Source organism: Paraburkholderia sp. OAS925 (assembly GCF_040543975.1).
In the GTDB taxonomy this organism is placed as follows: domain Bacteria; phylum Pseudomonadota; class Gammaproteobacteria; order Burkholderiales; family Burkholderiaceae; genus Paraburkholderia; species Paraburkholderia graminis.
In genome coordinates this window covers 2875043-2932713 of the sequence record NZ_JBEUNO010000002.1, presented here as the reverse complement: position 1 = coordinate 2932713, position 57671 = coordinate 2875043, and the positions used below count along the sequence as shown (strand labels likewise).

Here is a 57671-nt window from a genome sequence, read left to right as displayed (position 1 = left end):
CTGGCCTTTTCGCAAGCGGCGCCGCGAACGCACAACTGAATCTGAAGCAGTTCGGCATTGGCGGCGGAGACAGCTCCGCGGATGCCGGCGCCGCCGCATCTCCCGGCGGGCTCTCGCAGTTGTTGCAGACCTACGTGGGCGCGAACCAGCAAGTGCTGAGCGGACAGTCCACGCTTGCGTCCGCGATGGGTCTGAGCGGCGCGGCCGGCCAGGCGCAGCAGGCAGCCGGCTTGCTAAGCAGTGGTGGCACGCCGTCGGTCAGTCAGTTGACGCAGGTCGGCAGCACGCAGCAGTCGCTGTCGCAAACGCTCACGCAGGCTTTCGCGAGCCGCGCAGGCGGTGCGAGCGGCGCATCGCAAACGCCGGTGAACAAGCAGGCGTTCACCGACGGGTTATCGTCGCTCGCCAAAGGCGTGACCCAGTATTCGAGCATGCAGTCGGGGCTCGGCAGCATCGGGCAGATGAACCCTTCGTCGCTGTTGCAGGCCGGGATGAATCCGCAGACGATGCAAAGCGCGTCGTATATCGCGCAGTCGGCGCCGGGGCAATTGCAATCGCTGATGTCCACGCTCAGTTCCGCGGTACAGTTTGCGTCGAGCCAGGGAATCAGCGTGCCGTCGATCGCGAGGTCGGCGCTCGGCGGGCAATGAGCGCGCAGTGAGGCGCGCAGTAACACCCCATAAGCCACGAACGGATCACCAATGTCACACACATTGAATCTCGACAACTACTTCGCGCGCATCGGCTATGCGGGCCCGCGCGCGCCGACGCTCGAGGTGCTGCAGGCCATTCACCGTCTGCATCCACGGGCCATTCCGTTTGAAAACCTGAATCCGCTCACGCGCCGCGCGGTGAAGCTCGACCTCGAATCCGTCGAAACAAAGCTCGTCGACGATCATCGCGGCGGCTATTGCTTCGAACAGAACACGCTGCTCGCGAATGTGCTGCAGGAGTTGGGCTTTCGTGTGACGCCGCTGATAGGGCGCGTGCTGTGGGGCCGCGAGCCCGGCGCGGTGACGCCGCGCACGCACATGGTGCTGCGTATCGATCTGGATAACGAAGCATGGATCGCGGACGTGGGTCTCGGCAGCGTCACGCTGACGTCGCCGCTGCGGCTGTCTCCAGGTCTCGCGCAGCGCACGGACCTCGGCATCTTCCGGCTCGCGGACGCGTCGCGCGACGCGCTCTACCTCGAAGTGCAGGCACGCGATGAAAGCTGGTCGCGCGCGTATCGCTTCGACTTGCATCCGGTAGAGTGGATCGATTATGAAACGTCGAACTGGTACACGTCGACGTCGCCGGAAGCGATCTTCGCGAGCAATCTGATCGTATGCCGCGTGTTGTCCGGGACGCGGCTCACGCTGCTCAACGACCAGGTGAACGAACGCGCGGCAGACGGCAGCCTGATCGGCGACCAGCGCCTTGCGAGCGCGGACGAACTCGCGGCCTGTTTGCGCGAGCGCTTCGGTCTGAATGTCGGCGACATCGACATCGCAGATATTTTCGAGCGCGTGCGCACTCGGGCCGATTCGGCGTGAGCGCGGCACAAGGCCATGCCATGATTGCGCGCCTCGTCGTCCAGACCGTGCTGTGGCTCGCGGGCATGGGCGTGCTGCTGTTCGGCGCGGCCGGCACGCTCGCGTGGCCGGCGGCGTGGTGGTATCTGATCGAACTCGGCGTATTGAGCTTGTGGATCGGCGTGTGGCTCGCACGCCATGATCCCGGCCTGCTCGCCGAGCGCCTCGCGCCGTTCGTGCAGCAACAGCAAAGCCGCTGGGACCGGCTCTTCATGATCGGCGTGGCGTGCGTGTGGTGCGGCTGGCTGATCGTGATAGGACTCGACGCGATGCGCTTTCACTGGTCCGCGCCGCTGCCCGTCGCGCTGGTGAGCCTCGGCTCGCTTTGCGTGGCGCTTTGCATTTTCATGTGCCGCTTCGTGTTCGAAGCCAACAGCTATGCGGCGCCCGTCGTGAAGATCCAGTCGAGCCGCGGTCACAAGGTGATCGACAGCGGTCCCTACGCGCGCGTGCGTCATCCGATGTATTCGGCGGCGCTGCTGTTGTTCGTCGGCACGCCGTTGCTGCTCGGCTCATGGTGGGGTCTCGCGTTCGTTCCGCTCATGACGATCGGGCTCGGCTGGCGCGCGGTGCGCGAAGAGCGTGTGCTCGCCGAACAACTCGACGGCTATACGGAGTACATGACGCGCGTGCGTTTTCGCTTCGTTCCTCTCATCTGGTAGACGCGCAAAGCCGCCGCACATTTGCGGCGCATGCATGAACCTGTCTAGACAAAACGCACCACACGCGCGCATGAATTAATCTCGTCGCGCGCTCGCCGTTCTTCGATCATGTCTGTAGAAGCCCCGTCCTGTCAGGGCGCCTAGGGGCTTACCCGATGATTCGCGCGATTTCGCATGAATCCCCTTGCGACTGGTTTTTGACTCGTGCAGACTTGTCTATACAAATTCAGCGGCAGTAGACATTCGGCTCGACGGTTCCCCCCATCAAGGAGTTTCGACGTGAAAGTGAAACGCACGACGGCAGCAAAAGCATTGATCGGCGCCGTGTTCGGCGCCGCGGCAATTTTCGCGGCACCGGCGCAGGCCAAAGACTGGAAGACGGTGACGATCGCGCTCGAAGGCGGCTACGCACCGTGGAACCTGACGTTGCCCGGCGGCAAGCTCGGCGGCTTCGAACCGGAACTCGTCGCCAATCTTTGCGAGCGCATCAAGCTGCAATGCAACCTGGTCGCGCAAGACTGGGACGGCATGATTCCGGGCCTGCAAGCAGGCAAGTTCGACGTGCTGATGGACGCCATCTCGATCACGCCGGAGCGCGAGAAGATCATCGCGTTCTCGAAGCCGTATGCGGCCACGCCCGCAACCTTCGCCGTCGCTGATACCAAAGTGCTGCCAAAGGCCCCGCCTGGCGCCGCCGTCGTCAAACTCTCGGGCGATGCTAAAGCCGATCAGCCGACTGTCGACGCGCTGCGCAAGCAGTTGAAGGGCAAGACGATCGGCATTCAGTCCGGCACCGTCTACACGAAGTTTATCAACGAAGGCTTCAAGGACATCGCCACGATCCGCGTGTACAAGACTTCGCCCGAGCGCGATCTCGATCTGGCGAACGGCCGCATCGACGCATCGTTCGACGACGTCACGTACTACGCGGCGAACGTCGACAAGAAAGAAACCGCGTCGATTTCGATGGCCGGTCCGAAGATCGGCGGCCCGATCTGGGGCCCGGGCGAAGGCCTCGCGTTCCGCAAGCAGGACGCCGACCTGAAGGCGAAATTCGACACCGCGATCAGCGCGGCGCTCGCCGACGGCACGGTCAAGAAGCTCTCCGCCAAGTGGTTCAAGACCGACGTGACGCCCTGATTCACGAGGCGTCGAACGAATGCGGCACGTGCGGGCGCGAGCTCGTGCGTGCGGCTGTTTCGTGCGGCTGTTGCATCGGCCGTCATGAATGAGAGGTAGGCAATGGCTCTGATACAGATGCTCGGCTTCGGGCCGGAAGGCTGGGGCGGCGTATTGCTGCTCGCGGCGTTGATGACCGTCGCGCTCACGCTGGCCGCGCTCGCGGTCGGCGCCGTGTTCGGTGCGTTGATCGCGGCGGCCAAGCTGTCGCGTCTGCGCGTGTTGCGCGTGATCGGCGAAACCTATACGACGGTGTTTCGCGGCGTGCCCGAACTGCTCGTCATCTATCTGTTCTATTTCGGCGGCTCGACGCTCGTGACCACGGTCGGCCAGTGGTTCGGCGCGGAAGGCTTCGTCGGCGTGCCGCCGTTTGTGATCGGCGCGCTTGCTGTCGGCATGATTTCCGGCGCGTATCAGGCCGAGGTGTATCGCTCGGCGGTGCTCGCGGTGTCGCGCGGCGAACTCGAAGCGGCGCGTTCCATCGGCATGCCGACGCTGACCATGGCGCGCCGCATCCTCATTCCGCAAGTGCTGCGTTTCGCGTTGCCGGGCATCGGCAATGTGTGGCAACTGAGCCTGAAGGACTCCGCGCTGATCTCGGTGACGGGTCTCGCCGAACTGCTGCGCACGAGTCAGGTGGCGGCCGGCTCCACGCATCAATACTTCACGTTCTTCGTGGTGGGCGGCGCGCTGTATCTGCTGATGACCAGCATCTCGAACCGGGTCTTCAACCGCGCCGAGGCGCGCGTGGGCCGGTCCTTCAAGCGCAACTTCGCGCGCAACTGACGGCGGCCGCATCATGAATTTCGACTTCGACTTTCTGCTCGACACGATCCGGCAATTGCTCGCGGCCGTGCCGACCACGCTCGGGCTTTTCTTCTGCTCGCTGGTTCTCGGCGGACTGCTCTCGCTCGTGATCGTCACGATGCGCGTGTCGCCGCACTGGCTGCCGAATCGTTTTGCACGCGCTTATATTCTCGTGTTCCGCGGCTCGCCGCTCCTGATCCAGATGTTCCTCGTGTACTACGGCATGGGTCAGTTCGGCGTGATTCGCGAGAGCTTTCTGTGGCCGGTGCTGCGCGAGCCATATATGTGCGCGGTGTTGTCGCTTGCGCTGTGCACGGCGGGCTATACCGCTGAGATCATTCGCGGCGGCCTGATGGCCGTTCCCGTTGGGCAGATCGAAGCGGGTTATTCGATTGGCCTGTCGGGTTTCGCACTGCTGCGCCGCGTGATCGGCCCGATTGCATTACGCCAGTGTTTGCCGGCGTATTCGACGGAAGCGGTGCTGCTCGTCAAATCGACCGCTCTCGCGAGCCTCGTCACCGTGTGGGAAGTGACCGGCGTCGCGCAGCAGATCATTCAGCAAACGTATCGCACGACGGAAGTGTTTATCTGCGCCGCGCTGATCTATCTGTTCCTGAACTTCGTCATCGTGCGCGCGCTCAGCATGCTTGAGACGCGTCTGTCGCGGCATCTGCGCGCGGCGCCGAAGTCTGCCGCGCCGAGCCGTCCCGTGTCCGCCACGACTGAAGCACGCCGCGCCGCGCCCTGAGCGCCGCCATTCCGGATGAACCTGGAGAATTCCATGAACGCTACGGCACCCGTTGCACTGTCGGTCAAGAACATTCATAAATCGTTCGGCGATCATCACGTGCTCAAAGGCATTTCGCTCGACGCCCATCAAGGCGACGTGATTTCGATTCTCGGCGCGAGCGGCTCAGGTAAAAGCACGTTTCTGCGCTGCCTGAATCTGCTCGAAACACCGGACGACGGCTCAGTCGCGCTCGCCGGCGAAGAACTGAAAATGAAACGCCGCGGCGACGGCAAGCTGCAACCGAGCGACCGCCGCCAGGTGGATCGCGTGCGCTCGCAACTCGGCATGGTGTTCCAGAACTTCAATCTCTGGTCGCATATGACGGTGCTCGAAAACCTGATCGAAGGACCAATGCGCGTACTCAAGCGCAGCCGCGCGGAATCCGTCGAAGAAGCGGAGGCGCTGCTTGCGAAAGTCGGTCTCGCGGAAAAGCGCGGCCACTATCCGGCGCATCTGTCGGGTGGCCAGCAGCAACGCGTGGCGATTGCGCGCGCGCTCGCCATGCATCCGAAGGTCATGCTGTTCGACGAACCGACTTCGGCGCTCGATCCCGAACTCGTCGGCGAAGTGTTGCGCGTGATGCGCTCGCTTGCCGAGGAAGGCCGCACGATGCTGGTCGTCACGCATGAAATGGGTTTTGCGCGTCACGTGTCGAACCGCGTGATGTTCCTGCATCAAGGGCAAGTGGAAGCGGACGGTACGCCCGACGAAGTATTCGTCGACTGCAAGTCCGAGCGCTTCCGGCAATTCGTGTCGAGTCACCACGACCGCACGACGAACTGAGCGGCGCATCGTCGGCACGTCGCTGCATCGGCATCCGCATCACACACGTAAGTTATCGCGCAAGGCAACATCATGGCCGTGATCCGTTCCGATCGTCCTCTCGACTGGACCCAGGTGGCGGCGGTCGCCGCCGGCGAACCGCTCGAACTTTCCGCCGACGCCCGCGCGCGCATCGCGGCGGCGCGCATGCTCGTCGAGCAGATCGTCGAGCGCGGCATTCGCGCGTATGGCGTGAATACCGGAGTCGGCGCGTTGTGCGACGTGATCGTGTCGCCAAGCGAGCAGCGCACGCTGTCGCGCAACATTCTGATGAGCCACGCGGTCGGCGTCGGCGCGCCGCTCGGCGTGGCTGAAACGCGCGCGATCATGGCCGCCGCGGTCAACAACTTCGCGCATGGACACTCGGGCATTCGCCTTGAAGTGGCCGATCAACTCGTGACCTTGCTCAACGCCGATTGCTTGCCCGAAGTGCCCGCGTTCGGCTCGGTCGGTTATCTGAGTCATATGGCGCATATCGCGCTCGTGTGCATCGGCGAGGGTCATGTGCGCTATCGCGGCGAGCGTTTGACGGGCCGCGACGCGCTGCGTCTGCTCGGCCGCGAGCCGCTCGTGCTCGAAGCGAAAGAGGGGCTTAGCCTCGTCAACGGTACGCCTTGCGTGACGGGACTGGCGGCGCTGGCGCTCGCACGCGCGGTGCGGCTGCTCGATTGGACCGATGTGGTCGCGGCCATGAGCTTCGAGAATCTGCGCGGCCAGCTCGTTGCATTCGACGAAGACTCGCTTGCGTTGCGCGTGTCGCCGGGGCTCAACCTGGTGGGCGAACGCATGCGCACGGCGCTCGCCGACAGCGGCATTCTGGCGGCGGTGGTCGGGCAGCGCACGCAAGACCCGCTTTCGATGCGCACCATTCCTCACGTGCACGGCGCGGCGCGCGACGTGCTGACCGCGACCGCCGACGTGGTCAATCGCGAACTCGCGTCGATCACCGACAACCCGATCGTCGCCGGCACGCCCGAAGCGCCGCGCGTGTATTCGCAGGCGCATGCGGTGGGCGCATCCATTGCGCTCGCGATGGACAGCCTCGCCACCGCCATCGCCCAGGTCGCCGCGATGGCGGAACGGCGGCTCGATCGCCTCGTCAATCCGCTCGTGAGCGGCTTGCCCGCGTTTCTCGCCGAGCCTGGCGGCACCTGCTCGGGCTTCATGATCGCGCAGTACACGGCGGCCTCGCTGGTCGCGCAGAACCGGCGCCTTGCGTTGCCCGCGAGTCTCGACGGCGGCATCACGTCGGGCTTGCAGGAAGACCACCTGTGCCACGCAACGCCTGCCGCGCTGAAGGCGCTGGAGATCGTCGACAACGCGGGGCGCATCGTCGCCATCGAATTGCTGGCCGCCGCGCAAGCCTACGATCTGCAAGCCACCGACGCGCCGCGTGCGCCGCATACCGAGGCGCTGTGGCAACGCGTGCGGCAGATCGTGCCGACGTATCGCGACGACCGTCCTCTCGCCGACGACATGAGCGTCGCATTCCGCATGATCGCCGGCGAGGCGCCGCCGCCGTTGCCGAGTCCGGGTAAGATGAGGCCGCGCCACATAACACCTGGTGGGGGCGCGGAGTTCGTTGCAGGCGCATCGATTGCGAGCCTCGCCGCGGCGGCCACATTTCCCGCGGCAGCGAACAGCGGGAGCAACATAAACAGCATGAACAGCCCACTGAACGCAGCACGCGTCGCCTGACACAAAAACCGCTGGCGCGCGGGCTTACCCGCCGGCGAGCCAGAGACGTCGTGCGGACGTACGAGCGGTACGACGGCTACGACCCCCACCCCACTCACGAGGTCGGAGTGAACACAGTCACGAATAATCAGAAAGAAGGCCGGCAGCCGGCGCAGCCAGGCGCGCACAGCGGCGGCACTTCTCAGCGCGCCGCTTGCAAGGAGACTCCGGCGAAGGCCATGCCCGCCTACGAACAGATCAAGCGTTATGTGATCCGGCGCATCAGCGAGGGCGACTGGAAGCCGGGCGGGTTGATCCCTTCCGAAACCGAAACTGGTGAAAGAGTTTGGCGTCGCGCGTATGACCGTGTCGCGCGCGCTGCGCGAGCTGACCGCCGAACGCGTGCTGACGCGGGTGCAAGGTTCAGGCACGTTCGTCGCGCCGCAGCGTTATGAATCGACCGTGCTGGAAATCCGCAATATCGCCGACGAAATCGCCGCGCGCGGTCATCGTCATGCGGCGCGCGTGCTGACGCTCGAACCGAGCGACGATCCGCACGCGCTCGAAGCGCTCGGCCTTACGAGCGGCCCGGCGTTTCACTCGTGCATCGTCCATAGCGAGGAGGGCGAGCCGATCCAGTACGAGGACCGCTACGTCAATCCGAAGGTGTTCCCCGAATATCTGCAACAGGACTTCAGCGTCGAGACGCCCAATCACTACATGGTGCGCCTCGCGCCGATTCAGCGCGCGGAATTCCGCATCTACGCGCAAAAGCCGGACGCGTATGTGCGGCGTCATCTGTCGATGGAAATCGGCGAGCCGTGTCTGTTGCTGTGGCGTCGTACGTGGGTCGGCGACGATGTCGCGACGTCGGTGCAGTTGTGGCACCCGGCGTCGCGCTTTCATCTCGCGGGGAATGTCTAGCCGGCAAGCGGCGTTATAAGCTGCATCGCGTCAGCCTTGCCGTTGCGACGTATTCGGCGAGAAGCGGCAGCCGAGCCGGTAACGTGATCCGGGGTGCACGAATCGCGCGAAGGTGACGGCCACGCCGCTCGTCCATGTGCGGCGCACGAGCGTGAGGCACGGTTCTTCCGCGCGAATGTCGAGCAGTTCCGCTTCCGCGGGAGTGGGCAGCCCGGCGTCGACAATATGTTCGACGTCGTGCGCGGGCACCGTTTCGTACAGATATTCCGACGGCCTGATCGCCGAGAAATCCTGTTGCAGAAAATCCGGCGCGATGATCGGGTTCACGTAGCGATCCTCCAACTGCACCGGCAGACCGTTCTCGCGATGCACGCAAATCACATGAAACACCGAAGCGCCAGGCGCGAGGCCTAACGCATTCGATACCACGGCGGATGCGGTCTCGCGTTGCAAAAGCACGGTACGGTAGCTGTATTCGTGTCCGCGCGAACGAATTTCGTCGCCGATATGCGCGATCATCAGCAGCGTGGATTGCGGCCTCGCTTGTGCGACGAAGGTGCCCACGCCCGATACGCGAGTGACGAGCCCTTCGTGCGCGAGTTCGCGCAGCGCGCGATTCACCGTCATGCGCGACACGCCGAGCGTCGCGACGAGATCGAGTTCGGAAGGAAGACGTTCGCCGGCCTGACGCGCGCCCGATTCGATGATGCCGCGAATGTGATGCTTGACCTGTTCGTAGCGCGCAGCCGGCGCATGTTCGGCGGCGCGCGCATTTTTAGCCGCGTCGGCTAGCGGCCGCTCATCGGCATGGTGACGCTTGCTGCGAAGCATGGCGGACATCGGCGGCCCCTTTTCACGGTTCGCGCAATGCGCTTGGCGCAGTGCGCGCGCTCATAGCGCTTCAGCGTCGGCGTCGTCGGGGCCGCGCGCCCAGAAAGCGTTGCGGTCGAAGTAGTTTTGCAGGAACTGCCGCAAGCGCGGTTGCCCGGCGTCGTGAAAGACCTCGCGCGGTTTGCCCTGCACGGCGATGCGTCCTTCGTCGATGAACACGACTTTGTCCGCGACCTGCGCGGCAAAACCCATTTCGTGTGTGACGACCGCCATCGTCATGCCGTCGCGCGCGAGTTGCTTCATCACTTGCAGTACCTCGCCGACCAGTTCGGGATCGAGCGCGGACGTGGGCTCGTCGAAGAGCATGATGTGCGGCTCCATCGCGAGCGCGCGTGCGATTGCCACGCGCTGCTGCTGACCGCCCGAAAGCTTCGCCGGATACGCGTCGCCTTTGTGCGAAAGGCCCACGGTTTCCAGCATCGTATTCGCGCGGCGGCGCGCTTCGTTGTGCGACAGGCGCTGCACTCGCAATAGTGCTTCCATCACGTTGCCGAGCGCCGTCATGTGCGGCCATAAATTGAACTGCTGAAACACCATACCGACGTTGCGCCGCACGCGGTTGATGTCCGCTTGCGACGCGCGCACACGCTTGCCGTTGCGCTCGCTGTAGCCGAGCAGTTCGCCTTCGATGCGCACGTCCCCGTGATCGTAGGTTTCGAGCGCGGCGAGGCAGCGCAGCAGCGTGCTTTTTCCCGAGCCCGAAGGACCGATGATGCACACCACTTCCGAGCGCGCAATCTCGAGATCGACACCGCGCAGCACTTCGACTTCGCCGAAGAGTTTGCGCAGATCGCGCACCTCGATCAACGGTGCGCCGCGTTGAGACTGCGCGACAGTAGACGCGGAAGAGGGCATGTCGGCGATGGCGTTCATGATGTGGTCCGTTTCCTTTATGCCATGAAACGGGCGATGCGGGCTTCGGCCCACATGCCCGCGCGCGAAGTCAGTTCGACGAGCGCGAGATAGCACACGCAGAGCATCAGCAGCGTTTCGACGAAAGCAAAGGTCGCCGAGCCGATGCCCGTCAGCACGAAGGTCAGCTCGGGCACCGTGACGATCGACAGCACCGCGGTCTCCTTGCTCAACACGATGATGAGATTCGTGAGCGCGGGCACGATCAGCACCAGCATTTGCGGCATCTGGATGCGCAGCACCGCTTGCATGCGCGTCAAGCCGAGACACGAGGCGGCTTCGAGATGACCCGGCGGCACCGATTCGAATCCCGAGCGGAACGCTTCCGCGAAATAGGCGCTGCCATAGAGGCCGAGTCCGAGCACGCCGGCTGTCATCGGTTCGAGCGTGAGGCCGAACGACGGGCCGCCGTAGTACAGCAGAAACAGTTGCACGAGAAACGGCGTACCGCGAAATAGCTCGATATACACACGCAACAGCGCGCGCACCCAGCGTCCGCAAAAGAGTTGCAGCACCGCGATCACGAAGCCGATCAGCATGCCGATAACGACGCCCGCGGCCCACGTGCCGAGCGTCGTCGCGAGACCCGCGGCAATCGGCTGAAGATTGTGCGTGATGACGGTGGGATCGAACTGTTGCATCGCATGGGCTCCGGTCGATCAGGCGTGCTTCAGCCGATACTCGGCGGCATGCGCAACGAGTGCGAGCGCGCCGCAAATCACGAAGTAAATGAGGCCGGCGGCGACGTACGCTTCGAGCGGTCTGTAGGTGCTCGCCGCGAGGTTCTGCGCGGTGCGCGTCAACTCCGCGACGCCGACCACCGAGATCAGCGACGAAGCCTTGATCAGCAGCACCATTTCGTTGACGAGCGAAGGTAACGTCAGGCGGAATGCCTGCGGCACGAGGATGCGCCGCAGCGTGTCGAACGGCGAGAGGCCGAGCATGCGCGCGGCTTCGATATGACCTGGCGGGATGCTGAGAAAACCGCCGCGCAGAATTTCAGCGATATACGACGCGGAGCACAGCGACACGGCGCTGATCGCGGCCACGAGCGGCGATACGTTGATGCCCGCGAACGGCAGCAGGTAGTACACGAGCAGCAGTTGCACGAGCATCGGCACGCCGCGAAAGAAGAACACGTACGCGCCGCCGAAGCGGCGCGCGGCGCGATTCGGCGAGAGCCGCGCCGCGCATACGCCGACCGCGACGAAGAAGCCGATGAAAAGCCCCGTCAACGAAACGCCGATGGTCGCGAGCGCCGCATGCAACAACAGCGGCATGCCCTGAACGAAGACGGTCGTGCTGAACATGAGCGTCGCCCTCGCTGATGTGCGGTCAATAGTGCGGTGAATGTGCGTTTATCGCGCCTGCCTGGCACGCGTCAATAATTCGGCGTCGGCATCGTAGTCGGCGCATCCATCGCCACGCCGAACCATTTCTTCTGCAACGCGGCGAGGCGTCCGTCGCCGTGCATCTTCACGAGTGCCGCGTTGAAGGCATCGGCGAGCGGCTTGCTGTCCGCGTCCTTGCGCAGGCAGTATGCGAAGTACACTTTCGCGCCGAACGGCGGTTGCACCACCGCAAACGTTTCGGGGCGCTGCTTCGCCACATACGCGATGTTGGTCATCGAGTTTGCGACCGCCGCAATGCGGCCGGCGGCGAGGTCCGCATAAGCCTGATTGTTGTCGACGTACTCGCGGATTTCAGGCGGTTTCGGCAAGGTGGCGACGTACGCCTTCAACTGGTCGAGTTGCGCCGAGCCCTTGCCCGCGCCCACGGTTTTACCCGCAATATCCGACGATTGCTTGAGCGCCGAATCGTTCGCGCGCTTGAGCAGCGCGTCGGTGGCGTCCGCGATGGGCAGCGTGTACGTGTAGCGCTCCATGCGCGCCTTGGTCACGGTGATCGGACCGCCGACCATATCGAACTTGCCTGCTTCGAGACCGGGCAACACGCTCGGCCACGGCAGGTCGATGAAACGCACCTTCACGCCGAGTTCCTTGCCGACCTCGGCGAACAGATCCTTGTTAAAGCCCGCTTGCTGACCGTTTTCGAGGAAGTCGAAAGGCGCGAACTGCATCTCCGTGCCGACCACGAGCTCGCCGGCTTTCTTCACTTTGGCGAGCTGGTCTTCCGCATAAGCGCTGACGCTTGCCGCGCACAACGCCAACATGACCAGACGACACTTCCAGCCTGCAAGGATGCTCATGAGATTCTCCAGTGGGCACAGCGCGGGTCGTACGAGCGACGCGAAACGCGCCGCAAAAGATCGGCGCGGCGCAAGTCATGCGAGGCAGTATATACCGCAGTTTTCGCGCAAAATAAATAAACGCGCGAGTAGAGAAAAGCCCTTACGCGCAGCGCCGCGAGTTCACTTGCGGGTGCGCTTTTGGCGGTATATACCACTGCAATGGCGATGGCGCCCCCGCAATTCGTCGGACGTTCTCACGGAGTAACGCGATGCCTGTGACCCGCATTCCGCTCATCGACTTTGCCGGCGTTCGCGCGGGCGACCCGCATGCGTTGCAAAGCGTGGCGCGCGAAATCCGCGACGCGTGCACGACCATCGGCTTCTTCTACATCGTCAATCACGGCGTGCCGCAAGCGACCATCGACGCCGCCGCCCAGGCCGCGCGAACCTTCTTCGCGTTTCCGGTGGAGACGAAGCGGCGCGCGGCGGTCAATCATCGGCATCGCGGTTTCAATGCGCTTGGCGACGCGACCATGTATCAGGCGAAACGCCCCGATTACAAGGAGTTTTTCAGCATCGGACTCGAGTTGCCCGAGGACGATCCCGATGTGCTCGCGGGCCAGGCGCTGCGCGGCCCGAACAATTGGCCCGACTTCATGCCCGAGTTGCGTCCCGCGCTGTACGGCTACTATGAAGCGGTGGGCGCATGCGGCGCCGATCTGCTGCGTGCGGTCGCGGTGAGCCTCGGTGTGGACGAACATTTTTTTGCGCCGCGTTATACGAAGCGGATGCAGCGCACGCAAATGGTCTACTATCCGCCGCAGCCGCCACAGTCCGATGAAGATCAATTCGGCGTCGCGCCGCATACCGATTACGGCTGCATCACGTTGCTATGGCAGGATCAGGTGGGCGGATTGCAGGTGCGTGAAATTGCCAACGATACCTGGATCGATGCGCCTCCTGTGGAAGGCAGCTTTGTGGTGAACGTCGGCGATCTGCTCGCGCGCTGGACCAACGACCGTTTTCGTTCGACGCTGCATCGCGTGATCAATGCTTCGGGACGCGAGCGTTATTCGATCGCGACGTTCTACGATCCGACGTACGGCGCAATGGTCGATCCGCGCGAACTGGGCGCGAGTGCGGACGACGTCAAATATCAGCCGGTGGCCGCGGGCGATTACATTCTCGGGCGCATCAACGATTCGATGGGTTATCGGAAGAAGCAAAACCAGGAAACGCTGCATGACACAAAACGATAACCCGCGTCAGGGCACGAGTCACGACATGAATCACGACACGCAGCCGCAACCCTGCACGGCGCCGCTTGCCGCCACGCTCGACGCGCTGCGTGCCGCGCTCGGCGACGATGCGGTGCGCGTCGGCGAACAGATCGGCGAACGCGCGATGACCGACTGGACGCGCCACGATCCGACGCGTCCCGCAGCGTTGCTGCTGCCGCGCACCACAGACGAAGTCTCGCGCGCGCTCGCCATTTGCCACGCGGCGCATCAACCTGTGGTGCCGCAAGGCGGCATGACGGGTCTTGCGGGCGGCGCGATTGCACGCACGACGGACATCGCGTTGTCGCTGGAACGGCTGAACGGCGTCGAGGAAATCGATGCGGCTTCGGCCACGCTGACCGTGCGCGCCGGAACGACATTGCAGAGCGCGCAGGAAGCCGCTGCCGAAGCGGGCTTCGAACTCGCGCTCGATCTCGGCGCGCGCGGCTCGTGTCAGATCGGCGGCAATCTCGCGACTAACGCGGGCGGCAATCGCGTGATTCAGTCGGGCACCGCGCGTGACCAGGTGCTCGGTCTCGAAGTCGTGCTCGCCAATGGCGACGTGCTAAGTTCGCTCGGCAAGATGGTCAAGAACAACACCGGCTACGACCTGAAACACTGGTTCATCGGTTCGGAGGGCACGCTTGGCGTCATCACGCGCGCGGTGTTGCGGCTTCATCCGCAGCGCGCCGCGCGTCATACGGCGCTCGTCGCGCTCGACGGCTACGATGCCGCCGTGAATCTGCTGCGACGTTTGTCGACGCGCTTTGGCAACGACATTGGCGCATTCGAAATCATGTGGCCGGACTTCTACGATTTTGGCGTCAAGCTGACGGGCACGTGTTCGCCGTTCGACGGCGCGTATCCGCTCTACGCGTTGATCGAACACGCGAGCTTCGATTCGAGTGACGACGGCGAGCGCTTTGCGCAGGCGCTGACCGGCGCGCTCGAAGAAGGCGGGATCCGCGACGCGGTGATCGCGCAGTCGGTGGCCGACGCGCGCGCGTTGTGGGCGATCCGCGAATGCACGGCCGAATTTCCTGTGCGGCTCGACGCGATCAACTTCGATGTGAGCCTGCCGATCAGCGTGATCGGCGACTTTGTCGAGCGTTGCCGCGCGGCGCTCGACGAACGCTGGCCCGGAAACGAATCGTATTTTTTCGGCCATATCGGCGATTCGAACCTGCACGTCACGGTGGACGGCCATTCGATTCCCGGCGTCGATCATCACGCGGTGTACGCGTTCGTTTATGAAATGCTCGGGCCGCTGCACGGCTCGGTGTCGGCGGAACACGGCATTGGTCTGCTCAAGCGCGAGTTCCTGCCGATCTCGCGCTCGCCCGCCGAACTCGCGGCGATGCGGGCGATCAAGCATGCGCTCGATCCGCACGGCATCCTGAATCCGGGCAAGCTGTTCTAGCGAGCGCGAACTCAGTGCGAACTCAGTGCGAACTCAGTGCGCGTTCAGATAGCGCGCGATAGTCGGATAAACATCGCGCGCGGCGTTCTTGCCGAAGATGCAGTCGATGTGTCCATAGCCCGCAATCAGATGCCGCTCATAAGGTTGCTCGGGAAACGCGTTGACGAGCATCTCATAGGTGAGCGCGGTGCTTTGCGGCACATAGGTTTCATTGCAGTCGCCATGAATGAAACCGATCGGAATGCGCATGCCCGCAAGCCCCTTCATGCCGCGCGCGCCGCGCAGATAGACGTCGTCTCCGTCGGCGTCGACAACCTTGCCGGCGCGCACCATCGCGGCCAGATGCTTGAACACGCCGACGTCATGCACGCCGAGCAGTTCCTGCAGATTCGAATGAAGCGTCTCGCTCACCTGCGCGTGCTCGTATAGCAGACCGTACATGAAGGTCGCGCGATGGCAGATCGGGTTGCCGCAGCCCTCGTCATGATCGACGGGATAGAGCCGCAGCGCTTCGTCGTAGAGATTGTGCGGCCACCTTTTGTCCTTCGTATAGGCGGTCAGATCGGTCACGCCGAGATGCTGCATGATGTCCGGAATGTGCAGACCCGCCTTGATTCTGGCGAGCGTGCCGGGCACCGGATGCACGGCGACCTGCGAAATCACCGCTGAACGCACCCCTTCGAGTCCCGCCATCAGCGACATGCTCAACGCGAGGCCGCCCATGCAGTGACCGAGCGCCTGGATGCCGCTCGCGCCCGTCACCTCGCGAATCTTTGCGACGGCCGCGGGAATATCCTCGAGCGCGACTTTATCGACGTTGGTCGGCACGAGCACGCTCGGCATTTCGATGCTCACGCGCAGATCGACGAGCCACACGTCGTAGTTCGCGGCGCACAGATATTCGACGAGATTGGTGCCGATCAGATCCGTCGAATAAATGCGGCTCGACACGCCGGAGCCGTGAATCAGCAGCACGGGGCGCGCATTCTTGCGCGCAGGGTCGACATAGCGCGTGAGACGCAAGCGCGTACCGTCCGGCGTATCGAAGAAGAACATTTGCGGCGCGGGCGCGCGCAACGCACGCTTCATACGCGGCTCCGCGGCGGGATCGTGATACTGCAAAGGCGCGGCCACGCCGCCGTATTCGCTGAACAGCACGCCCGCGAAGAACTTGCCGAACTTCAGCGTCCATTCGAGACGTGTCTTCAGATCGGGTGCGTTGGTGACTTCGAGCGTGCGCTGCTGCTTGAGGAAATTTTCCGGCGTGATGATGAGCGTCGCGCTGCCGATCGGCGGCGCGTCGGCTTGGGGCGCGGCGAAAATCTGCGCGTACAGCGTGTTCGTTTGCTCCCACAGTTCGAGCGGCGACGTGCGCGTGATGATCTTCTGCCCGCTCAGATAATACGTTTTGCCTTCCGCCGAGTTGAGCGTCATTCGATAGTTCATGTTGCGCTCGTCCACGTCCTGCGGGTCGGCCACGAACAGATTGAAGGTGCCGTCCGTGATCGTCATCGGTTGCGAGGAAAGGGCGGGGCAGGTTAGCGTTCCGGCGGTCTTTGCCATATGGTTGGGATCGCTAAGCATTGTCGCGAGGTCGTCGGATTCAACCGTCAGCGTGAACGCCATCGGGCTCGCGGCGTCCTTGCTCGCGCCGGTCGGCGTGTAATGGCCGACCATCGTTTCGGTAAAGCGCAAGCCGATCTTTTGCGCGGGCGGTGTGTCGGCGGTGCCTTTCGAATCGTAGTCGATGCTCCAGCCGCGCGACGCCGCAAGCAGCGCGCAATTGCGCTCGGCGAGCGCGGAGATGGTCCACAACGGATTGACGCCGAGCGACATGGGCATGACGGCGCCGTCCATCACGTAGAGGCCGTCATGCACGCCGGTGCCGGTCGTGCCGCTGAAAACGCGGCCCAGGTGATCGACTACGCCGCGCTCCGCATCCTCGCCCATCCCGCAGCCGCCGAGCGGATGCACGGTCACCGTTCGATTGCCGAAAATGTCGTTCGAAATCGGATCGCGCAGATATTTGCCGCCGAGCGGCGCCGTCGCCTGCTTCAGCGTCTGCTCGACGGTTTCGTAAATCGGCTGCTTGCCGGCGTTTTCCCACGCGATGCGCGGCCGGCCTTTGTCGTTCACGCTGATCTGGCCGCTCTCGTCGTCGTGCGCCATCACGAGATAGCTTTGCGTGTGATTGAGCGCGCCGCGATACGGACCGTGCAGGAAGCCTTCGACCACGCGCGCGTCGTATTCGAGTTGCTGGTCCACGGTGCGCGGCCCCGAAACGTCCACGCCCGCGAGCGGCGCGGCCGCACCGAGCATGCCGACGAGCGCGGCGCCCACCGGCCCGGCGAGCGAGCCTTCCTCGATCACGAAACCGTCCCTGACGTCCGCGGTATTGCGATGATCGATCAGGCCCGTGATGGTCGGCCCGACCGGCGGAATATCGCGGTCCACATGCGCGCCCCAGCCGACGCCGTTGATCGTGTCATTGGTGTTGTACGCGAACGCGAGCACGTCGCCATTGCCGGTGAAGTGCCGGCCGAGCATGTCCGACACGCTCAAGCCTTCATTGCGCGAACGCAATAGCAACGCGGTCGAGCCGATCGTTCCCGCCGATACGATCACGATGTCGGCGCTAACGAACAGATCGGGCGCGTCATAGCTTTCGCGCCCGAGGCGCACGAACTGATAGCCGACCTGCCACTTCTGCGTATCGACGTTGCGCACAACCGAATGAACCGCGGCGCCCGTAAAAATCTGCGCGCCGTGAGCGACGGCGTCGGGCAGATAGTTCATGTGCGTCGAGTTCTTCGCGTCGTAGTTGCAGCCGGAGTTGCAGTCGCCGCATCCGGTGCAGGCTTTTTGCGCGACGCCGGCCGCGTTCGTGCGGTCCTCGAAGGTGACGGTTATCGGCGGCGTGCTGAAGCGGTCGCCCATGCCGAGCGCCTCGGCGGATTTGGCGAGCGCGAGCAGCTTCGGCAATTCGCGGAAGCGGCTCGGCACCGGCGCAGGTTGCAACATGTCCCACGCGCGTTGATAACCCTTGTCACGTCCGGTCTGATCGCCGCGCAACGCAGCGGGCCAGCGTGTGTCGTCCCACAGGCGCGAATCGATTTTCAGCGCGACGTTCGCGTTGATCAGCGACGTGCCGCCGAGCCCGCAGCCGACCACCGCGTTGACGTCGTCGTTCACATGCACTTCGAGCAGCGCGAGCGCGGCGAGCCGATTTGCGCGAGCGGCGTGTTGTACTGGATCTGCTCCGCGCCCTGAAACGGCGTGCGCGGGTATTCGCCGGCCATGAATTCGCGTCCGCGTTCGAGCACGCAGACGCTGCGGCCCGCGCGCGCCATGCGGCTCGCCGCGATCGCACCGCCATAACCGGAACCGATCACGACCACTTCGTAATGCGACTTCATCGCCGTCACGGCGCTCGATAAGCGGTTCATACGCGACCACCTCGTCAGGAATCGGTGCAGGGAAGGGAACCGGGCGTCGGAAGAAAGACGGCGCGCTGCCGCGGCTTTTTTATCGTAGGCGGTGCGCGCCGACAAAAAAAGGCGCATCTGTGCGATGCGCCCAAAGGAGTCCCCTGTGCCTCAGTCATTTCCCCATTACTATTGTTGAGCCCGTTGTTGTTGAGTCCGCTCATGCGGCTTTTTACGTGTTCTTTTTGTGTCGATGCTGCAGCCTGTCATGCGGCCGCTTCATTCATTTCGCTATCGATCGACTCGGCCGCGAGCAGGTTCAGCGCCAGCAGAATCGCACTGCGATTGTCGATGTCGATCTCGATCCCGAGCACGTCCGTGAGCCAGCGGCCGATCTTCGTATTGGAAAAATCGTCGGCAGTGGCCGTCTTTTTCATGGTGACGCCGAGTTTGACGGCGCGATAGTGATACGAGGGCACCCGATGCGAAGCCGCAACCGCCGACAGTCCGCCTTTGCCTTCCGAGCACCAGCCGAGGCTGCCGGCCAGCACGATCCGTTCGGGCTCGTCGAGACTTTCGATAAAAGCGCGCGCCGCGTGCCGTACCCGTTGTTCGTCGAGCCCGTATTGCAGCAGCACGCTTTGCACGGGGTCTTCCAATGCCTGGGCGTGCAGATCGATTTCCTGCGCCATGCCGTCGGTTTCCATCGACACATTGCGTTGATGCCCCGCGCTGCGCAGGCAGTCGATCAGATAGCGGCGGAAATACGCGCACAATGCGTAGCCGTTGGACGGCGCGCTATCGGCGCACGCATGCGTTTCGGTGTGGCCGGGGGCAAGACGCAGTACCTTGGAATAAATGAACTGCGCAACCAGTTCTTCCTTATCTTCGCCGAGTGCCTGCAGTTCCAGCGGATGGTAAGTCCGCAACGCCCGCTTGACGAGTTCGACCATCGACACCATTTCGTCGGCGGACAACTGCGTGCGGCGGCGCCACAGATCGGGCAGGATCGCGTCGTCGAGATTGCGGACGAACTCGTGGCTCGGAACTGCGCCCATGAAAGCCTCCATTAGGGTTAGGCGAGGATAAGGCGAGAAGCGCGGCGAGCCCGGAATGCAGGGAAAGGCGAAGGGAGAATCGTTGCGGCCGCGCCAGGTAGTGAGGCCAGTATGGTCGTCGGCGGCGGCTTCGCCTATATGGATTAAGTGTTAGCTGATGGGTAAACTGCCGGGTAAACCATCCGGCAGCACGCCCCTGATTCGTCTGATAAGAAAGCGGCGGCCGCGCGCCCGCTGCATTGCAGTAGAACCGTGCAAGCTCTTGCGCAAACACGCCGCAGCGCGCTCCGTGCAAGCGCCAGGCTCTCGCGCCCCCTCACCGAATTTGCCGTGCCCGACAAGGAGACCGCGCGATGCGGGCTGACCCGATCCAGCGTGCAATCGACGAAGACCTGGTGCGCGTGCTGTACGCGCAAGACCCGATCGCTTTCTTCTCGCACTGGTTTTCGATCGCCGTGCTGGTGGCCATTTACTGGCCCGCGATACCGTCGCCGCCGCTTTTCATTGCCTGCTTCGGCTTCTATGCGGCCGCCAACTGCGCGGGTCTCGCGCTATGGATCTGCAATCGGCGCTATCCGCATCTGCTGTCGCCGCGCGGCTGGATCAACGTGCACGCGGTGCGCGGCGTGCTGCTGTACAGCGCACCGGGCATCGCGATCTGGTTTGCGTTCCAGAGTCCGCAGAGCGACTTGCCGCTGCTGCATACGGTGATGCTCGTCACGCTCGCAGCGGGCGTGTTCATGTCGAACGGCTTCGACCTGCTGAACTTCGCCACGGCGATTCCCTTTCTGCTGTTTCCGTCGATCGTGCTGCATTTCGGCATGCATACGTTCGATCGCACGATTCTTGCCATCGTGCTCGCGTTCTTCTTCTGCGCGATCAACGTGTATGCGCTCAGTTACCGCAAACTGTTCCAGCAGGTCGTGCAGGCGCGCGTCGATCAGCAGTATCTGGCGGAATCGCTGGCGGCGCAAAAGCATGTCGCCGAAGAGGCGAGTCTCGCGAAAACACGCTTTTTCGCGGCGGCGAGCCATGATTTGCGCCAGCCGTTGCACGCCATCGGGCTGCTGGCGGCGTCGCTCAACGATTCGGCCGCGACGCCCGCGCAGCACGCGAAGACCGCCGAGCACATCGTCCATAACGTCGAGGCGCTGAACCAGTTGTTCAACCAGGTGCTCGATCTCGCGCGGCTCGAAAGCGGCGTCACGCAGGTGATCCGCTTGCATTTCCGGCTCTCGGAACTGTTCGAGCGCGTCGGCAGCCAGTATCGTCCGCAAGCGGCGGCGAAGGGGCTCGCGCTGCGGATCGCGCCGACGTCGATGGTGGTCCACGACGATCCCGTGCTGCTCGAACGCGTGCTGAGCAATCTGCTGTCGAACGCGGTCCGCTATACCGAGGAAGGCGCGATCTGGCTCGGCTTCCGGCGCGCGGGGCGAACCAATGGCGGCTATATCGAAGTGCGCGATTCGGGCATCGGCATTCCGGAGCAGGAGCACGAGCGTATTTTCGAGGAGTTCTATCAGGTCGCAAATCCGCAGCGCGACGCGCGCCAGGGGCACGGCCTCGGCCTGCCGACGGTGAAGCGCCTCGTCGGCATGCTGGGCGGCGAATTGCAGTTGCGCTCGGCACCGGGACGCGGCTCGGTGTTCCGCTTTCCGGTGCAGGCGGGCGACGCGAGCGGCATCGTCGCAAGTCTGAACGAGGCGGTGACGGGCGGACCGACGGCGCAAGGGCGCCGCGTGTTGTGCATCGACGACGAGCCGTCGATTCTCGAAGGTCTTTCGAGCCTGCTCGGCCGCTGGGGCTGCATCGTGCAGGGCGTACGCGACGAAACCGCCGCATTGGCCGCGCTCGAGGAAGGTTTCGTCCCCGACGCGGTGCTTTGCGATTACCAGTTGGCCAATCACCGCACGGGCGCGCAGGCGCTGACGGCGGTGCGCAGCGAACTGGCGCGCTCGGGCCACGAAGGTGTCGTGATGCTGCTGATTACGGGCGATATGGCGTCGGCGGAACTGGCGGCGCTCGCCGCACAAGGCATTCCGGTGTTGCACAAGCCGGTGGCGGCGGCGCGCTTGCGGCGCACGCTCGACATGCTGTGGCAGCAGGCGGAGATCGATAAAGGACCAACGCCGCCGCCCGCTACAGCGTTCTCCCCGCTTCAAGCCAGCCGTTGATCACGGCGATTGCCGTCGACCGGTTGTGCACGCCGAGCGCCCGGAAGATCACCGACAGATGCACCTTGACCGTGCCCTCGGCCACGCCGAGTTCGCGCGCGATCATCTTGTTGGTCCAGCCGCGATGCACGAGCCGCATGATGTCCTGCTGACGCGGCGACAGGTTTTCCAGCAAGTGTTGCTGATGCGGCTGCAACGGCTGAAGCTGCACGATGGGCTCGGTGAGCGTCGCGGTGCCTGGGTTTTGGCCCGCTGCGGTGCTCGCCACCTGTTGAGGCGAAGCGGCGGCGCGCTCCGCGCATGCCTGCGCCGGTTGCGCATCGCGCGAGCCGAGCAGGCTCAGCGCTTCCATCGGCACATAAGCGCCGCCGGACAGCACGAGTTCGATCGCCTTCAGCATCACGCTCGCGGGCTGCCGCTTCGGCACGAAACCGAGCGCGCCGGCGGCCAGCACTGCGCGCATCTCGTCTGGCGACTCCTCGGCGGAAAGGACGACCACCGGCAGCGCCGGATTCGCCTTCAACAGCATTTCCAGCGACGACGCTCCGCTCATGCCCGGCATATGCAGATCGACGATCGCGAGATCGTGATCCGCGTCGGGCCGCGCGGCTGCGGCGAGGGTTTCCCAGGTATCGGCTTCGTCGAATTGGGCGTCGGCATCCAGCCCGCGCAGCATTCCCTTGACGCCTTGCCGGATCAGTTCATGGTCGTCCGCCACAAGAAACTTCATGATGTCTCCACGAGTCGAGCTTGCGTGTTGTGGACTACCGCTGTTGCCAGGCCCCGTTTTACTTCTATTGTCGTGAATCGCATCATTGCCGGCTACCCCGTGATCTAAGCCGATCGGTTGACGCGGCGGCCTTGCGGCTCGCCGCGCCGGTCATTCTCTGCTTGTGGCATCGCCGGCGCCACGTTTTTTTGTGTGCCCTGTGCGGGCAGGTCTCTCTCGCGCATCGGCCCCGGCTTGCTAGGTAGACGAGCCGCGCGCGCCGTTTTTTAAGCGCCGCCGGGCGGACGCAAAAGCTTATGCGGCATGGATCGAATTGCCCGCGCGCGCACGCGGCGAGCGGCTATTTCACGGCAAACAGCGTCGCATTCATCAGAAGCTTGAACGCGTAACCGAGCGACATCGCCGAGCCCACGCCGAAGCACCAGAGCGCGATGAACCAGAGCCAGCCTGGCAGCCTGCGCGCGGATCTGATCCTAGTGATAGTGATGTTGGTCGCCATGACGCACCTTTCCGCGGAAAACCCAGTAACCCATCGTCGTATAGGCGACGATGATCGGCAGAATCACCGCCGCGCCGACCAGCGTGAAGGTCTGGCTCGAGCGCGGCGCGGCGGCTTCCCACAACGTCACGCTCGACGGAATCGCATACGGCCACAGGCTCACCAGCAGCCCGCCGTAACCGAGCAGCACGAGCAGCAGCGCGAGCACGAACGGCATGTTGTCATGCCGCTCGCGCACCGCGCGGCGCATGAAGAACGCGCAGACCGCGACCATGAACGGCACGGGCAGCAGCCGGTAGAACAGGCCGTCGTCGAACCAGCGTTGCGCGATGTTCGCGTCCTGCAGCGGCGTCCACAGGCTCACCATCGCGATGAAGCCGAGCAGCACGACCGTCAGCGGCCACACCATGCGATGCAGGCGGCGCTGCAGATCGCCTTCCGTCTTCGCGACGAGCCAGCAGCAGCCGAGCAGCGCGTAAGTAACGACGAGTCCGAGGCCCGCCAGCAGGCTGAACGGCGTAAGCCAGCCGAAGGCGTCGCCGGCATACGCGCCGTCGATCACCGGAATGCCTTGCAGAAACGCGCCCAGTGCGACGCCCTGGAAAAACGCCGCGCCCGCCGAGCCGCCGATGAACGCGAGATCCCACAGGTGCTTCGTGCGATTCGCCTTCGCGCGAATCTCGAACGACACGCCGCGAAAGATCAGGCACACGAGCATGAAAATGAGCGGCAGATAAAGCGCGGACAGCACGGTCGAATACACCATCGGAAAGACGGCGAAGAGCGCGGCGCCGCCCAGCACCAGCCAGGTTTCGTTGCCGTCCCAGACGGGCGCGACGGTGTTCATCATCAGGTCGCGTTCTTTCTCGTCGGGGAAAAACGGAAACACGATGCCGATGCCGAGGTCGAAGCCGTCCAGCACCACATACATGAAAAGACCTAGCGCGATGATCGCGGCCCACACTACGGTTACGTCCATTTTGTGACTCGGCTAAGAGAAGAGATCGGGTTACGCGGCGTCGATCGCCTGATCGGCGGCGGAGAAAGGGCGGCGCGCGGTCTGGTCCGGCGTGTGGGCAGGCGCGTCGTGCGGCATCTGTCCGGGCAGCGCCGGGCCGGAGCGCATCAGCTTGAGCATGTAGTAAATGCCCGTGCCGAACACGAGGAAATACACGACCACGAAGGCCATCAGCGAAATGCCGACCTGCTGCGCGGTGAGCGGCGACACGGCCTGCGACGTGCGCATCACGCCGTACACGACCCACGGCTGACGGCCAACTTCAGTCGTGACCCAGCCGGCCAGCAGCGAGATGAAGCCGCTCGGACCCATCGCCACTGCGACGCGCTGGAACCACTTCGACTCGAACAGCGTGCCGCGGCGGCGCAGCACCCATGCGGCAATCGACATCGCGATCATCAGCATGCCGAGCCCGGCCATGATGCGAAAGCTCCAGAACACCACGGTCGAATTCGGCCGGTCTTGCGGCGGGAATTCCTTGAGGCCGCGAATTTCGCCGTCCCAGCTATGCGTGAGGATCAGGCTGCCCAGGTGCGGAATCGACACCGCATAGCGCGTGGTTTCCGCCTGCATGTCGGGGATGCCGAACAGGTTCAGCGCGGTGCCGCCTTTCTCGGTTTCCCACAAACCTTCGATTGCCGCGATCTTCGCCGGCTGATATTCGCGCGTGTTCAAGCCATGCTGATCGCCGACGACCGCCTGGATCGGCGTGAGAATCAGCAGCAGCCAGAGCGCCATCGAAAACATTTTCTTGACGGCCGGATCGCGCCGTCCGCGCAGCAGATGCCACGCGCCGACCGCGGCGACCACGAGCCCCGCGACGATGAACGCCGCGAGCGCCATATGCGCGAGCCGGTACGGGAACGACGGGTTGAAGATGATCTTGAACCAGTCGAGCGGCACGACCTGGCCGTTCACCACCTCGAAGCCTTGCGGCGTCTGCATCCAGCTATTCGACGCGAGAATCCAGAAGGTCGAGATGAGCGTGCCGATCGCGACCATCAGCGTCGCGCCGAAATGCGCGCGCGGGCTCACGCGCTGCCAGCCGAACAGCATGATGCCGAGGAAGCCGGCTTCGAGAAAGAACGCGGTCATGACCTCGTACATCAGCAAAGGTCCGGTGACGGGTCCGGCGAAACTCGAGAAGCCGGACCAGTTGGTGCCGAACTGATAGCTCATCACGACGCCGGAGACGACGCCCATGCCGAAGGCGACGGCGAAGATCTTCGACCAGAAGAGGCACAAGTCCTTGTAGTAGGTCTTGCCGGTTTTGAGCCAGCGCCATTCGAGCACGGCGATGAAACTCGCGAGGCCGATGCTCAGCGCCGGAAAAACGATGTGAAACGAAACGGTGAACGCAAACTGGATGCGGGCGAGGTCGAATGCCGATATTGCGGAGTTCATGATCGTGAAGGCGTGATGCCGCTCGTTGCGGACTACGCGCGTCGACCGGTGTCGGTGCGCACTGCGTTTCGCAGATGGCCGAAGATTAGGCCAACGCGGCGAATTATGCTGCGGCGCGACGTGCGTCAAAGAACCGCGTTCTTTTGTGCGGTTTTGCCGTTCGCGCGTGGCAAATGACTGATCTGTATCAGCTTTTTCTTATTGCTTGCGAGGGCGCGTTTTGCGCCAGGTGCGGCGTGAGTGCGGCAATCGACCGCGTCGCAGCAAACGGTGGGCGCGGGAGTTGGGTTATGTCGAGGGCTGCTTGTTGAGAGCGATGCGCTTTGCGGCGGTGGCCAATGGCGCGGTGAGTGTCGAGTGCGGCCGGTTTGTTTTCAATGTCATACGACATCGCACCATAAATTAAGCCTGCGGCTTGTCGTTCAGTGCCTGAAAGTATCGAAAGGCACGCCGACACCTCGGGTAAATGCCTAGTTGAAATCCGATTCCGCATCGTTGATAGTACGTTATCGTACAACTAGCCCGCGCACGAGCCGGTGCAGTAAAGGAACCCCTATGAAGAAGATTGCCCTTAGTGGCGCCGGTGGCCAGCTTGGCTCGGTCGTGCGCGCCGCGTTCATTGCGCGGGGCACGCCGCTGCGTTCGGCGGCCGGCTCGAAGCCGCTCACGCCGCTCATCGACGGCGAGGATGTGATGCACGGCGACCTGCGCGATCCGGCGGTCGTCGACCGGCTGCTGGAAGGCGTCGATGTACTGATCCACTTCGCCGGCACGAGCGTCGAGCGTCCGCTGCCCGAGATCATCGAAAACAATTTGCGCGGTCTCGTTGAGGTGTACGAGGGCGCGCGGCGTCACGGCGTGAAGCGCATCGTGTTCGCCAGCTCGAATCACGCGATCGGCATGTATCCGGTGACGGAGCGTCTGAGCCTCGACTGCGAACTGCGCCCCGACGGTTTTTATGGCCTCAGCAAGGTCTGGGGCGAAGCGCTCGCCCGGATGTACTGGGACAAGCACGGCATCGAGAGCGTGTGTGTGCGCATCGGCAGTTGCCTCGAGCGTCCGACCGAGCCGCGCCATCTCAGCACCTGGTTCGGCCACGCGGACCTGATGCATTTCCTCGACCGCTGCATCGAAGCCGACGATCTCGGCTTCATCACCGTGTGGGGCGTGTCGGCCAATACGCGTAGCTGGTGGGACAACAGCGGCGCAGCGCGCCTCGGCTACACGCCGAAGCAGAACGCCGAAGACTACGCCGACGAAATCCTGGCCCGTCCGAATCCGCTCGATGCGCTGGGCCAGCGCTTCCAGGGCGGCGGCTTTGTCGGCATCGACTATTCGCGGCGTGAGGAAGAGGGCGCCGGCACGGGCGCGGGCACCGGCGCGGGCAGCGCTTCGGCGGCGCGGCCGGCCTGAAGCAAGTTAAAGCATTACCAGGAGACGCAGCAATGAAGATCAAGGGCATCCGCTGGTGGATGGTCAGTCTGGTCGCAGCCGGGCTCATCATCAATTATCTGGCGCGCAATACGTTGTCGGTGGCCGCGCCGACGCTGATGAAAGACCTGCACATCACGACTGAGCAATACGCGCACGTCGTAGTCGCGTGGCAGCTTTGCTATGCGTTCATGCAGCCGGTCGCGGGCTTTCTGCTCGATACGGTCGGCACCAAGATCGGCTTCGCGGCGTTCGCGCTGGCCTGGTCGCTCGCCTGTGCGGCGGCGGCGTGGTCGACGGGATGGCGCAGCCTCGCTTTCTTCCGCGGCCTGCTCGGCATTGCCGAGGCGGCGGGCATTCCGGCCGGCGTGAAAGCCACCAGCGAATGGTTTCCGGCCAAGGAGCGTTCGGTGGCGATCGGCTGGTTCAACATCGGTTCGTCGATCGGCGCCTTGCTCGCGCCGCCGCTCGTGGTCTGGGCGCTGTTGCATGGGCAGTGGCAACTGGCGTTCGTGATCGTCGGCGTGGCGGGGATTGTGTGGAGCGCCGTGTGGATGGTGCTGTACAAGCATCCGCGCAAGCAGAAGCTGCTCGGCGACGCGGAGCGCGACTACATCCTGAGCGGTCAGGAAGCGAAGCATAGCGACGATGGCGCGCCCAAGCGCAACTGGTTCGCGATGATGAAGAGCCGCGACTTCTGGGCGATCGGCATTCCGCGCATTTTGTCCGAGCCGGCATGGCAGACCTTCAACGCCTGGATTCCGCTTTACATGATGACCGAGCGTCACATGAACCTGAAGGAAATCGCGCTGTATGCGTGGATGCCGTTTCTCGCCGCGGATATCGGCTGCGTGCTCGGCGGCTATCTGAGCCCGCTGTTTCACAAGTACGCGAAGGTTTCGCTGTTCACGTCGCGCAAGATGGTGTTCGTGGTCGGCGCGCTGTGCATGATCGGGCCGGCGTGCGTGGGCCTCGTTGCGAGTCCGTATGTGGCCGTTGCGCTGTTGTGCGTGGGCGGCTTTGCGCACCAGACGCTGTCGGGCGCACTGTACGCTATCACGTCGGATATGTTCGGCAAGAACGAAGTCGCGACGGCCACCGGCATGGGCGGCATGGCCGGCTATCTCGGCGCGGCGGCTTTCACGGCGCTGTTCGGCGTGCTCGTGACGCAGGTCGGCTACAGCCCGCTCTTCGTGGTGCTCGCGGTGTTCGACATCATCGCGGCCGGCGTGGTGTGCCTGCTCGCGAAGAGCGCGGACAAGACGCCTGAGCCGCGCTGGTCGCAGGCGAATGGCGCGGTGCCGGCCAAGTAATCGACGCAGATATTCGACGAAGATTCGACGAACACATTCGACGAAGCGTGCGCGCCGGCATCACGCGGCGCTGACGTTCAGCCAAAGCGGCGCCTGCGGGCGCCGTTTTCGTTCACGGGTCAGTCCGTTGCACACCGCCGCAAGCCTCGCCGCGAACGCCGCCCAGCCGCACTTGCGACCCGCACACCGCCGGACCCTGTGGGATAATTGCGCGTTTTGCCCGCGGCGCGGCTCACGAGGTTGTTCGCACGGGCGCTCGAGGGGCCGTCACTCCCTTGGCCCGCTTCTTTCAAGCGATATTCATTCAACGACCACCGATGCCCGCATACCGTTCCAAAACCTCCACCGCCGGCCGCAACATGGCGGGCGCGCGCTCGCTGTGGCGCGCCACCGGCATGAAAGACGAAGACTTCTCGAAGCCGATCATCGCGGTCGTCAATTCGTTCACGCAGTTCGTGCCCGGCCATGTGCACCTGAAGGACCTCGGCCAGCTCGTCGCGCGCGAGATCGAGGCCGCCGGCGGCGTCGCCAAGGAATTCAACACCATCGCCGTCGACGACGGCATCGCGATGGGCCACGACGGCATGCTGTATTCGCTGCCGAGCCGCGACATCATCGCGGATTCGGTGGAATACATGGTCAACGCGCACTGCGCCGACGCGATGGTGTGCATCTCCAACTGCGACAAGATCACGCCTGGCATGCTGATGGCCGCGATGCGCCTGAACATTCCGGTGATCTTCGTGTCGGGCGGCCCGATGGAAGCGGGCAAGACGCGCCTCGCCAATCCCAAAACCGGCACCATCGAGTTCAAGAAGCTCGATCTCGTGGATGCAATGGTGATCGCCGCCGACAAGGCGTATTCCGACGCCGACGTCGCCGAAGTCGAGCGTTCCGCATGTCCGACGTGCGGCTCGTGCTCGGGCATGTTCACGGCCAATTCGATGAACTGCCTCACCGAGGCACTCGGTCTTTCGTTGCCGGGCAACGGCACGGTGGTCGCCACGCACGCGGATCGCGAGCAGCTCTTCAAGCGCGCCGGCCGCCGCATCGTCGGACTGGCCCGCGAGTATTACGAAGAGGAAAAGGCGAGCGTGCTGCCGCGCGCGGTCGGCTTCAAGGCGTTCGAAAACGCGATGACGCTCGACATCGCGATGGGCGGCTCGACCAACACGATTCTGCATTTGCTGGCCATCGCGCGCGAAGCCGAGATCGACTTCACGATGACGGACATCGACCGCCTGTCGCGCGTCGTTCCGCAACTGTGCAAGGTTGCGCCCAACACCAACAAGTACCACATCGAAGACGTGCATCGCGCGGGCGGCATCATGGCGATCCTCGGCGAACTGGACCGCGCGGGCAAGCTGCACACCGACGTGCCCACGGTCCACGCGCCGACGCTGAAAGACGCGCTCGATCAGTGGGACATCGTTCGCACTGACGACGAAGCGGTCCGGACTTTCTACATGGCCGGTCCGGCCGGCGTTCCGACGCAGGTGGCGTTCAGCCAGAACACGCGCTGGCCGAGTCTCGATCTCGATCGCGCCGAAGGCTGCATCCGTTCGTACGAGCACGCGTTCTCGAAGGAAGGCGGCCTTGCGGTGCTGACCGGCAACATCGCGCTCGACGGCTGCGTGGTGAAAACCGCCGGCGTCGACGAAAGCATTCTGGTGTTCGAAGGCACCGCGCACGTCACCGAATCGCAGGACGAAGCGGTCGAGAACATTCTCGCGGGCAAGGTGAAGGCGGGCGACGTGGTGATCGTCCGTTACGAAGGTCCGAAGGGCGGGCCGGGCATGCAGGAAATGCTTTACCCGACGAGCTACATCAAGTCGCAAGGTCTCGGCAAAGCGTGCGCGCTGCTGACGGACGGCCGCTTCTCGGGCGGCACGTCGGGGCTGTCGATCGGCCACTGTTCGCCGGAAGCGGCGGCGGGCGGCGCGATCGGCCTCGTGCGCGACGGCGACAAGATCCGCATCGACATTCCGAACCGCACGATCGACGTGCTGCTGTCCGACGCGGAACTGGCAAGCCGCCGCGAGGAGCAGAACGCGAAGGGATGGAAGCCGGCGAAGGCGCGTCCGCGCCGGGTGTCGGCGGCGCTCAAGGCTTACGCGAAGCTGGTGATGTCGGCCGACAAGGGCGCGGTGCGCGATCTGTCGTTGCTGGAAGATTGATTTTGCTCAGCGCGTCATGCGCTGTTAGCAAGAAAAAACCGTAGAAAAACCGTAGAAAAACCGCTCTCCCGAGCGGTTTTTTTTTCACAACGCGGCGCAGCAGCAACTCCGCCGTGTTCGCGGCTTACCGCTGATCGACCACGTTCGTGTTGTACGTCGTCCCTCCGATCACGACGTTCTTCAACGCAATGCCGTTGACGTTGTACGCATAGATCGGCCCCGGCGTGGTGGCGTTGGCCGGTCCCGCGCAAACGGCAGTGCCGAGATTGCAGTTCGAGATCGTCACGCCGGTGATCGGCGGAACGGTCGGCGCGGGCGTCGGTCCGTTGTAGTCGAACGCGACGGGGCCTTGCGCGACGATCGCCTGAAAGCACGAAGCCGTGACGCCGTTGAGCGTGACGTTGCTCGCCTGCACGTTCGAGATGTTGACGTTCTGCACGACCGCCGGCCGCGTTCTGATTGCGTCGTTGGCCGGCTGATAATCGCAGTCGAATGTAATCAGGCCGCCCTGAGCCGCGGACGGATTGGCCGCAGTCCCAGTCACCACGCCAAGCGGCACCGTGCCGTTGATCGGGCTGCCGGCGAGCAGCGCGCTGCCGTAGCCGCCGCCTTTCAGCGCGACGCCGTTGGGCAACGTGACCTTGTCGACGTAGAAGTTCTTCACGAAGCCGCCGCGATTCATATTGGTCTTGATACGGATCGCGATATTGAGCGGATTGGTCGCCCAGTTCTGATTCAGCATCTGGAGATTGCGCGCGTAAATGTTCTGCACGCCGCCGCCCATTTCGCTGCCGAGCGTAATGCCGCCGTGGCCGCTATTCATCGTGCAGTTCTGGATCACGTGATTTTGCGCGGGACCGTATTGCGTATCGAGATCCTTGCCCGACTTGATCGCGATGCAGTCGTCGCCCGTGTTGAAGGTCACGCCGTCGCACAGCACGTTGTCGCACGCGTCGGGGTCGAAGCCGTCGTTATTCGGACCGATGCTGTTGGTCGTCACGCCGCGAATCACGACGTTCTTGCAATCGGTCGGATGATGCTGCCAGAACGGCGTGTTGTTCGTGGTGTAGTTTTCCATCAGCACATTCGTGCAGCCGATGAACTCGACCATGCATGGGCGCAGATAGTGACCGAGGCCAAAGATGCGCTTCGCAATCGGCACGCCCGCTTCCGAGAGCGCGGGCAAGTAGTTCTGGTCCTCTTGCCAGGGCGTCGTCGGACTCGTCAACTGTGTGTAGAGCGCGTCGGAAATGCCGGGCGCAACAGTTCGCAGATCCACGTTGCTCGGATTCTTGTACACCTGCGAGGGCGTCGACGAACTCACGCAACCGTAGGCCCCGTTCGATCCCTTGAAGGTCCACCAGCACGTCGCGGTGTTGCCCGAGCCGGCGAACGGCGTCATCGCCTGACCGTTGAGCACCGAGGTCGCGTCTTCGCCGGTCAGCGCGATGTTCGACTGATTGCGCGCGTAGACGGGCGAGCCGAAGTTCAGGCAATCGTTCGCCTGCCAGCGGCTGTAAAACAGGTTGCCGTTCGCGCCGCAGTTGACCGGGCCGTCCTTCGCATAGTCCGCGGGATTCGGGCTGAAATAGATCGTGCAATTGGCGCTCAAATGAAAATTGACGTTGCTGAGCAGCACGATCGGACCCGCGCAATACCAGTTGCCGGACGGCACAACGACGCGGCCGCCGCCCGCCGCGTTGGCTGCCTGAATCGCGGCGAGGAACGCCGGGCGCGAGTCGAATGAAGACGCCGCGTTGGTCTGGTTGGAGCCGGGGCTCGCGGGCGACGACGAGCCTGTGTACGGATTGGTTGCCGCGACCACCGCGCACGGCTGCGCGCCGTATTGCGTAACGACGAAGTCGCGCGACGGGAACATCGACTGTTTGATGCCGGCGAGTGAAGCGACGATCTGCGTCGCGGCGCCGTAGCTGCCCCAGATCGGATCTTCGGGTGTGAGCCCCGAACTGCCCGAGCCGCCGCACGCGGACAAGCCGCCGAGCAGCGTCGCGCCCGCGGAGGTGCCGGCGAACACCATGAACGCCCGGCGTCCAGGTGAATAAGGTTCGGCATGAGCCGCGTTCACTGATGCTGCCCGCTTGCCGCTGTTTTTATAGTGACTCGCCACGAATGTCTCCTTGCCCTTCAGGGCGTTGTAAATAATCGTCGATGCTCGAAAGTACGGCGTTCATTGCGATTGTTCTTGTTAAGTCAGTCATCCTTAATGATTGAAAGAAACGAAGGGAATTTGTCGGTTTGTTCTGGCCCAGAACGCAACACGCGCCGCTTTACCCATTCATCGACGTCGAACGGGCGAAGCGGCGCGGCGGAACGCGCGTGATGGATCAGGTTGTTTGCTGGCCGATCTCGTGATTGGCGAGCACTTCGAGCGCACGCACCATCGCCGAGTGATCCCATGCCTTGCCGCCGTGCGCGACGCACGCATTGAAAAGCGCCTGACAGGTGGCCGTATTCGGCAACGAAACGCCGAGCGTCTGCGCGGTCGACAGCGCGAGATTCAAATCCTTCTGATGCAGTTCGATGCGAAAGCCCGGATCGAAGGTGCGCTTCGTCATGCGCTCGCCGTGCACTTCCAGAATGCGCGACGACGCGAAGCCGCCCATCAACGCTTCGCGCACGCGCGCCGGATCGACGCCGGCTTTCGACGCGAGCAGCAGCGCTTCGCCGACCGCCTCGATCGTGGCCGCGACGATCACCTGATTCGCGACCTTGCACACCTGGCCCGCGCCGACCGCGCCGATCAGCGTGACGTTCTTGCCCATCATGTCGAACAGCGGCTTCACGCTGTCGAAGGTGGCCTGCTCGCCGCCGACCATGATGGTGAGCGACCCGGCCTTCGCGCCGACTTCGCCGCCCGATACCGGCGCATCGAGATAATCCGCGCCGGTTTCGCGCACGCGAGCGGCGAACTCGCGGGTGGCCATCGGCGAGATCGAACTCATGTCGACCACCGTTTGACCCGCATGCAACGCGCTCGCCAGTCCGTTCTCGCCGAACAGTACGCGCTCGACGTCCGGCGTGTCGGGCACCATGATGAAGATGATGTCGGCCTGCGCGGCGACGGCGGCGGGGCTGTCGCATGCCTGTGCGCCGGCCTTGGTGAGATCGTCGGGCACGCCGCTGCGCGTGAAGGCGGCGAGCGTGACGCCGTTCTTGAGAAGATTCGCGGCCATGGGCTTGCCCATGATGCCGAGTCCGATAAAGCCTGCTTTTTGCATGGAATGCTCCAGAGATGTCATGGCGGCCTGGTTTGTGCCTGCGCTGCGCGTGGCTTAGCTCTGGCCGGCCGGTTTCCTGATGAAGTGTTGATGGACGGCCTGCGCGGCGTTTCGCAACAGCCCGAGGTCGGCGCACACGGCGATGACGCGGCAGCCCATCGCGAGATAGCGTTCGGCGTCGGCTTGCATCGGCGCAAGAATGCCGCTCGGTTTGCCCGCGGCCTGCGCGCGTTCGAACACATGGGCGATCGCCTGCTGCACGTCGGGATGCGCGGCGTTGCCGAGATGTCCGTACGCGGCCGCGAGGTCGGATGGGCCGACGAATACCGCATCGACGCCGTCGACGGCAAGAATCGCGTCGATCGAGTTCACGGCCTGGCGGCTCTCTATCTGCACGATGACGCAGACGTTGTCGTTGGCAATGTCAAAATAGTCGGGTACCGTCGCGTAGCGGTTGCCGCGGTGGCCCACCGAGACGCCGCGAACGCCTTGCGGCGGATAGCGGGTGGCGGCGACCGCGCGCGCCGCGTCGTCGGCGTTATCGACGAACGGCACGAGGAAGTTGGAAAAGCCGCTGTCCAGCAGCCGCTTGATGACGACGCTCTCGTTGGCCGGCGGGCGCACGACCGGCGCGCTGCGGCTGTCCTTGAGCGCCATCAGTTGCGGGATCAGCGTGAGGACGTCGTTGGGCGCGTGTTCGGCGTCGAGCAGCAACCAGTCGAAGCCGATCACGCCGAGCAGTTCGGCGACAATCGGGCTCGCGAGCGAGGCCCAGCAGCCGACCAGCGTTTCACCGCTGCGCACGGCGTGGCGGAAGCTGTTGGGAAGAGACTGATAAGGCTGGCAGGGCGCGGCTGGCATGAACGTATTCCTCGAACGGCAAATGGATCGGGTCAAGTTCCGACGATGGCTGAACCGCACGTTATAGGTCGTCGTATATCTATATCCAGATTAGCACCCGATTCAGCCGTTGTAACGGTCACGTTAACCCGGAATGACGCTGAAAGCCCATGTGCGAGTAGGCGGTTCCGGTTGCATCAGCATGCCCGTATGTTGTAGGATGACTTATATCTAGCGCTCTAATACAAGGAAGAGAGACATGTCCCATTCCAGCGAAGTCACCGGCCAGATCACCGGCGAAATGCTGATCGGCCGCAAGGCCGTGCGCGGCGCCGAACAGGCGCTGCACGCGTTCAATCCCACCACCGGCACGGACATCGCCGAGCCGGTTTTCGGCAGCGGCACGGCTAGCGACGTCAACCTCGCCTGCGAACTGGCGGGCAAGGCATTCGATCCGTACCGCCAACTGCCGCTCAGCGTGCGCGCCGAGTTCCTCGAACGTATCGCGGACGGCATCACGGCGTTGGGCGATGCGCTCGTCGAGCGCGCGCAGCAGGAATCCGGCTTGCCGAAGGCGCGTCTGGAAGGCGAGCGCGGCCGCACGACCGGCCAGCTCAAGCTGTTTGCGCAAGTAGTGCGCTCGGGCCAGTGGCTTACCGCGACGCTCGATTCGCCGCTGCCGGATCGCAAGCCGCTGCCGCGTTCCGACCTGCGCATGCAAAGGATTCCGGTGGGACCGGTTGCCGTGTTCGGCGCCAGCAATTTCCCGCTCGCGTTCTCGGTGGCCGGCGGCGACACGGCGGCGGCGCTCGCAGCCGGCTGCCCGGTCGTGGTGAAAGCGCATCGCGCGCACCTCGGGACCTCGGAGATGGTCGGCCGTGTGATCCAGCGCGTCGCAGCGGAAATGGACCTGCCGGAAGGCGTGTTCTCGCTGATCGTCGGCGCAGGCAACTCGGTCGGCGAGGCGCTCGTCGCGCATCCGGCGATCAAGGCGGTCGGCTTCACCGGTTCGCGCGCGGGCGGCTTGTCGCTGATGCGCGTCGCGGCGGCGCGCCCCGAGCCGATTCCGGTCTACGCGGAAATGAGCAGCATCAACCCGGTGTTTCTGCTGTCGAACGCGCTCAAGCAGCGCACCGAGAACATCGCGCGCGGCTTCGTCGATTCGCTCGCACTCGGCGCCGGCCAGTTCTGCACGAACCCGGGCCTTGCGATTGCCGTCGACAGCGATGCGCTGAAGAGCTTCGTCGCCACCGCCTCTGAAGCCCTGGCCGCCAAGCCCGCGCAGACCATGCTGACTTCGGGCATCCACTCCGCCTACACGGAAGGCGAGGGCAAGCTGGCCAAGACCGCCGGCGTCGAAACGGTGGCGCGCGGCGCCGACGTAACGGGCCCGAACCAGGCGCGCGCCGCACTGTTCGTGACTGACGCGCAGACGTTCGTCGCCACGCCGGCGCTGGAGGACGAGGTGTTCGGCCCGGCATCGACGATCGTGCGTTGCAAGGACGAAGCCGAGCTGCTGCAAGTTGCCGAGCACTTTGCCGGGCAACTGACGGCCACGATCCAGATGGACGCCGCCGACGTGCCCGCGGCCCAGAAGCTCGTGCCGATTCTCGAGCGCAAGGCCGGGCGTCTGCTGGTCAACGGCTTTCCGACCGGCGTCGAAGTCTGCCACGCGATGGTCCACGGCGGCCCGTTCCCGGCGACCTCGGACAGCCGCGCGACCTCGGTCGGCACGACGGCGATCGAGCGCTTCCTGCGCCCGGTCTGCTATCAGGATTTCCCGGCGGATCTGCTGCCCGAGGCGCTGGCTGACAGCAATCCGCTGAATCTGTGGCGTCGCCGCGATGGCGAGATCACGCGTAGCTAAGCGCGCCTGATTGGCGGCATCGAATGAAAAATGGCCGGGGAGGTGAACTCCCCGGCCATTTTCTTTTTACCGTTGGCGCGTAGTCGTACGTCTAGGCGCTGGAAAAACCGGCGTGTTCAGCTATTCGCCTCGGACGTTTCGTTCGCGCGACGCAGCCGTTCGCGGCTATTCGACAGATGCATGCGCATGGCCGCGCGCGCGCCGTCGGCGTCGTGGCGGCTGATCGCTTCGAGAATGCTCTCGTGCTCGAGGTTGACGAGCGACAGGTACGCGTCCGGCTCGGCGCGCGCAATGCCCGCGGAATCGAGACGGTTACGCGGAATCAGCGCGCTGCCCATTTGCGTGAGGATGTCGACGAAATAGCGGTTGCCCGTGGCGCGCGCCACCGAAATATGAAACTGCAGGTCGGCCTCGACGCTGTCGAGCCCGTTATGGCGCGTCGCTTCGATCGCGTCGAGCGCGGCGCGCATGCGAGCGAGGTCTTCGGGCTTGGCGCGCTGGGCCGCGAGACCCGCACATTCGGTTTCGAGGCTGATACGCAATTCGAGGATGCACAACACGTCGCGCAGCGTGGTGGCCGGCACCATATCAATACCGAGCTTTTCGCGCTGCGGCTCGAGCACGAAGCTGCCGATGCCGTGCCGCGTCTCGATGACCTTGCCCGCCTGCAGGCGCGAAATCGCCTCGCGAATGACCGTGCGGCTCACGCTCAGCGTGACCATGAGTTGCGATTCGGTCGGCAGCTTGTCGCCTGGTTTCAGCGCGTTGGACGCGATCTGCTCGGTGACGTAATTGACGACGAGCTCGGCGAGATTACGAGCGCGTCGTGGCGGTGCCGCGGATGCCAGTGGTGTAGCCATCGAAAACGCCCCTTGAATCAGATAGTTGCAGATACTTTCTGCGATCCATTATACCGTCGTCTGACGACTGATTATAGAAAGGCCGGATCAATTTGAGCGGGAGGTGAGGGCCGGGCCGCAGCGCGCGGCCGCGGCCCGAAGCCGGGCGCTGTAATTCGCGCCGCGCTTAGCGCGGGCGCAGCTCCACGCGCTTGATGTCCTTCACGATCACGAGGTAGCTGAACACCGTCAGCAGCGCGTTCGCGCCGACGAACACCAGCGCGCCGTTGAACGAGCCGCTTTGCGCGACCAGGTAGCCGATCACGATCGGCGTGACGATGCCGGCCACGTTGCCGAACATGTTGAAGATGCCGCCCGACAAACCGAGCGCTTCCTTCGGCGACGTGTCGGCGACCACCGCCCAGCCGAGCGCGCCGATGCCCTTGCCGAAGAACGCGAGCGACATCAGGGCGACGACGATCCAGTCGGTCGAAACGTAGTTGCAGCCGATGATCGACACCGACAGCAGCATGCCGCCGACAATCGGCACCTTGCGCGCGACGGTCAGCGAATGGCCGCGCCGGATCAGCGAGTCCGACAGAATGCCGCCGAGCACGCCGCCGGAAAATCCGCAGATCGCCGGTAACGACGCGACGAGGCCCGCCTGCAGAATCGTCATGTGACGCGCCTGCACGAGGTAGATCGGAAACCAGGTCAGGAAGAAGTACGTCAGCACGTTGATGCAGTACTGCGCGAGATAGACGCCGACCAGCATCCGGTTCGTCAGCAACTGGCGCACGAGCGACCAGCCGCCGGCCTTTTCGACGTCGGCGGGACCGGTTTTCTGGTGACCGTTGATCACGCCGCCGCCCTGTTCGATGTACTCCAGTTCCGAAGCCGACACGCCCGGATGGTCGGCGGGATGCTTCATCACCTTGAGCCAGGTGAGCGCGAGCAGCAAGCCGGCCACGCCCATCACGACGTACACCATGTGCCAGCCGAACGCGTGCGTGAGCCAGGCCATCAGCGGCGTGAAGATCACTGCCGCGAAGTATTGCGCCGAGTTGAAGATCGCCGATGCGGTGCCGCGTTCCTTGGTCGGAAACCAGCTCGCCACGACTTTGGCGTTGGCCGGAAAGGCCGGCGATTCCGCCGCGCCCATCGCGAAACGCAACACGAAGAGACCCGTCACCGCGGCGGCCGCGCTGCCGAGCAAGCCGATCGAGCTTTGCAGCAGCGTGAAGAGCGACCAGAAGAAAATGCTCGCGGCGTACACGCGCCGTGCGCCGAAGCGGTCGAGCAGCCAGCCGGCCGGCAATTGCGAGGCCACGTAAGCCCAGCTGAACGCCGAGAAAATGTAGCCCATGCGGATCGCGTCGAAGCCGAATTCGGCGCGCATCGCCGAGCCGGTGACCGACAGCGTCGCGCGGTCTGCGTAATTGAACGTGGTGATTACAAAGATAAGAAGCAGGATCGCGTAGCGGACTTTGGTGCGCTTTGCGACGTTGGCGGAACTCGCCGTGCGGCTCATTTCCATGGTCATCTCCTTAATTCTTGTACAAGAGAGCGGGCTCGTGGCCTCGACCGCATGTGCGAAAAACGCCCGGCGACGCGGTCGTCTCCGGGCGCTCCTTGCGCAGCCGTCTATGCGGCTCTCATCTGCGGCAGTTGTCCGCGTGGCCGGCCGGCAGTCGATCCGCCGGCCACGCGCGCTGCGTTACTGCGGGCCGAGCGTCTTGATGAGCGCGTCGAGTTGCGCCATTTCTTCTTCGGTCAGATCGGTCAGCGGCGCACGCACCGGACCGGCGCTGTGGCCGACGAGCTTCGCGCCCGCCTTGACGATGCTCACCGCGTACCCGGCGCGGCGGTTGCGAATCTTCAGGTACGGCAGGAAGAATTCGTCGATCAGTTTGCCGACGGTCGCGTGGTCGTCCGCGGCGATTGCGCGGTAGAAGTCCATCGCGGTCTTCGGAATGAAGTTGAACACCGCCGACGAGTACACCGGCACGCCCAGCGCCTTGTAGGCCGCGGCGTAGACTTCCGCGGTCGGCAGGCCGCCGAGGTACGAGAAGCGGTCGCCCAGACGGCGGCGGATCGTCACCATGTTTTCGATCTCGCCCACGCCGTCCTTGAAGCCGATCAGGTTCGGGCAGCGCTCGGCGAGACCCTCGAGCATGTCGGCGTTAAGCTTCGAATTGGCGCGGTTGTAAATGATCACGCCCATGTTCGGCACCGACTTGCAGACTTCTTCGGCGTGCGCGGCGATGCCTTCCTGGCAGGCTTCCGTCAGGTAGTGCGGCATCAGCAGAATGCCGTTTGCGCCGTGGCGTTCGGCTTCTTTCGCATACTCGATGGCGACGCGCGTCGGGCCGCCCGCGCCGGCCAGGATCGGCACCTTGCCCTTGCAGACTTCGGCTGCGGTGCGCACGACGTTCGAATAGTCGTTGTGCGTCAGCGAGAAGAACTCGCCCGTGCCGCCGGCGACGAACAGCGCCGAAGCGCCGTACGGAGCGAGCCATTCGAGGCGCTCGGCGAAGGTGTCGGCGCGGAATTCGCCTTGTGCGTCGAAGTCGGTGACCGGGAAGGAGAGGAGGCCTTCTGAAACGATCTGCTTGAGTTCCTGCGGTGTCGTCATGATGTCTGTATCCAGGCGTCGGTGTAGGTTGGATCAATAGAAATGAAGATTTCTTATACGTCATCGTACAACAACAATTCGGCTAACTCAACGGTGTTTTCGCGGCATAATGGTGCTGTTAGGGTAAATACGGAACATCCCACGCGATTCGCATGTTGTAGGATGACGTATGAATAAGCTGGCGCAGAAGGCGTAAATCGCCATAAGGATCGATGCAATGGAACTTTCACCGCTCTACATTCGCGTTCACCCCAATGACAATGTCGCGATCGTCGTGAACGACGGCGGACTGGGTGAGGGCGCCGTATTCCCCGACGGCCTGGTGCTGCGCGAGCGCGTGCCGCAGGGCCACAAAGTCGCGCTGGCTGATCTGGCCGAGGGCGACGAGGTCATCCGCTATAACGTGGTGATCGGCTATGCGCTGAAGGCGCTGCCCAAGGGAAGCTGGATCAACGAGCACGTGATCCGCATGCCGAGTCCGCCGGGACTCGAAGACTTGCCCATTGCGACGATCAAGGCGCCGGACATGCCGCCGCTCGAGGGCTACACCTTCGAGGGCTATCGCAACGCGGACGGCTCGGTGGGCTCGCGCAACATTCTGGCGATCACCACGACAGTGCAATGCGTGGCGGATGTGGTCGAACACGCGGTCGTGCGCATCAAGTCTGAGTTGTTGCCGAAGTACCCGAATGTCGACGACGTGGTCGGCCTCGGCCACACCTACGGTTGCGGCGTCGCGATCGACGCGCCCGACGCGATGGTGCCGATCCGCACGGTGCGCAACATCGCGCTGAATCCGAACTTCGGCGGCGAGGTGATGATGGTGAGCCTCGGTTGCGAGAAATTGCAGCCGGAGCGCCTGATGCCGCCCGGCACTATTCCGATTGCCGCCGCGCAGAACCCGAGCGAGATCGCGGATATCGGCGATCTTGGCGCCGACGAGAACGGCGACGTCGTCGTGTTGCAGGACGAATCGCACGTCGGCTTCCAGTCGATGATCGATTCGATCATGAGGACCGCGGAAGGTCATCTGAAGCGGCTCAACAACCGGCGTCGCGAGACGTGTTCCGCCGCGGATCTCGTGGTCGGCGTGCAATGCGGCGGCAGCGACGCGTTCTCCGGCCTCACCGCGAATCCGGCCGTGGGCTTCGCGACCGACCTGCTGGTGCGCGCGGGCGCCACCGTGATGTTCTCCGAAGTGACCGAAGTGCGCGACGGCGTCGATCAACTGACGGCGCGCGCGGCGAACGCGGACGTCGCGCAGGCGATCATCCGCGAGATGCAGTGGTACGACGATTATCTGAAGCGCGGCGGCGCGGACCGCAGCGCGAACACCACGCCGGGCAACAAGAAGGGCGGGCTGTCGAACATCGTCGAAAAGGCGATGGGCTCGATCATCAAGTCAGGCAACTCGGCGATTTCGGGCGTGCTGTCGCCGGGCGAGAAAGTGCGCCAGAAAGGGCTGATTTATGCGGCGACGCCGGCGAGCGACTTTATCTGCGGCACGCTTCAACTGGCGGCCGGCATCAATCTGCACGTCTTCACGACGGGCCGCGGCACGCCGTACAGTCTCGCCGAAGTGCCGGTCATCAAGGTCGCGACGCGTTCCGATCTGGCGCGCCGCTGGCACGACCTGATGGACATCAACGCGGGCACCATCGCAACCGGCACGGCGACGATCGAAGAGGTGGGCTGGGAACTGTTCCGCTTCATGCTCGACGTCGCGAGCGGCCGCAAGAAGACCTGCGCCGAGAAGCTGAAGCTGCATAATGCGCTGGCGCTGTTCAATCCGGCGCCGGTGACCTGAGTGCCGCATCTGGCGAGCCGCGAAATTCGCGGCTCGTTTTACGTGGTGGCTTCACTGCTTCGTTAGCTTCATTTGCCTTATTCGCTTCATTCGCCTCATAGACGGCTCAAACAAAAAGACATGACTGATTCGAATTCCGACCGCACATCCGCGAAAAAACCGTTTCGGCGCCTGCTGCTCACCGGCGCGGCAGGCAATCTCGGCAAGCAATTGCGCGGCGCGCTGGCCGCGTGGGCCGACGTGGTGCGTGTGACCGACATCGCGCCGCTCGGCGAGCTGGCTGCGCACGAAGAAGCGTCGATCGTCGACCTCGCCGACGAAGCCGCGGTCCTCGCGCTGCTCGAAGGCGTGGACGCGGTGATTCACCTCGGCGGCATCTCCGTCGAAGCGCCGTTCGCGGATCTGCTCGAAGCGAACATTCGCGGTCTCTACAACCTGTATTCGGCGGCGCAGAAGCAGGGCGTGAAGCGCATCGTCTACGCAAGCTCGAATCACGCGGTCGGTTTTCATCCTGTGACGGAAGTGCTTGATACGGATGCGCCGTTGCGCCCCGACAGCCTGTATGGCGTGACGAAATGCTTCGGCGAATCGCTGTCGCGCTATTACTTCGACCGCTTCGGGCTCGAGACGGTGTGTCTGCGGATCGGCTCGTCGTTCGAGCAGCCGAAGAACCCGCGCATGCTCGTCACGTATCTGAGCTATCGCGACTTCATCGAACTCGTGCGCTGTTCGCTGTTCACGAATCGCGTCGGGCACGCGATCGTGTACGGCGTGTCGGATAACCGCACCAAGTGGGTCGATAACACCAAAGCGGCGTTTCTCGGTTTCCGTCCGCAGGACAGTTCCGTGCAGTTCGAGCATCTGTTTCCAGTCACCGCGCCGACCGCCGATCTGGACGATCCCACGCAGCGCTTCCAAGGCGGTCCCTTCGTGCTGGCCGGGCCAATGGAGCCGAAGCGATGAGCGCGGCGGGCAATCCTCGCGTCGAACGGGTCGAACGCGTCGAAGCGGCGGGGCCGGCGCCGGCTGCCGTGGGCGAGAGTCCGGTATGGCGCGCGGCCGAACAGGCGCTTTACTGGGTCGATATTCCGGCGCAAAAAATCGTGCGCTTGCGACTCGAAAGCGGCGAGCGGTCTGAATGGCTGTTGCCGGAGAAGGTCGCGTGCATCGCGTTCGATTGTCGCGGCAACGTGCTCGCGGGCTGTGAGACCGGTCTTTTCGCGGTGACGCTGAGCGACGCTTCGGCGCCTCTTGCGACGCAAGCCGAGCCCGTGAAGGTCAGCGGGCGCAAGCTCGCCGCACCGGTCTTCCCGTTCGGCGACATGCGTTTCAACGACGGCCGCTGCGACCGGCAAGGCCGTTTCTGGGCAGGCACGATGGTGCAGGATATGGCGGCCGCCAACCCGGCCGGCGCGCTCTACCGATTCGACGCGGACGGCGTGCTGTCGGCGCCGGTCGTGGACGGACTCATCACGCAGAACGGCCTCGGCTGGTCGCCCGATGGCAGCACGATGTATCTGTCGGACTCGCACCCGCTGCGCAGACAGATATGGGCTTTCGACTACGACGTCGAAACCGGCGAGCCGCGCAACCGCCGCGTGTTCGCGGACCTGAACCACTATGTGGGGCGGCCCGACGGCGCGGCGGTGGATGCGGACGGCTGCTACTGGATCTGCTCAAATGACGCGGGCGCGCTGCTGCGCTTCACGCCGCAAGGCAAGCTCGACCGGCAGATTAACGTGCCCGCGATCAAACCCGCGATGTGCGCATTCGGCGGCCGCGACCTGGACACGCTGTTCGTCACGTCGATTCGCCCGGCGGCTGGCGCGAGCGAACACGACGGGCATCTCTTCGCGCTGCGTCCGGGCGTCAGCGGCTTGCCAGAGCCGGAATTCGCCGGCGATCTGTAAGCGAAAGAGAGCAGTCGGAAAGAGCGCCGGCGCGGGCAACGCGACCGGCGCTTATTGTTTCACGCTCGTTAATTCATCACTCGTCATACAACATTGTGGCGTCGATACGACGATTTGCGTCGTCGTTTTACGAAAAATCGGCGTTCCGGCCTTCTCCGCTCGCGTGGATCTCCAATCCCGCCGCTGCCGCGCGTGTCCATGCTGACAGCGTATTCAGGTCATCTCTACCGGATGCCCGTTTCCTCGGGTAAATACCGTCTGTACAACTCAAACTGCGTTTTATAGACTTCGTATGTCGTCGTACAACGTATAAGCGCAAACAGATTGCTTTCTGTACTTTTCGAGATAGCAGCGCATCGCACGGTACGTGGCGGCTTTGGCGTGCGCGATGGTTCACAGGTTCACGCCCAGGCATGCCGACGCAGCAGAAGTAAAAGAAGTCGAGTTGTCTGACAGGAGTGCTGATCTTTGTGCCGGGGACGTTGCACGGACAGCACGGCAGGGCGTTCGCCACCGCAGGAGACCGCGGGCGCCGCGCCGGGAGACGCAGCAAAACCATGTCACATCCGAGACTGGCCGTCGTTACGGCAGTTCGCTACCGGCTGTCCGCGAGCGGCTGTTGCAAGCGGCTCTTTGCATCGATTGGATGTCTAATTTTGAGGAATGTCACGATGAATAAGAAGTTTGCCTCTTCCCGTGTTTCGTTGATCGTCGCCGCGTCCGTGCTGGCCTTCGGCGCCATGTCGGCGCAGGCGCGCGTGTTCCGCGTGTCGGACGTGCATGGCGACACGTACCCGACCAACATGGCCGTCAAGTACATGGGCGAGCAGATCAAGAAGGCAACCGACGGCAAGGACTCGGTGAAGGTATTCGGCAACAGCGCACTTGGTTCGGAGAACGATACGATCGATCAGGTGCGCATCGGCGCGCTCGACATGGCGCGCGCGAACGGCGCGGCATTCAACGAGATCGTTCCTGAATCGATGATCCCGTCGCTGCCGTTCCTGTTCCGCGACATCGACCATTTCCGTAAGGTGATGTACGGCCCGGAAGGCCAGAAGATTCTCGACGCGTTCAAGGCGAAGGGCATGATCGCACTGACTTTCTATGAAAGCGGCGCGCGCTCCATCTACACGAAGAAGCCGATTCGCACGCCCGCCGACATGAAGGGCCTGAAAGTGCGCGTGCAACCGTCCGATCTGATGGTCGACGAAATCAGGGCAATGGGCGGCACGCCGACGCCGATGCCGTTCGCCGAAGTCTATACGGGCCTGAAGACGGGTCTCGTCGATGCAGCGGAAAACAATCTGCCGTCGTACGAAGAGACCAAGCACTTCGAAGTCGCGCCGGTCTATTCGGAAACCCAGCACTCGATGACGCCGGAAGTTCTCGTCTTCTCGAAGAAGATCTGGGACACGCTTTCGCCGCAAGAACAGGAAATCATCAAGAAGGCCGCGGCTGATTCCGTGCCGTACTACCAGAAGCTTTGGACCGCACGCGAAAGCGACGCAAGCAAGACCGTGACGAAGGGCGGCGCGCAGATCGTCGCACCGTCGCAGATCGATCGCGCGGCATTCGTCAAGGTGATGCAGCCGGTGTGGGCGAAGTATGAAAAGACCCCGCAAATGAAGCAGCTCGTCGACGAAATCCAGGCAATCAAGTAAGAGTCGCATGGTGTTTTACGCAGCGGGAAAGTCTTGCAGGAAGCTGCGGACTTTCCCGCTGCATGCCGCATGCTGAATGCCGCCGCCGCTGATGTCGGCAGGCAAGAATGGGATCAAGAGATTTATGAAACGCCCAAACGATTTTCTCTTTCGCACGCTAACCGTCATCGCCTCCGTCAGCCTTGCTGCGCTGAGTCTGCTGGTGATCTATGGCGTCGTGATGCGCTATGTATTTAGCGACGCGCCCGATTTCGTCGAACCCATCGCGCTATTGCTCGTAATCGTGATCGCGATGTTCGGCGCCGCGCTCAAGGTTCGCGAAGGCGGCCATATCGGGCTCGATTCGCTCGTGAAGAGCCTGCCCGTAAAAGGCCAACTGATCGCGCACGTGTTCCAGCACTTGTGCCTGATCGCGCTTGCCGTGGCGATCTTCTTCGGCTCTCTGGAGATGGCAGAGACCACGCGGCATGACCACATTCCAATTCTGGGTTTGCCGGAAGCGCTTCGTTATCTGATCCCGGTTATTGCCAGCGTCTGCATCGCGTCGTTCTCAATCGAGAACCTGCTCGCGCTTTTCGCAAAGAAACACAAATAGAACAATCATGGAACTTGCCCTCCTTTCTATCAGTTTCATCGTTTTTCTGGTACTCGGCGTTCCTGTTTCGTTCGCGCTGGGACTCTCGTGCGTGCTGACGTATCTGTACGAGGGACTGCCCGCGGCCACCGCCATGCAGTCGATGGTCTCGGGGATGAATGCGTTTTCATTCCTCGCCGTACCGTTCTTCATCTTCTCCGGCGAGCTGATGCTCCACGGCGGGATTGCCGATCGCATCCTGCGTTTTGCGCAAGCCACTGTCGGTCATTTCCGCGGCGGCCTCGGCATGGCCAATGTCGTCGCGTGCACGTTGTTCGGCGGCGTCTCGGGTTCGCCCACGGCGGACACGTCGGCAATGGGCGGCGTCATCATTCCATTGATGAAGCGCGAAGGCTATAGCGCCGCGTACGCCGTCAATGTCACGACGCATTCGTCGCTGGCGGGCGCGCTGATGCCGACGTCGACGAACATGATCATCTACGCGTTCGCCGCGCAGGGCATTACAGGAACGCTGAACGGTGTGCCGATGAGCGGCGTGTCGATCGGCGATCTGCTGTTCTCGGGTCTCTTGCCGGTGTTGTGGGTGATGGGCTTCGTGCTGATCGCCGCGTACTGGCAAGCGGTGCGCTACGGCTATCCGCGCCGTCCCGACGGTTCCACCGGACTGCAGCGTTTCCCCGGCTGGCTCGCGGTCGCGCGCACGTTCCTCGGCGCATTGCCGGGCCTGATGGTCATCGCGATCATTCTGGTCTGCGTGGCAAAGGGTATTGCTACGGCGACGGAAGCCGCCGCTATTGCAGTCGCTTATTCGCTTGTGCTGACAGTCGTCGTGTATCGCACGATGACGCTGAAGAAGCTCTCTTTCGCCTTGTCGAAAGCCGCGAAAACGACGGGCGTCGTGCTGCTTCTGATTGGCGTATCGAACATGCTGCGCTACCAGATGGCTTATCTGGAGATCCCCGATGCAATCGAGCACATGCTCGACGGCGCAACGAGCATTCCCTGGTTGATGCTGCTGTACATCAACATCATCCAGATCTTCCTCGGCACGTTTGTCGATATGGCGGCGCACATTCTGATCACCACGCCGCTGTTCCTGCCGATGGCGATGCATAGCGGCGTCGGCCCCGTGCAGTTCGGCATCATGATCCTGCTGAATTGCGCATTGGGTCTCGTGCATCCGCCGATCGGCTCAGTGCAGTTCATCGGCTGCGCGATTGGGAATGTGTCGATTGGGGAAACTACCAAGGTGGCGTGGCCTTATTACCTCGCTATCTTCAGCGCCATTAACATTGTGACGTACGTCCCGATGTTCTCCACGTGGTTGCCGAGCCTGATTAATGGACACCCGGTTTTCTGACCGGACATCCCGATTCACCGGTTGCGCGGTTCAGACAATGACCGGTAGTCAAGAACAATTTTTTAAAGAGGAGCATAAATGAAAAAGGCACTAGCAACCTCCGCCCTTGGCCTGTTCGCCCTTGGCGCACACGCTCAGAGCAGCGTGACGTTGTACGGTATCGTCGATACAGGGATCGGCTACCAAAGCAGCTCGGCGGCGCTCGGCTCGAATTCGGGCGGCCGCTCGGTTGTGAAGATGAACAACGGCATCTGGGCGGGTAGCCGCTTCGGCCTGAAGGGTAGCGAGGATCTTGGCGGCGGCACGAAGGCCATTTTCCAGTTGGAGCAGGGCTTTAACAGCGCAACCGGCGCGCAGAGCGTGAACGGCCTCGGCTTCAGCCGCCAGGCCTGGATCGGCGTGACGAACCCCACGTACGGTACGCTGACGGCTGGCCGTCAGTACACGTCGTACTACACGCTGCTGTCGCCGTATAGCCCGACTACGTGGCTGACGGGCGCTTACGGCGCACACCCGGGCGATCTCGATTCGCTGGATACGATCTATCGCGCGAATAACTCCCTCGTGTACACGTCGCCGAAGATGTACGGTGTGACGGTGAGCGGTTCGTACTCGTTGGGCGGCGTGCCGGGCAGCTTCAACGCCGGCTCGACGTGGAGCGCCGCAGTGCAGTACCTGAACGGTCCGTTCGGTATCGCAGCGGGCTTCCAGCGCATCAACAACTCGACGCCTGGTGGTGGTCTGTGGGGCCCCGAGTCGACTACGTCGAATAACGGCGCGACGAGCGGCCCGGGTCTGTCGGGCATCACGAACGGTTACCGCACGGCGCAGGCTCAGCAGCGCTTTGCGGTTACCGGCGGCTACGCGTTCAGCTCGCAATGGGACGTGTCGTTCTCGTACTCGAACGTGCAATACATTCCGGGTGTGAACTCGGGTTTCCGTCATCAGGCGACGTTCAACACGGGTGGCGCAGTGGTGCACTTCAAGCCGATCGGCGCACTCGACCTGGCAGCCGGCTATAGCTACACGCGTGCGACGGAATCGAATGGCATTTCGAGCGCAGCCAGCTATCACCAGTTCAACCTGTCGCAGTACTACAGCCTCTCCAAGCGTACGGGTCTGTATGCGGTGGAAGCGTATCAACGTGCGAACGGCAAGACGATCGGCAACAACGGCGTGAGCATCATCAACGCGACGGCCGATATCGGCGACGGTCAGAACAGCGCGCCGTCTTCGTCGCGCAGCCAGGTTGCAGGCGGCGTGGGCATCATTCACCGCTTCTAATGGCTCTGGAGTAGCGGCGGCGTGTTGTTACGCCGCCACAGCGACGCATTTTGTTCATGCGTCGCTGAGCAATAAAACCGCTGCGCGCACCGCGCGCGCAGCGGTTCAATTCAACTCTCGCTGTCGGACCACAAGCGTCCTCCCGTCGCCCAATTTTCGCGCTTCACGTCGGTGAGAATAATGTCCACCGAATTCGGTTCGACGCCGAGCGACTCGCATGTCGCTTTCGTGATTGCTTCGACGAATTGGCGCTTCTGCTCGAGTGAGCGGCCTTCAAACAGTTCGATATGAAACGTGGGCATGATGTATATGGCTCCGTTGATAAAGCGATCGGCGTACTGCGCCGCGTACCCGTTAAGCGCTAATCACGATAGCTCGGATCGAGCCGGTCGAGCTTGCGCAGCAGCGCGGGCCATTCAAGTATTCCTTCGATTGCGCCGCCATCGTAGAGCTGCTCGGCCGTGCGAGTGGCGATTGCATCGTCGGGCACGACGAGCGGCGCGCCGCATGCCTGCGCCTGCAACTGGATCTCGCAAGCCTTGAGCAACGTCGCCATCAGCACGTACGCTTCGGCGACCGTGCGGCCGACCGTCAGCGTGCCGTGATTGCGCAGCAGCATGGCCGGCTTGTCCGCGAGATGCTCGACGAGGCGCTCGCTCTCAGCGGGTGTGAATGCCAGGCCTTCATAGTCGTGATACGCAAGCTGGCGATAAAAACGCAGCGCGTGTTGCGACGCGGGCAGCAGTCCCGCAGGCTGCGCGGAGACGGCCACGCCGGCCGTATTGTGCAGATGCATCACGCAGAAAGCGTCGGCGCGTGCGGCGTGCACGGCGGCATGAATCGCGAAGCCCGTCACGTTCACTGTGTATTCGCTTGCACCGACGATATTGCCGTCGACGTCGATCTTCACGAGATTCGACGCACGCACTTCATCGAATGCGAGGCCGAACGGATTGATCAGGAAGTGGCCCGGCTCGTTCGGCACGCTCGCGGAGATGTGCGTGTAGATGAGATCGTCCCAGCCGTTGAGCGCGACGAGCCGGTAAGCGGCGGCGAGGTCGACGCGGGTCTGCTGCTCCGCTTCGGAGCGTGGCCCGGATTGCGCGACGCGGCCCTTCGGTACATGAGCGAACGACATATGTTTCTCCTGATGGTGCGTAACGGAGTGCCTACGAGTAGAGCATTAGCGCGCGACGCTGCTTCAGCCATTGCACGCCCCACGTTGCGGCGACGAACGGCGCGGTCAGCACGGGCAAGCCAACGCTCGCAGCGCCCGCTTGCAGCAGCGCCGCGAGCGTCACGCCGCCGAGCATCCATACAAGCCCGCATTCGGTCAGCGCCAATGCGGTGAGCGCGCCGTTGAATCCTAGCAGGCCTGCGTTAAACGAGCTTGCCGTCGCGCCCAGCAGCAGATGTTCGGCGCTCGCGAGAGCCGCGCCCGTCAGCGCGCAGAGCGCGTGGCGCGGAGATGCCACGGCGATGCCGATCAGCACCAGCACGCCGGCTGATGCTCCGCCAGCGAACGCGGTTTGCGCGAGACCAGCGAGCAGGCCGTCGGCGAGGTCGGCGTGCGCGTGCGCCGTTGCGAGCGTCGACGATGACGGCGCGCTTGCGGTCATCGGCAGCCAAAGCCAGGTGACGATCAGACACGGGCTCGAGAAATAGCAGAGGCCGCGCGAGCACAGCCATCGCGACCACGGTGCGAGCAGCCAGGCCGTGCCTGTTGCGGCGAGAATCGCGACGGCGGCAGCGGTCGCGTTGTCGGCGATGAAACTGAACGCGGCGAGTCCGGCCAACGCGCCGTTGAAGCCGTAAAGTCCCGCGTGCAGGTCGTCGTCGGAATAGCCCGCCAGCACCGCGCTCACGTTGGCCGCGACCGCGCCGGTCAGCGCCGCGCACGCGAGACGCGGGTCCCACAGCAGCCAGCCGGCCAGCAGACATGCGCCCGTAAAAGCGTTCGCTTGCAGCACGATCTGGCCAAGACTGCGCAGCAGCGTGCGTAGTGCTGCGGAGTGTGCTTCGGTCGCGGCGGCGTGCATGAGTTGTGGATCGATGAGCGTTGGAATCGCGGCGACGTCGCGGACACAGGTGAAACGCGAGCATAGGGCAGTGCTGCCGCTGCGTGCATGCGGGCGCGTTGATAGTCGCTATTTGCAACGCCTCGGATCATGCGGCGATTCGCGCATCGGCGAAAGTAAGACGTTCGCGCTACGATACGAAACGCGGCACGTGCCGCGGTTTTCATCGCGAGGAGGCGATCCAATGCGTGAACTTCGGTGGGCATCGCAAGAGGGCGACGGTATCGAACACTTGACCTTCGATGCGCGCGACGACGGCTTCGAAGTAGAAAGCGTTGTCGTCGGCCAGCGCTATGGCAAGAGCTATGGGCTGCACTACACAGTGCGTTGCGATGTGCAATGGCGCACGCGTCATGCTTGGCTGAAGATTGTCGGCGCGGGAGAACTGGAGTTGCACGGCGACGGCGAGGGCCATTGGCGCGACGGTCACGGCCTCGTGCTGAGCGCGATCGAAGGATGCATCGACATCGACATCGCAGCCACGCCGTTTACCAACACGCTGCCGATTCGCCGGTTGCAACTCGCGCAAGGCGAGCGCCGGCCTCTGCAGGTCGCCTACATTTCGACGCCGGACCTTCAGGTCACGCGAGTCGAGCAGGCGTATTCGTGTATCGAGCTGAATCGCGAATATCGCTATGAAGGCATTTTCCGCGATTTCACGGCGAATATGAAAGTGGATGACGACGGGCTCGTGATCGACTATCCGACGCTATTCAGTCGCCTGCCGCGCGAGCGTTGAAGGGCGCGTTGAGCGGCGCGTTGAACGACGATGTACCCGAGCCGACCGGTCGATACAGGTGCCGCGCAACGAAGCGTTCGATGTGCGCGGCGACCACTTGCGGCTCGCGCAATACAACCCAATGGCCTGCGTCAATCTCGATGCGCTCATAGGGACCAAGCCACGCTTCCTGTCCGAGTGACAATTCTGGCCCGACGTAACGATCGCGTAGCGGCACGATGAACTGCACCGGCGCGTGAGCGTGGCGCGCGCGCGGATGCAGCAGCTTGTCGATGAAATTCGCGCGGTAAAGACCGAGGCCGTTGATCGCGTTGCGCAGTTGCGCGGGGTCGCGCGGCGCCCGCACGCGCTCGGTCATGCGCAGCCACAGCGGCCACATGCGTGCGCCGCCAAGGCGCCATACGAGTTCCGGCAGCCACGGCAGATGAAAGAAGAAGATGTACCAGGACCTGATCATTTGCCGGATGCGGCCGCGCGGAAATTGTTTTGTCATCCTATGTTTTTCGTCTGCAGCGTTCGCGCCGCGCAAGTCCACCGACGCGTGATCAAGGCACGGCCCCGAGATGGACGTATACGACCCAATCCGTCCTTTGAATTCCGGACTGGTGACGGCTTCCCAGCTTTGAATCGAGCCCCAGTCGTGACCGACGAGGTGAAACGGCTGCGCACCGCAGGTCGCATCGACGACCGCCGTGAGATCGGCGGCAAGCTGTTCGAGACGGTAACCGCTGCGCGTGGCCGGTGCGCCGGACGCGCCTGCGCCGCGCACGTCGTAGCTGATGACGCGGTAGCGCGCGTCGAGTTGCGCGCGTACCGGTTCCCACACCGTGGCCGAGTCGGGATAGCCGTGCACGAGCACGATGGGCGGCGCCTCTCGCGGTCCGCTGACGTAGACGGCGAGCCGCACGTCGCCGGCATCCACCGACAACGTGTCGCGTATCACGCGGCCGCCTGCATGCCGCGGCGCGCTGAGCGGCGCGTATTCGGCGCGGCTGCGTTGGCGGCATCGACTGCTGCGACGAGGCCGTCGATGCGCGCAAGTTGCGCGCGATTATCGTGGTCCCACGGATGGAAACCTGGCCGGAAAAAACTCAGCCATTCACCGGCAATCCGCGGAAAAACGCCATGACGTGGCCCATAAAGATACTTCAGCACGCGCCACATGCCGCGCACATGACCGCCGCGTTTTCGATCGGCGATGATCAGACGCACGTGGTAGTCGAACACGATCAGCCAGAACGTGATCGTCGTGGCGAGCATGACGCCCGTGCGCAACAGATAGCGGCCGAGGCCGGGCTTGAGCACTGCGTTCCATACGTCGTAGGAAACGGATTTGTGTTCGGTCTCTTCGAGCGCATGCCACGTCCACATCTGCGCATAGCCTTGAACCGATCCGTCGATGCGCGTCGCGTCCTCGAGCAGCAAACCCGCAAGCATCGCCGTGTAATGCTCGAGGCAAACGGTGACGGCCAACTGATACGAATGCGGCAGAACCTTGCGGCCGAAGTTGAGGATCGCCCACAGCCGCTTGTCGAGTTTATGCGCGGGCAAGCCGGCCTGTTGCAACAGGTCGTTGTACTCGACATGCTCGCGCGTATGCATGGCTTCCTGGCCGATAAAGCCGAGCACCTGCTTTTTCAACACGGGGTCGTCGATGTCGTCGCGATAGTGGCGCACGCTGTCAATGAAAAAACGCTCGCCAGCCGGAAACAGCAGCGAAAGGGCGTTGAAGAAGTGCGTGACGTGCGAGCCTTGTGCATGCCAATCGCAGGCACGCGCGGGCGGAAGATTGAAACGTAAGTCGCGGCGAACGGGCATCATGGCCTTTTCTCCTTGAATTCGTGTGATTCCTCGTGATTCCTCATGACGCTTTGCGATTCCCGAGCGGCGCGCTTCATCATGCGCGCCTGCCGGCGAGCTGCGCCGCGCGCCGTGCGCGTTTCTCCGCGATGCGCTTCATGCGCCGCGTTTGCAGCACGACGAGTGCCTGATAGGCGGCGGGCAGCGTGCGCGCGAGCCAGTCCGCGGCGCGTGCATCGCGGCCGATCAGCACACGCCGTTTGTTCCTGCGCACGCCGTCCAGAATCACGCGCGCGGCTTCGTCGGCGGTGGTGATAAAGAACTTCTCGAAGTCGTCCTTGCCTTGCTGTTCGTTTTCCAGCATGAAGCCGACCATATTCGGCGCAATGCGGCTCGACTGCGCGATGCCGGTGCGGATGCCGCCCGGATGCACACACGTCGCCGACACGCCGCATTTCATCAGGTCGAGTTCCTGGCGCAGCGCTTCGGTGAAGCCGCGCACCGCGAACTTGGTCGCGTTGTAGCCGCTCATGCCGGGTTGCGAAAACAGACCGAATACGCTCGACGTATTGACGATGTGACCTTCGCCGGAAGCCTTCAAATAAGGCAGAAACGCCTTCGTGCCGTGCACGACACCCCAGAAGTTGATGCCGACGATCCATTCGAGATCCGCGTACTCCATTCCTTCAATGGTGCTCGACAACGCGACGCCCGCGTTGTTGAACACCAGATTGACGCGCCCATGCTCAGCAGCCGTTTGCGCCGCCCACGCGAACATCGCGTTGCGATCCGACACATCGAATACGGCCGTCGTGATGAGAAGCGGCGCGCCCACGATATGCGGTGCTGCGGCCTGTGCGAGTCGAGCGGTCTCCTCGAGGCTCGTCGCGTTGCGGTCGGCGAGGGCGAGATGGCAACCTTCGCGCGCGAGGCGAATCGCAAGCGAGCGGCCCATGCCCGAACCCGCGCCGGTGATCGCGGCGACCTTGTCGGTGAAGTGCTTCATTGGTTTTATCTCCTGTCCTCTCTGAAGGTGCGTTGTCGTTATTGCTATTTCACGTCGCTTCCGCCGATGCCGATGCCGATGCCGTGCCTTGCACATGCGCGCTTTGCGTTGCAGCGGCATGTGCGCTCACGTTCACGTTGACGCTCTGAGGCGCGGGCGAATAGGCGAAGTAATCGGCCATGCTGAACGTGCTGGTGGCCCGGCGGAACTTGTAGGCGAAGCCAGGCCACAGGGTCGTGTTCTTCCCGGTTCTCGGGTCCAGATACCAGCTCTTGCAGCCGCCCGTCGACCAGATCGCGCGGCCGAGCTGCTGCTGAATCTGTTCGTTGTACGCGCGCTCCACGTGCGGACGCACCTCGATCGCCGCTGCGCCTTCGTTCTGCATCGCCTTCAACGCACGCAGAATGTATTCGACCTGCGACTCGATCATGAACACCATCGAGTTGTGACCGAGGCCGGTGTTCGGACCCACGATCATGAAAAAGTTCGGATAGCCAGGCAATGTCGTACCCAGGTACGCATGCGCGCCGTCTCTCCATGTATCGACGATGTCGACGCCGCCGCGTCCGCGCACCACGCCTCGGGCAAACGGATCGGCGACCTGAAAACCGGTGCCGAAGATCAGGCAGTCGGCCGGATGACGCACACCGTCGCTCGTGATGACGGCGTCTTCGTCGATGCGCTCAATCGCGCTCGTCGTCACCGACACGTTTGCTCGCGACAGGGCGGGGAAGTAGTCGTTCGAAATGAGGATGCGCTTGCAGCCCATCGTGTAATCCGGCGTGAGCGTCGCGCGTAATTGCGGGTCGCGCACCTGGCGGCGCAAATGCCGCTCGGCGACTTTCTGCGCGGTCTTCATCAGCGACGGATGAACCGCGAACCCCAGCGCACGCGATTCGAGCATGCAGTACAGCGCCGAGCGCATGACCTTCTGCGTGAACGGCAGATGTTTGAAAAGCCACTGCTCGATGGGCCGCACGGCGCGGTCGGCCTTCGGCATGATCCACGGCGGCGTGCGCTGAAACAGATCGAGATGCGCGACGCGCGGCGCGATTTGCGGCACGAACTGGATCGCGCTCGCGCCCGTGCCGATCACGGCGACGCGTTTGCCTTCGAGCGGGTAGCCGTGGTCCCAATGCTGCGAGTGAAACGCGCGGCCCTTGAACGTCTCGATGCCGGGAATGTTCGGCGTCGACGCGCGCGAGAGTCCGCCCATCGCCGAAATCAGCACGCGCGCCGACCACTGCTGTCCGTTGGCAAAGCGCAGATGCCAGCGGCGGCGCGTGTCGTCGTAGACGGCGCTCGTCAGTTCATGGCCGAAACGCAGATGACGTTCGACTCCAAAGCGCCGCACACAGTCGTCCAGGTACGCGCGGATTTCCGGTTGCCGCGCGAACATGCGCGACCAGCGAGGATTCGGCGCGAACGAAAAGGAGTACACGTGCGATTGCACGTCGCATGCACAGCCGGGGTAGTGGTTGTCGCGCCAGGTGCCGCCGACCGAATCGGCTTTTTCCGCGACGAGAAAATCGGTCAAGCCCGATTGCCGCAAGCGGATCGCCATGCCGAGGCCCGCGAAACCCGTCCCGATAATGGCGATGTCGGTCTCGGCAGGCGCGGACGCGTGGTCCGCCGCGGCGTCGTGGGGCATTCGTGCGTTCATCCCGTCGTCTCCCTTTTACGCTCATAACTGTTACATTGAGTGATGTAACGATAGGAGGTCGAGACGGACGATGCAAGAGGGCGGCTAGACGCGCGACTCTAGGAAGTGGTGAAACGGCGGTGGCGCAATGACGCGATGGTCGTTGCGGCGCGAAGCTCGCGCATCGGCTGACTTACTGTTTGCGCGTTTTCTTTGTGCCCGTCGGGCGCGCGATGCTCGGCTTCGCGCCGGATTCGCCGAGTTTCTTCGCCATGATCGCGGCGACGCGATCGCCGAGATAATCGCCGGACGCTTCTTCCAGCGCACGATTCATCTCGCTTTCGACGAGCACCATCGCGAGCGGCCGCACGCGCCAGATTGCGTCGACGAGCGCGGGCACGTCGGCGGGCGGCGGAAGCGCGTCGGGATCGTAGCGGTCGAGTTGACGCACGACCAGATCCACCAGGGCCTTCGCGACCACGCTGAAATGCGGACGCACCGCGCCGACGGCCTCGAGCAGATCGGCGAGCGGAATGCCTTCTTTCGCGAGCGTCGCCCCGGCTGCGAGCGCAGTGGGGCTCGCCGACACGAACGAGAGGCCGTCGCGTTCGAGCAAGCCGAGATCGACCGCCTTCGCGAGCGCAGCCGGCGAAGCCTTGTCGCCGAACATCTGCAGCAACTCGATCAACGAATATTTCCGCGGATGCTCGCGCGACCAGCGTCCGCCGATCGCGGTTTCGAGGCCGAGAATCGAGCGAAGATCGTGTCCTTCGTCGACGGCCTTGATCAGATCCTGGATGTTCGCGAGCGTGTAGCCGCGCGCGAGCAGATGATTGATGAGCTTCAAACGCGACACATGCGTGTCGTCGTACACGCCGACCCGGCCGCGCTTCTCAGGTGGCGCGAGAAGGCCGCGGTCCTGATACGCGCGCACGTTGCGCACGGTCGTGTCGCTCACGCGCGCGAGTTCGTCGACGGTGTATTCGTTGCGCGGCGCGGCACTCGCGGGCATGTTGGCGGGCTGCTGCGGGGCGTCGGGCGCGGGTGACGGAGGCGGTTTTGGCATGCCCGCGATTTTACCGCGCTGCGCGGAAGGCGAACCGGCTACGTTTGCTGATCGGGTGGCGTCGTGGCGCCCGCGCCCAACGTCCTTTGCATCAACGTGCTGTCGAGCCAGCGGCCATGTTTGAAACCGACTGCCTTCAACGTGCCGATCAGCTCAAAACCCAGTTGGTGATGCAGCGACAGCGAGCCGCCGCTGCCGCCGTCCGCGATGACGGCGACCATCTGGCGCCACGGTCCGGCTTCGCATTGTTCGATCAGCGCCTGCAGCAGCACGCGGCCGAGGCCGCGTCCGCGATAGGCGTCGCTCACGTAGATCGAATCTTCGATGGTGTTGCGATACGCGGCGCGCGGGCGGTACGGCGTCGCGTAGCAATAGCCCGCAACTTCGCCGTCGATCTCGGCGACCATGTACGGCAAGCCGTGGTTGCGCACGGACGCGAGACGCGCGCGCAACTCGTCGACGGAAGGCGGGACTTCCTCGAACGACGCGACGCCGGTCAATACATGGTGCGCGTAAATGGCCTGGATCGCGGGCAGATCGGCTTCTGTCGCGTCGCGGATCAATGGGGCGCTCGATGCCGATGCCGATGCCGATGCCGATGCCGATGCCGATGCCGATGCCGATGCCGATGCCGATGCCGATGCCGATGCCGATGCCGATGCCGAAGCGGAGGCGGGGAGGGTTGTACTCATAACGTATTCCAGGAGCGGCCTTGCATAGCGCTTACGGCCTGTCGTGCCGGTTCTTCCGACGATACGTTTTACTATGCCCGCCGCGCCGCCAAATTCAAAGCCGTTCAAAAATCGTAGTACGCGAACACCGCGCGGCTCACGCCGTGCGCCGTGCAGGCGGCGCCTTCGAAAAGCGCCGCGCGCCGGCCACGCACGCAACCACCGCGACGGTCACGGCGATCATCGAGGGCGGCACCTGTTCATGCAG

49 protein-coding genes and 2 pseudogenes (2 of these 51 running past the window's edge) are annotated in these 57671 nt (G+C 63.5%); 24 read left to right on the top strand and 27 right to left on the bottom strand.

Translation table 11 applies throughout. The features are described from left to right. The 9 genes and pseudogenes from ABIE53_RS31815 to hutC (ABIE53_RS31775) all read left to right on the top strand — a co-directional run. A protein-coding gene (locus ABIE53_RS31815) for a hypothetical protein (RefSeq protein ID WP_029971796.1) crosses the window boundary here: on the top strand, positions 1-650 show its 3' portion. The gene continues 40 nt to the left of window position 1, outside the view; 650 of the gene's 690 nt are visible here — the last part of the coding sequence; its start codon lies off the left edge, out of view; its stop codon occupies positions 648-650. Positions 651-701: 51 nt separating this feature from the next. Next, the gene (locus ABIE53_RS31810) at positions 702-1538 is read left to right on the top strand and encodes an arylamine N-acetyltransferase family protein (RefSeq protein WP_192700325.1); all 837 of its coding nucleotides are present in this window, start codon (positions 702-704) and stop codon (positions 1536-1538) included. A gap of 20 nt (positions 1539-1558) precedes the next feature. Continuing rightward, positions 1559-2239 (top strand): methyltransferase family protein, encoded by a 681-nt coding sequence (locus ABIE53_RS31805; RefSeq protein WP_192700324.1) that lies wholly within the window; start codon positions 1559-1561, stop codon positions 2237-2239. A 279-nt stretch (positions 2240-2518) separates the two neighbouring features. Continuing rightward, entirely contained in the window at positions 2519-3379 is an 861-nt protein-coding gene (locus tag ABIE53_RS31800; protein WP_006052368.1) for a transporter substrate-binding domain-containing protein, read from the top strand. Positions 3380-3481: 102 nt separating this feature from the next. Then, positions 3482-4204: an ABC transporter permease gene (locus ABIE53_RS31795; RefSeq protein ID WP_006052367.1), complete on the top strand. Its 723-nt coding sequence runs from the start codon at positions 3482-3484 to the stop codon at positions 4202-4204. A 13-nt stretch (positions 4205-4217) separates the two neighbouring features. Next, positions 4218-4973, top strand: coding sequence for an ABC transporter permease (locus tag ABIE53_RS31790; RefSeq protein WP_006052366.1), 756 nt, complete (start codon positions 4218-4220; stop codon positions 4971-4973). A gap of 33 nt (positions 4974-5006) precedes the next feature. After that, a complete protein-coding gene (locus ABIE53_RS31785) occupies positions 5007-5798 on the top strand; it encodes an ABC transporter ATP-binding protein (protein WP_006052365.1) in 792 nt (263 codons plus the stop codon). A 72-nt stretch (positions 5799-5870) separates the two neighbouring features. After that, positions 5871-7535: an HAL/PAL/TAL family ammonia-lyase gene (locus ABIE53_RS31780; RefSeq protein ID WP_192700323.1), complete on the top strand. Its 1665-nt coding sequence runs from the start codon at positions 5871-5873 to the stop codon at positions 7533-7535. Positions 7536-7753: 218 nt separating this feature from the next. Beyond that, a pseudogene (hutC, locus tag ABIE53_RS31775) lies at positions 7754-8438 on the top strand (histidine utilization transcriptional repressor HutC). A 30-nt stretch (positions 8439-8468) separates the two neighbouring features. On the opposite strand, the gene hutC (ABIE53_RS31770) reads toward hutC (ABIE53_RS31775), so the two are convergent. The 5 genes from hutC (ABIE53_RS31770) to ABIE53_RS31750 all read right to left on the bottom strand — a co-directional run bounded on the left by hutC (ABIE53_RS31770) (position 8469) and on the right by ABIE53_RS31750 (position 12450). Then, entirely contained in the window at positions 8469-9278 is an 810-nt protein-coding gene (hutC, locus tag ABIE53_RS31770; protein ID WP_192700322.1) for a histidine utilization transcriptional repressor HutC, read from the bottom strand. A gap of 51 nt (positions 9279-9329) precedes the next feature. Further along, on the bottom strand, positions 9330-10202 hold the full coding sequence (locus ABIE53_RS31765) for an amino acid ABC transporter ATP-binding protein (RefSeq protein ID WP_192700321.1): 873 nt from the start codon (positions 10200-10202) through the stop codon (positions 9330-9332). A gap of 17 nt (positions 10203-10219) precedes the next feature. After that, entirely contained in the window at positions 10220-10882 is a 663-nt protein-coding gene (locus tag ABIE53_RS31760; RefSeq protein ID WP_006052360.1) for an amino acid ABC transporter permease, read from the bottom strand. A gap of 18 nt (positions 10883-10900) precedes the next feature. Continuing rightward, complete coding sequence (locus tag ABIE53_RS31755) at positions 10901-11551, bottom strand: amino acid ABC transporter permease (RefSeq protein WP_006052359.1); 651 nt, start codon at positions 11549-11551, stop codon at positions 10901-10903. A gap of 71 nt (positions 11552-11622) precedes the next feature. Then, positions 11623-12450, bottom strand: a complete 828-nt coding sequence (locus ABIE53_RS31750; protein WP_006052358.1) for a transporter substrate-binding domain-containing protein — start codon at positions 12448-12450, stop codon at positions 11623-11625. A gap of 251 nt (positions 12451-12701) precedes the next feature. Here ABIE53_RS31750 and ABIE53_RS31745 point away from each other — a divergent pair, with 251 nt between their 5' ends. Then, the gene (locus ABIE53_RS31745; RefSeq protein ID WP_192700320.1) at positions 12702-13691 is read left to right on the top strand and encodes an isopenicillin N synthase family dioxygenase; all 990 of its coding nucleotides are present in this window, start codon (positions 12702-12704) and stop codon (positions 13689-13691) included. Positions 13692-13716: 25 nt separating this feature from the next. Next, positions 13717-15132, top strand: coding sequence for an FAD-binding oxidoreductase (locus ABIE53_RS31740; RefSeq protein WP_192700352.1), 1416 nt, complete (start codon positions 13717-13719; stop codon positions 15130-15132). Positions 15133-15165: 33 nt separating this feature from the next. Here ABIE53_RS31740 and ABIE53_RS31735 read toward each other — a convergent pair. Both ABIE53_RS31735 and ABIE53_RS31730 read right to left on the bottom strand, forming a co-directional pair. Further along, positions 15166-18578, bottom strand: a pseudogene (locus tag ABIE53_RS31735) (alpha/beta fold hydrolase). Positions 18579-18823: 245 nt separating this feature from the next. Then, a complete protein-coding gene (locus ABIE53_RS31730; protein WP_029971779.1) occupies positions 18824-19615 on the bottom strand; it encodes a hypothetical protein in 792 nt (263 codons plus the stop codon). A 353-nt stretch (positions 19616-19968) separates the two neighbouring features. On the opposite strand from ABIE53_RS31730, the gene ABIE53_RS31725 reads away from it, so the two are divergent. Next, the gene (locus tag ABIE53_RS31725; protein WP_192700318.1) at positions 19969-21789 is read left to right on the top strand and encodes an ATP-binding response regulator; all 1821 of its coding nucleotides are present in this window, start codon (positions 19969-19971) and stop codon (positions 21787-21789) included. Here ABIE53_RS31725 and ABIE53_RS31720 read toward each other — a convergent pair. The 4 genes from ABIE53_RS31720 to ABIE53_RS31705 form a co-directional block, all read right to left on the bottom strand. Continuing rightward, the gene (locus ABIE53_RS31720) at positions 21755-22519 is read right to left on the bottom strand and encodes a response regulator transcription factor (RefSeq protein WP_006052351.1); all 765 of its coding nucleotides are present in this window, start codon (positions 22517-22519) and stop codon (positions 21755-21757) included. The two genes, ABIE53_RS31725 and ABIE53_RS31720, sit on opposite strands and share 35 nt — an antisense overlap. Positions 22520-22859: 340 nt before the next feature. Beyond that, the gene (locus tag ABIE53_RS31715; protein ID WP_006052350.1) at positions 22860-23018 is read right to left on the bottom strand and encodes a hypothetical protein; all 159 of its coding nucleotides are present in this window, start codon (positions 23016-23018) and stop codon (positions 22860-22862) included. Next, on the bottom strand, positions 22993-23997 hold the full coding sequence (gene cydB / locus ABIE53_RS31710; RefSeq protein ID WP_006052349.1) for a cytochrome d ubiquinol oxidase subunit II: 1005 nt from the start codon (positions 23995-23997) through the stop codon (positions 22993-22995). The genes ABIE53_RS31715 and cydB overlap by 26 nt, the downstream gene beginning before the upstream one ends. A gap of 30 nt (positions 23998-24027) precedes the next feature. Continuing rightward, a complete protein-coding gene (locus ABIE53_RS31705) occupies positions 24028-25440 on the bottom strand; it encodes a cytochrome ubiquinol oxidase subunit I (protein WP_192700317.1) in 1413 nt (470 codons plus the stop codon). Between the two features lie 555 nt (positions 25441-25995). On the opposite strand from ABIE53_RS31705, the gene ABIE53_RS31700 reads away from it, so the two are divergent. The 3 genes from ABIE53_RS31700 (at position 25996) to ilvD (ending at position 30361) form a co-directional block, all read left to right on the top strand. Further along, positions 25996-26853: an NAD-dependent epimerase/dehydratase family protein gene (locus ABIE53_RS31700; protein ID WP_006052347.1), complete on the top strand. Its 858-nt coding sequence runs from the start codon at positions 25996-25998 to the stop codon at positions 26851-26853. A gap of 32 nt (positions 26854-26885) precedes the next feature. Beyond that, complete coding sequence (locus ABIE53_RS31695; protein WP_053860241.1) at positions 26886-28184, top strand: MFS transporter; 1299 nt, start codon at positions 26886-26888, stop codon at positions 28182-28184. 317 nt (positions 28185-28501) lie between these two features. Next, the gene (gene ilvD, locus ABIE53_RS31690) at positions 28502-30361 is read left to right on the top strand and encodes a dihydroxy-acid dehydratase (RefSeq protein WP_029971773.1); all 1860 of its coding nucleotides are present in this window, start codon (positions 28502-28504) and stop codon (positions 30359-30361) included. Between the two features lie 124 nt (positions 30362-30485). Here ilvD and ABIE53_RS31685 read toward each other — a convergent pair whose 3' ends face one another. The 3 genes from ABIE53_RS31685 to garL all read right to left on the bottom strand — a co-directional run bounded on the left by ABIE53_RS31685 (position 30486) and on the right by garL (position 34461). Then, on the bottom strand, positions 30486-32399 hold the full coding sequence (locus tag ABIE53_RS31685) for a glycoside hydrolase family 28 protein (RefSeq protein WP_310076441.1): 1914 nt from the start codon (positions 32397-32399) through the stop codon (positions 30486-30488). Between the two features lie 307 nt (positions 32400-32706). Further along, positions 32707-33621, bottom strand: coding sequence for a 2-hydroxy-3-oxopropionate reductase (locus tag ABIE53_RS31680; RefSeq protein ID WP_081653117.1), 915 nt, complete (start codon positions 33619-33621; stop codon positions 32707-32709). A gap of 33 nt (positions 33622-33654) precedes the next feature. After that, positions 33655-34461 carry a 2-dehydro-3-deoxyglucarate aldolase gene (garL, locus tag ABIE53_RS31675; RefSeq protein ID WP_192700315.1) on the bottom strand — a complete coding sequence of 269 codons (807 nt, stop codon included), beginning with the start codon at positions 34459-34461 and terminating at the stop codon, positions 33655-33657. A 238-nt stretch (positions 34462-34699) separates the two neighbouring features. Here garL and ABIE53_RS31670 point away from each other — a divergent pair, with 238 nt between their 5' ends. After that, positions 34700-36307 (top strand): aldehyde dehydrogenase (NADP(+)), encoded by a 1608-nt coding sequence (locus ABIE53_RS31670; protein ID WP_006052341.1) that lies wholly within the window; start codon positions 34700-34702, stop codon positions 36305-36307. Between the two features lie 116 nt (positions 36308-36423). Here the strand turns inward: ABIE53_RS31670 and ABIE53_RS31665 are convergent, their stop codons facing one another. The 3 genes from ABIE53_RS31665 to kdgD all read right to left on the bottom strand — a co-directional run bounded on the left by ABIE53_RS31665 (position 36424) and on the right by kdgD (position 39781). After that, on the bottom strand, positions 36424-37167 hold the full coding sequence (locus ABIE53_RS31665) for a FadR/GntR family transcriptional regulator (RefSeq protein WP_006052340.1): 744 nt from the start codon (positions 37165-37167) through the stop codon (positions 36424-36426). Between the two features lie 166 nt (positions 37168-37333). Then, positions 37334-38683 carry an MFS transporter gene (locus ABIE53_RS31660; RefSeq protein WP_006052339.1) on the bottom strand — a complete coding sequence of 450 codons (1350 nt, stop codon included), beginning with the start codon at positions 38681-38683 and terminating at the stop codon, positions 37334-37336. Positions 38684-38863: 180 nt separating this feature from the next. Then, positions 38864-39781 carry a 5-dehydro-4-deoxyglucarate dehydratase gene (gene kdgD / locus ABIE53_RS31655; protein WP_006052338.1) on the bottom strand — a complete coding sequence of 306 codons (918 nt, stop codon included), beginning with the start codon at positions 39779-39781 and terminating at the stop codon, positions 38864-38866. A 217-nt stretch (positions 39782-39998) separates the two neighbouring features. Here kdgD and garD point away from each other — a divergent pair, with 217 nt between their 5' ends. The 7 genes from garD (at position 39999) to ABIE53_RS31620 (ending at position 48401) form a co-directional block, all read left to right on the top strand. Next, a complete protein-coding gene (gene garD / locus ABIE53_RS31650; protein ID WP_192700314.1) occupies positions 39999-41588 on the top strand; it encodes a galactarate dehydratase in 1590 nt (529 codons plus the stop codon). A gap of 120 nt (positions 41589-41708) precedes the next feature. Further along, on the top strand, positions 41709-42551 hold the full coding sequence (locus ABIE53_RS31645; RefSeq protein WP_192700313.1) for an NAD-dependent epimerase/dehydratase family protein: 843 nt from the start codon (positions 41709-41711) through the stop codon (positions 42549-42551). Next, positions 42548-43498 carry an SMP-30/gluconolactonase/LRE family protein gene (locus ABIE53_RS31640; protein ID WP_192700312.1) on the top strand — a complete coding sequence of 317 codons (951 nt, stop codon included), beginning with the start codon at positions 42548-42550 and terminating at the stop codon, positions 43496-43498. Before ABIE53_RS31645 ends, ABIE53_RS31640 begins: the two co-directional genes overlap by 4 nt. Positions 43499-44169: 671 nt before the next feature. Then, positions 44170-45162, top strand: coding sequence for a TRAP transporter substrate-binding protein (locus tag ABIE53_RS31635; RefSeq protein WP_006052334.1), 993 nt, complete (start codon positions 44170-44172; stop codon positions 45160-45162). A gap of 76 nt (positions 45163-45238) precedes the next feature. Then, a complete protein-coding gene (locus ABIE53_RS31630; protein ID WP_310076428.1) occupies positions 45239-45757 on the top strand; it encodes a TRAP transporter small permease in 519 nt (172 codons plus the stop codon). 7 nt (positions 45758-45764) lie between these two features. Next, entirely contained in the window at positions 45765-47117 is a 1353-nt protein-coding gene (locus ABIE53_RS31625; protein WP_006052332.1) for a TRAP transporter large permease, read from the top strand. 78 nt (positions 47118-47195) lie between these two features. Continuing rightward, positions 47196-48401 carry a porin gene (locus ABIE53_RS31620; protein ID WP_006052331.1) on the top strand — a complete coding sequence of 402 codons (1206 nt, stop codon included), beginning with the start codon at positions 47196-47198 and terminating at the stop codon, positions 48399-48401. A 110-nt stretch (positions 48402-48511) separates the two neighbouring features. On the opposite strand, the gene ABIE53_RS31615 is transcribed toward ABIE53_RS31620, so the two are convergent. From ABIE53_RS31615 to ABIE53_RS31605, 3 genes are read right to left on the bottom strand one after another with little or no spacing between them, the layout of a single operon-like run. After that, positions 48512-48703, bottom strand: coding sequence for a 4-oxalocrotonate tautomerase (locus ABIE53_RS31615; protein WP_006052330.1), 192 nt, complete (start codon positions 48701-48703; stop codon positions 48512-48514). A 59-nt stretch (positions 48704-48762) separates the two neighbouring features. After that, complete coding sequence (locus ABIE53_RS31610; protein ID WP_029968665.1) at positions 48763-49539, bottom strand: class II aldolase/adducin family protein; 777 nt, start codon at positions 49537-49539, stop codon at positions 48763-48765. 31 nt (positions 49540-49570) lie between these two features. After that, positions 49571-50440 carry an urea transporter gene (locus ABIE53_RS31605; RefSeq protein ID WP_192700311.1) on the bottom strand — a complete coding sequence of 290 codons (870 nt, stop codon included), beginning with the start codon at positions 50438-50440 and terminating at the stop codon, positions 49571-49573. 223 nt (positions 50441-50663) lie between these two features. On the opposite strand from ABIE53_RS31605, the gene ABIE53_RS31600 reads away from it, so the two are divergent. Beyond that, positions 50664-51218 (top strand): putative glycolipid-binding domain-containing protein, encoded by a 555-nt coding sequence (locus tag ABIE53_RS31600; protein WP_192700310.1) that lies wholly within the window; start codon positions 50664-50666, stop codon positions 51216-51218. Here ABIE53_RS31600 and ABIE53_RS31595 read toward each other — a convergent pair. The 7 genes from ABIE53_RS31595 to ABIE53_RS31565 form a co-directional block, all read right to left on the bottom strand. Beyond that, positions 51193-52161, bottom strand: coding sequence for an alpha/beta fold hydrolase (locus ABIE53_RS31595; RefSeq protein ID WP_192700309.1), 969 nt, complete (start codon positions 52159-52161; stop codon positions 51193-51195). The two genes, ABIE53_RS31600 and ABIE53_RS31595, sit on opposite strands and share 26 nt — an antisense overlap. Further along, positions 52158-53039, bottom strand: coding sequence for a metal-dependent hydrolase (locus ABIE53_RS31590; RefSeq protein WP_192700308.1), 882 nt, complete (start codon positions 53037-53039; stop codon positions 52158-52160). Before ABIE53_RS31590 ends, ABIE53_RS31595 begins: the two co-directional genes overlap by 4 nt. A 76-nt stretch (positions 53040-53115) precedes the next feature. Continuing rightward, positions 53116-54024, bottom strand: coding sequence for an SDR family NAD(P)-dependent oxidoreductase (locus tag ABIE53_RS31585; RefSeq protein ID WP_192700307.1), 909 nt, complete (start codon positions 54022-54024; stop codon positions 53116-53118). A gap of 49 nt (positions 54025-54073) precedes the next feature. Beyond that, positions 54074-55687: a flavin-containing monooxygenase gene (locus ABIE53_RS31580; protein WP_192700306.1), complete on the bottom strand. Its 1614-nt coding sequence runs from the start codon at positions 55685-55687 to the stop codon at positions 54074-54076. A 172-nt stretch (positions 55688-55859) separates the two neighbouring features. Continuing rightward, positions 55860-56732, bottom strand: a complete 873-nt coding sequence (locus tag ABIE53_RS31575) for a MerR family transcriptional regulator (protein ID WP_192700305.1) — start codon at positions 56730-56732, stop codon at positions 55860-55862. A 38-nt stretch (positions 56733-56770) separates the two neighbouring features. Continuing rightward, the gene (locus tag ABIE53_RS31570) at positions 56771-57424 is read right to left on the bottom strand and encodes a GNAT family N-acetyltransferase (protein WP_376916681.1); all 654 of its coding nucleotides are present in this window, start codon (positions 57422-57424) and stop codon (positions 56771-56773) included. Positions 57425-57560: 136 nt separating this feature from the next. Further along, positions 57561-57671, bottom strand: the final stretch of a protein-coding gene (locus ABIE53_RS31565; protein ID WP_029968674.1) for a DMT family transporter. 777 nt of this gene lie beyond the right edge of the window; 111 of the gene's 888 nt are visible here — the last part of the coding sequence; the start codon falls outside the window, past its right edge; it ends in the stop codon at positions 57561-57563.

Bases quoted from the DNA above. Each gene is read 5' to 3' on its own strand.
- ABIE53_RS31810 (WP_192700325.1), top strand. From the start codon at position 702: ATGTCACACACATTGAATCTCGACAACTACTTCGCGCGCATCGGCTAT.
- ABIE53_RS31805 (WP_192700324.1), top strand. From the start codon at position 1,559: ATGATTGCGCGCCTCGTCGTCCAGACCGTGCTGTGGCTCGCGGGCATG.
- ABIE53_RS31795 (WP_006052367.1), top strand. From the start codon at position 3,482: ATGGCTCTGATACAGATGCTCGGCTTCGGGCCGGAAGGCTGGGGCGGC.
- ABIE53_RS31790 (WP_006052366.1), top strand. From the start codon at position 4,218: ATGAATTTCGACTTCGACTTTCTGCTCGACACGATCCGGCAATTGCTC.
- ABIE53_RS31785 (WP_006052365.1), top strand. From the start codon at position 5,007: ATGAACGCTACGGCACCCGTTGCACTGTCGGTCAAGAACATTCATAAA.
- ABIE53_RS31780 (WP_192700323.1), top strand. From the start codon at position 5,871: ATGGCCGTGATCCGTTCCGATCGTCCTCTCGACTGGACCCAGGTGGCG.
- hutC (WP_192700322.1), bottom strand. From the start codon at position 9,278: ATGTCCGCCATGCTTCGCAGCAAGCGTCACCATGCCGATGAGCGGCCG.
- ABIE53_RS31765 (WP_192700321.1), bottom strand. From the start codon at position 10,202: ATGAACGCCATCGCCGACATGCCCTCTTCCGCGTCTACTGTCGCGCAG.
- ABIE53_RS31760 (WP_006052360.1), bottom strand. From the start codon at position 10,882: ATGCAACAGTTCGATCCCACCGTCATCACGCACAATCTTCAGCCGATT.
- ABIE53_RS31755 (WP_006052359.1), bottom strand. From the start codon at position 11,551: ATGTTCAGCACGACCGTCTTCGTTCAGGGCATGCCGCTGTTGTTGCAT.
- ABIE53_RS31750 (WP_006052358.1), bottom strand. From the start codon at position 12,450: ATGAGCATCCTTGCAGGCTGGAAGTGTCGTCTGGTCATGTTGGCGTTG.
- ABIE53_RS31745 (WP_192700320.1), top strand. From the start codon at position 12,702: ATGCCTGTGACCCGCATTCCGCTCATCGACTTTGCCGGCGTTCGCGCG.
- ABIE53_RS31740 (WP_192700352.1), top strand. From the start codon at position 13,717: ATGAATCACGACACGCAGCCGCAACCCTGCACGGCGCCGCTTGCCGCC.
- ABIE53_RS31730 (WP_029971779.1), bottom strand. From the start codon at position 19,615: ATGGGCGCAGTTCCGAGCCACGAGTTCGTCCGCAATCTCGACGACGCG.
- ABIE53_RS31725 (WP_192700318.1), top strand. From the start codon at position 19,969: ATGCGGGCTGACCCGATCCAGCGTGCAATCGACGAAGACCTGGTGCGC.
- ABIE53_RS31720 (WP_006052351.1), bottom strand. From the start codon at position 22,519: ATGAAGTTTCTTGTGGCGGACGACCATGAACTGATCCGGCAAGGCGTC.
- ABIE53_RS31715 (WP_006052350.1), bottom strand. From the start codon at position 23,018: ATGGCGACCAACATCACTATCACTAGGATCAGATCCGCGCGCAGGCTG.
- cydB (WP_006052349.1), bottom strand. From the start codon at position 23,997: ATGGACGTAACCGTAGTGTGGGCCGCGATCATCGCGCTAGGTCTTTTC.
- ABIE53_RS31705 (WP_192700317.1), bottom strand. From the start codon at position 25,440: ATGAACTCCGCAATATCGGCATTCGACCTCGCCCGCATCCAGTTTGCG.
- ABIE53_RS31700 (WP_006052347.1), top strand. From the start codon at position 25,996: ATGAAGAAGATTGCCCTTAGTGGCGCCGGTGGCCAGCTTGGCTCGGTC.
- ABIE53_RS31695 (WP_053860241.1), top strand. From the start codon at position 26,886: ATGAAGATCAAGGGCATCCGCTGGTGGATGGTCAGTCTGGTCGCAGCC.
- ilvD (WP_029971773.1), top strand. From the start codon at position 28,502: ATGCCCGCATACCGTTCCAAAACCTCCACCGCCGGCCGCAACATGGCG.
- ABIE53_RS31685 (WP_310076441.1), bottom strand. From the start codon at position 32,399: ATGGTGTTCGCCGGCACCTCCGCGGGCGCGACGCTGCTCGGCGGCTTG.
- ABIE53_RS31680 (WP_081653117.1), bottom strand. From the start codon at position 33,621: ATGACATCTCTGGAGCATTCCATGCAAAAAGCAGGCTTTATCGGACTC.
- garL (WP_192700315.1), bottom strand. From the start codon at position 34,461: ATGCCAGCCGCGCCCTGCCAGCCTTATCAGTCTCTTCCCAACAGCTTC.
- ABIE53_RS31670 (WP_006052341.1), top strand. From the start codon at position 34,700: ATGTCCCATTCCAGCGAAGTCACCGGCCAGATCACCGGCGAAATGCTG.
- ABIE53_RS31665 (WP_006052340.1), bottom strand. From the start codon at position 37,167: ATGGCTACACCACTGGCATCCGCGGCACCGCCACGACGCGCTCGTAAT.
- ABIE53_RS31660 (WP_006052339.1), bottom strand. From the start codon at position 38,683: ATGGAAATGAGCCGCACGGCGAGTTCCGCCAACGTCGCAAAGCGCACC.
- kdgD (WP_006052338.1), bottom strand. From the start codon at position 39,781: ATGACGACACCGCAGGAACTCAAGCAGATCGTTTCAGAAGGCCTCCTC.
- garD (WP_192700314.1), top strand. From the start codon at position 39,999: ATGGAACTTTCACCGCTCTACATTCGCGTTCACCCCAATGACAATGTC.
- ABIE53_RS31645 (WP_192700313.1), top strand. From the start codon at position 41,709: ATGACTGATTCGAATTCCGACCGCACATCCGCGAAAAAACCGTTTCGG.
- ABIE53_RS31640 (WP_192700312.1), top strand. From the start codon at position 42,548: ATGAGCGCGGCGGGCAATCCTCGCGTCGAACGGGTCGAACGCGTCGAA.
- ABIE53_RS31635 (WP_006052334.1), top strand. From the start codon at position 44,170: ATGAATAAGAAGTTTGCCTCTTCCCGTGTTTCGTTGATCGTCGCCGCG.
- ABIE53_RS31630 (WP_310076428.1), top strand. From the start codon at position 45,239: ATGCCGCCGCCGCTGATGTCGGCAGGCAAGAATGGGATCAAGAGATTT.
- ABIE53_RS31625 (WP_006052332.1), top strand. From the start codon at position 45,765: ATGGAACTTGCCCTCCTTTCTATCAGTTTCATCGTTTTTCTGGTACTC.
- ABIE53_RS31620 (WP_006052331.1), top strand. From the start codon at position 47,196: ATGAAAAAGGCACTAGCAACCTCCGCCCTTGGCCTGTTCGCCCTTGGC.
- ABIE53_RS31615 (WP_006052330.1), bottom strand. From the start codon at position 48,703: ATGCCCACGTTTCATATCGAACTGTTTGAAGGCCGCTCACTCGAGCAG.
- ABIE53_RS31610 (WP_029968665.1), bottom strand. From the start codon at position 49,539: ATGTCGTTCGCTCATGTACCGAAGGGCCGCGTCGCGCAATCCGGGCCA.
- ABIE53_RS31605 (WP_192700311.1), bottom strand. From the start codon at position 50,440: ATGCACGCCGCCGCGACCGAAGCACACTCCGCAGCACTACGCACGCTG.
- ABIE53_RS31600 (WP_192700310.1), top strand. From the start codon at position 50,664: ATGCGTGAACTTCGGTGGGCATCGCAAGAGGGCGACGGTATCGAACAC.
- ABIE53_RS31590 (WP_192700308.1), bottom strand. From the start codon at position 53,039: ATGATGCCCGTTCGCCGCGACTTACGTTTCAATCTTCCGCCCGCGCGT.
- ABIE53_RS31585 (WP_192700307.1), bottom strand. From the start codon at position 54,024: ATGAAGCACTTCACCGACAAGGTCGCCGCGATCACCGGCGCGGGTTCG.
- ABIE53_RS31580 (WP_192700306.1), bottom strand. From the start codon at position 55,687: ATGAACGCACGAATGCCCCACGACGCCGCGGCGGACCACGCGTCCGCG.
- ABIE53_RS31575 (WP_192700305.1), bottom strand. From the start codon at position 56,732: ATGCCAAAACCGCCTCCGTCACCCGCGCCCGACGCCCCGCAGCAGCCC.
- ABIE53_RS31570 (WP_376916681.1), bottom strand. From the start codon at position 57,424: ATGAGTACAACCCTCCCCGCCTCCGCTTCGGCATCGGCATCGGCATCG.